The sequence below is a fragment of the Microbispora bryophytorum genome, from assembly GCF_006874465.1.
GTDB lineage: Bacteria > Actinomycetota > Actinomycetes > Streptosporangiales > Streptosporangiaceae > Microbispora > Microbispora bryophytorum.
The window spans coordinates 113,994-171,664 of sequence record NZ_VIRL01000007.1; the positions used below are offsets into that span (position 1 = coordinate 113,994).

At 70.6% G+C, this 57,671-nt stretch carries 44 protein-coding genes (2 of these 44 cut by a window edge); 10 read left to right on the forward strand and 34 right to left on the reverse strand.

Annotation, left to right across the window (positions count from 1 at the left end):
• The 18 genes from atpA to thrC all read right to left on the reverse strand — a co-directional run.
• Window positions 1-1,241 carry the 5' portion of a F0F1 ATP synthase subunit alpha gene (gene atpA, locus FLX07_RS15760; RefSeq protein ID WP_142571529.1) on the reverse strand. It extends 409 nt beyond the left edge of the window, so 1,241 of the gene's 1,650 nt are visible here — the first part of the coding sequence; the start codon lies at window positions 1,239-1,241; the stop codon falls past the left edge of the window.
• 24 nt (window positions 1,242-1,265) lie between these two features.
• A complete protein-coding gene (locus tag FLX07_RS15765; protein WP_142571530.1) occupies window positions 1,266-2,075 on the reverse strand; it encodes a F0F1 ATP synthase subunit delta in 810 nt (269 codons plus the stop codon).
• Entirely contained in the window at window positions 2,075-2,620 is a 546-nt protein-coding gene (locus FLX07_RS15770) for a F0F1 ATP synthase subunit B (protein WP_142571531.1), read from the reverse strand. Before FLX07_RS15770 ends, FLX07_RS15765 begins: the two co-directional genes overlap by 1 nt.
• A 29-nt stretch (window positions 2,621-2,649) precedes the next feature.
• Window positions 2,650-2,874 carry an ATP synthase F0 subunit C gene (gene atpE, locus FLX07_RS15775; protein ID WP_142571532.1) on the reverse strand — a complete coding sequence of 75 codons (225 nt, stop codon included), beginning with the start codon at window positions 2,872-2,874 and terminating at the stop codon, window positions 2,650-2,652.
• An 82-nt stretch (window positions 2,875-2,956) separates the two neighbouring features.
• A complete protein-coding gene (gene atpB, locus FLX07_RS15780) occupies window positions 2,957-3,745 on the reverse strand; it encodes a F0F1 ATP synthase subunit A (protein WP_142571533.1) in 789 nt (262 codons plus the stop codon).
• 132 nt (window positions 3,746-3,877) lie between these two features.
• Complete coding sequence (locus FLX07_RS15785; RefSeq protein WP_142571534.1) at window positions 3,878-4,093, reverse strand: hypothetical protein; 216 nt, start codon at window positions 4,091-4,093, stop codon at window positions 3,878-3,880.
• Window positions 4,094-4,155: 62 nt separating this feature from the next.
• On the reverse strand, window positions 4,156-4,578 hold the full coding sequence (locus tag FLX07_RS15790) for a Cg1360 family ATP-synthase-associated protein (RefSeq protein ID WP_142571535.1): 423 nt from the start codon (window positions 4,576-4,578) through the stop codon (window positions 4,156-4,158).
• Between the two features lie 145 nt (window positions 4,579-4,723).
• The gene (locus FLX07_RS15795; RefSeq protein WP_142571536.1) at window positions 4,724-6,136 is read right to left on the reverse strand and encodes an MraY family glycosyltransferase; all 1,413 of its coding nucleotides are present in this window, start codon (window positions 6,134-6,136) and stop codon (window positions 4,724-4,726) included.
• 25 nt (window positions 6,137-6,161) lie between these two features.
• Window positions 6,162-6,770: a PLP-dependent aminotransferase family protein gene (locus FLX07_RS15800; protein ID WP_308424420.1), complete on the reverse strand. Its 609-nt coding sequence runs from the start codon at window positions 6,768-6,770 to the stop codon at window positions 6,162-6,164.
• A gap of 12 nt (window positions 6,771-6,782) precedes the next feature.
• Complete coding sequence (locus FLX07_RS15805; protein ID WP_142571537.1) at window positions 6,783-7,178, reverse strand: hypothetical protein; 396 nt, start codon at window positions 7,176-7,178, stop codon at window positions 6,783-6,785.
• Between the two features lie 254 nt (window positions 7,179-7,432).
• A complete protein-coding gene (locus FLX07_RS36460; protein WP_167748256.1) occupies window positions 7,433-10,282 on the reverse strand; it encodes a hypothetical protein in 2,850 nt (949 codons plus the stop codon).
• Window positions 10,283-10,426: 144 nt separating this feature from the next.
• Window positions 10,427-11,074, reverse strand: coding sequence for an L-threonylcarbamoyladenylate synthase (locus FLX07_RS15820; RefSeq protein WP_142571540.1), 648 nt, complete (start codon window positions 11,072-11,074; stop codon window positions 10,427-10,429).
• 66 nt (window positions 11,075-11,140) lie between these two features.
• Window positions 11,141-11,995 carry a peptide chain release factor N(5)-glutamine methyltransferase gene (gene prmC, locus FLX07_RS15825; RefSeq protein ID WP_142571541.1) on the reverse strand — a complete coding sequence of 285 codons (855 nt, stop codon included), beginning with the start codon at window positions 11,993-11,995 and terminating at the stop codon, window positions 11,141-11,143.
• Between the two features lie 144 nt (window positions 11,996-12,139).
• A complete protein-coding gene (gene prfA, locus FLX07_RS15830) occupies window positions 12,140-13,186 on the reverse strand; it encodes a peptide chain release factor 1 (protein WP_142571542.1) in 1,047 nt (348 codons plus the stop codon).
• Between the two features lie 109 nt (window positions 13,187-13,295).
• The gene (gene rpmE / locus FLX07_RS15835; protein WP_139575864.1) at window positions 13,296-13,514 is read right to left on the reverse strand and encodes a 50S ribosomal protein L31; all 219 of its coding nucleotides are present in this window, start codon (window positions 13,512-13,514) and stop codon (window positions 13,296-13,298) included.
• Between the two features lie 264 nt (window positions 13,515-13,778).
• Complete coding sequence (rho, locus tag FLX07_RS15840; RefSeq protein WP_142571543.1) at window positions 13,779-15,833, reverse strand: transcription termination factor Rho; 2,055 nt, start codon at window positions 15,831-15,833, stop codon at window positions 13,779-13,781.
• Between the two features lie 412 nt (window positions 15,834-16,245).
• Window positions 16,246-17,172 (reverse strand): homoserine kinase, encoded by a 927-nt coding sequence (gene thrB / locus FLX07_RS15845; RefSeq protein WP_142571544.1) that lies wholly within the window; start codon window positions 17,170-17,172, stop codon window positions 16,246-16,248.
• A 43-nt stretch (window positions 17,173-17,215) separates the two neighbouring features.
• Window positions 17,216-18,274: a threonine synthase gene (gene thrC / locus FLX07_RS15850; RefSeq protein WP_142560353.1), complete on the reverse strand. Its 1,059-nt coding sequence runs from the start codon at window positions 18,272-18,274 to the stop codon at window positions 17,216-17,218.
• Between the two features lie 187 nt (window positions 18,275-18,461).
• On the opposite strand from thrC, the gene FLX07_RS15855 reads away from it, so the two are divergent.
• Window positions 18,462-20,009, forward strand: a complete 1,548-nt coding sequence (locus FLX07_RS15855; RefSeq protein ID WP_223853435.1) for a glycosyltransferase family 2 protein — start codon at window positions 18,462-18,464, stop codon at window positions 20,007-20,009.
• 296 nt (window positions 20,010-20,305) lie between these two features.
• On the opposite strand, the gene FLX07_RS37750 is transcribed toward FLX07_RS15855, so the two are convergent.
• From FLX07_RS37750 to FLX07_RS15885, 7 genes are all read right to left on the reverse strand, one after another.
• Complete coding sequence (locus tag FLX07_RS37750; RefSeq protein WP_244311156.1) at window positions 20,306-20,839, reverse strand: hypothetical protein; 534 nt, start codon at window positions 20,837-20,839, stop codon at window positions 20,306-20,308.
• Window positions 20,773-21,969 carry a glycosyltransferase family 2 protein gene (locus tag FLX07_RS15860; protein ID WP_244311157.1) on the reverse strand — a complete coding sequence of 399 codons (1,197 nt, stop codon included), beginning with the start codon at window positions 21,967-21,969 and terminating at the stop codon, window positions 20,773-20,775. Before FLX07_RS15860 ends, FLX07_RS37750 begins: the two co-directional genes overlap by 67 nt.
• Complete coding sequence (locus FLX07_RS15865) at window positions 21,966-23,081, reverse strand: glycosyltransferase family 2 protein (protein ID WP_229689783.1); 1,116 nt, start codon at window positions 23,079-23,081, stop codon at window positions 21,966-21,968. The genes FLX07_RS15860 and FLX07_RS15865 overlap by 4 nt, the downstream gene beginning before the upstream one ends.
• Before the next feature lie 149 nt (window positions 23,082-23,230).
• Window positions 23,231-24,070 carry a polysaccharide deacetylase family protein gene (locus tag FLX07_RS15870; protein ID WP_189105001.1) on the reverse strand — a complete coding sequence of 280 codons (840 nt, stop codon included), beginning with the start codon at window positions 24,068-24,070 and terminating at the stop codon, window positions 23,231-23,233.
• 86 nt (window positions 24,071-24,156) lie between these two features.
• Entirely contained in the window at window positions 24,157-25,662 is a 1,506-nt protein-coding gene (locus tag FLX07_RS15875) for a glycosyltransferase family 39 protein (protein ID WP_244311158.1), read from the reverse strand.
• A 596-nt stretch (window positions 25,663-26,258) separates the two neighbouring features.
• Window positions 26,259-27,281 (reverse strand): COG1470 family protein, encoded by a 1,023-nt coding sequence (locus FLX07_RS15880; RefSeq protein ID WP_142571546.1) that lies wholly within the window; start codon window positions 27,279-27,281, stop codon window positions 26,259-26,261.
• The gene (locus FLX07_RS15885) at window positions 27,274-27,864 is read right to left on the reverse strand and encodes a hypothetical protein (protein ID WP_223853436.1); all 591 of its coding nucleotides are present in this window, start codon (window positions 27,862-27,864) and stop codon (window positions 27,274-27,276) included. The genes FLX07_RS15880 and FLX07_RS15885 overlap by 8 nt, the downstream gene beginning before the upstream one ends.
• Window positions 27,865-28,148: 284 nt before the next feature.
• On the opposite strand from FLX07_RS15885, the gene FLX07_RS15890 reads away from it, so the two are divergent.
• Window positions 28,149-28,787, forward strand: coding sequence for a hypothetical protein (locus tag FLX07_RS15890; protein ID WP_142571547.1), 639 nt, complete (start codon window positions 28,149-28,151; stop codon window positions 28,785-28,787).
• A 158-nt stretch (window positions 28,788-28,945) separates the two neighbouring features.
• Window positions 28,946-30,079 carry a Vgb family protein gene (locus tag FLX07_RS15895; protein WP_208762229.1) on the forward strand — a complete coding sequence of 378 codons (1,134 nt, stop codon included), beginning with the start codon at window positions 28,946-28,948 and terminating at the stop codon, window positions 30,077-30,079.
• A 77-nt stretch (window positions 30,080-30,156) separates the two neighbouring features.
• Here the strand turns inward: FLX07_RS15895 and FLX07_RS15900 are convergent, their stop codons facing one another.
• The 4 genes from FLX07_RS15900 to FLX07_RS15915 all read right to left on the reverse strand — a co-directional run bounded on the left by FLX07_RS15900 (window position 30,157) and on the right by FLX07_RS15915 (window position 36,126).
• Window positions 30,157-31,464, reverse strand: a complete 1,308-nt coding sequence (locus FLX07_RS15900; protein ID WP_142571548.1) for a homoserine dehydrogenase — start codon at window positions 31,462-31,464, stop codon at window positions 30,157-30,159.
• Between the two features lie 42 nt (window positions 31,465-31,506).
• Entirely contained in the window at window positions 31,507-32,916 is a 1,410-nt protein-coding gene (gene lysA / locus FLX07_RS15905) for a diaminopimelate decarboxylase (RefSeq protein WP_189105002.1), read from the reverse strand.
• Window positions 32,917-33,045: 129 nt separating this feature from the next.
• Window positions 33,046-33,675, reverse strand: coding sequence for a DALR anticodon-binding domain-containing protein (locus tag FLX07_RS15910; RefSeq protein ID WP_229689784.1), 630 nt, complete (start codon window positions 33,673-33,675; stop codon window positions 33,046-33,048).
• 429 nt (window positions 33,676-34,104) lie between these two features.
• A complete protein-coding gene (locus FLX07_RS15915) occupies window positions 34,105-36,126 on the reverse strand; it encodes a glycosyltransferase family A protein (protein ID WP_142571550.1) in 2,022 nt (673 codons plus the stop codon).
• Window positions 36,127-36,449: 323 nt separating this feature from the next.
• Here FLX07_RS15915 and FLX07_RS15920 point away from each other — a divergent pair, with 323 nt between their 5' ends.
• Window positions 36,450-36,767 carry an AAA family ATPase gene (locus FLX07_RS15920; RefSeq protein WP_223853437.1) on the forward strand — a complete coding sequence of 106 codons (318 nt, stop codon included), beginning with the start codon at window positions 36,450-36,452 and terminating at the stop codon, window positions 36,765-36,767.
• 40 nt (window positions 36,768-36,807) lie between these two features.
• Here the strand turns inward: FLX07_RS15920 and FLX07_RS15925 are convergent, their stop codons facing one another.
• Entirely contained in the window at window positions 36,808-37,320 is a 513-nt protein-coding gene (locus FLX07_RS15925) for a hypothetical protein (protein WP_142571552.1), read from the reverse strand.
• A gap of 11 nt (window positions 37,321-37,331) precedes the next feature.
• Entirely contained in the window at window positions 37,332-45,575 is an 8,244-nt protein-coding gene (locus FLX07_RS15930) for a DNRLRE domain-containing protein (protein ID WP_167748258.1), read from the reverse strand.
• 567 nt (window positions 45,576-46,142) lie between these two features.
• On the opposite strand from FLX07_RS15930, the gene FLX07_RS15935 reads away from it, so the two are divergent.
• The 3 genes from FLX07_RS15935 to FLX07_RS15945 all read left to right on the forward strand — a co-directional run bounded on the left by FLX07_RS15935 (window position 46,143) and on the right by FLX07_RS15945 (window position 50,541).
• Window positions 46,143-47,822, forward strand: a complete 1,680-nt coding sequence (locus tag FLX07_RS15935; protein WP_142571554.1) for an asparagine synthetase B family protein — start codon at window positions 46,143-46,145, stop codon at window positions 47,820-47,822.
• Between the two features lie 218 nt (window positions 47,823-48,040).
• Window positions 48,041-49,786 (forward strand): maltose alpha-D-glucosyltransferase, encoded by a 1,746-nt coding sequence (gene treS, locus FLX07_RS15940; protein ID WP_142571555.1) that lies wholly within the window; start codon window positions 48,041-48,043, stop codon window positions 49,784-49,786.
• A 164-nt stretch (window positions 49,787-49,950) separates the two neighbouring features.
• Window positions 49,951-50,541 carry a superoxide dismutase family protein gene (locus tag FLX07_RS15945; protein ID WP_142571556.1) on the forward strand — a complete coding sequence of 197 codons (591 nt, stop codon included), beginning with the start codon at window positions 49,951-49,953 and terminating at the stop codon, window positions 50,539-50,541.
• Window positions 50,542-50,671: 130 nt separating this feature from the next.
• Here the strand turns inward: FLX07_RS15945 and FLX07_RS15950 are convergent, their stop codons facing one another.
• From FLX07_RS15950 to FLX07_RS15960, 3 genes are all read right to left on the reverse strand, one after another.
• Window positions 50,672-52,945 (reverse strand): FtsX-like permease family protein, encoded by a 2,274-nt coding sequence (locus FLX07_RS15950; RefSeq protein WP_142571557.1) that lies wholly within the window; start codon window positions 52,943-52,945, stop codon window positions 50,672-50,674.
• 76 nt (window positions 52,946-53,021) lie between these two features.
• Complete coding sequence (locus FLX07_RS15955) at window positions 53,022-53,771, reverse strand: ABC transporter ATP-binding protein (RefSeq protein ID WP_142571558.1); 750 nt, start codon at window positions 53,769-53,771, stop codon at window positions 53,022-53,024.
• The gene (locus FLX07_RS15960) at window positions 53,768-54,274 is read right to left on the reverse strand and encodes a PadR family transcriptional regulator (protein ID WP_142571559.1); all 507 of its coding nucleotides are present in this window, start codon (window positions 54,272-54,274) and stop codon (window positions 53,768-53,770) included. The genes FLX07_RS15955 and FLX07_RS15960 overlap by 4 nt, the downstream gene beginning before the upstream one ends.
• 136 nt (window positions 54,275-54,410) lie before the next feature.
• On the opposite strand from FLX07_RS15960, the gene FLX07_RS15965 reads away from it, so the two are divergent.
• The 3 genes in view from FLX07_RS15965 to FLX07_RS15975 are tightly spaced (at most 13 nt apart) and all read left to right on the forward strand, a layout consistent with a single transcriptional unit that may run on beyond the window.
• The gene (locus tag FLX07_RS15965) at window positions 54,411-55,673 is read left to right on the forward strand and encodes an ABC transporter substrate-binding protein (protein ID WP_142571560.1); all 1,263 of its coding nucleotides are present in this window, start codon (window positions 54,411-54,413) and stop codon (window positions 55,671-55,673) included.
• Window positions 55,674-55,675: 2 nt separating this feature from the next.
• Entirely contained in the window at window positions 55,676-57,004 is a 1,329-nt protein-coding gene (locus FLX07_RS15970; protein WP_142571561.1) for an ABC transporter substrate-binding protein, read from the forward strand.
• A 13-nt stretch (window positions 57,005-57,017) separates the two neighbouring features.
• Window positions 57,018-57,671: the beginning of an ABC transporter permease gene (locus tag FLX07_RS15975; protein WP_229689785.1), read on the forward strand. It continues 981 nt past the right edge of the window; only the first 654 of its 1,635 coding nucleotides appear in the window; it begins with the start codon at window positions 57,018-57,020; its stop codon lies off the right edge, out of view.

Sequence of the window (57,671 nt, forward strand, 5' to 3'; positions counted from 1 at the left end):
AGGTCGGAGGCGAAGGCCGCGAAGGCCTCCAGGTCGCGGAACTGGGACAGCGACAGACGGAGCGTGCCGGCCACCTTGCGCATGGCCTTGACCTGCGCGGAACCACCGACTCGGGAGACCGAGACACCGACGTTGATCGCCGGGCGGACGCCGGCGTTGAACAGGTCGGTCTCCAGGAAGCACTGGCCGTCGGTGATGGAGATGACGTTGGTCGGGATGAAGGCCGACACGTCGTTGCCCTTGGTCTCGATGATCGGAAGACCGGTCATCGAGCCGCCGCCCATGTCGGCCGAGAGCTTGGCGCAGCGCTCCAGCAGACGCGAGTGGAGGTAGAAGACGTCGCCGGGGAACGCCTCACGGCCCGGCGGACGACGCAGCAGCAGCGACACGGCGCGGTAGGCGTCGGCCTGCTTGGTCAGGTCGTCGAAGACGATCAGCACGTGCTTGCCCTGGTACATCCAGTGCTGGCCGATGGCCGAACCGGTGTACGGGGCGATGTACTTGTAGCCCGCGGGGTCGGAGGCCGGAGCGGCGACGATGGTGGTGTACTCCAGCGCGCCCGCCTCCTCGAGGCGGCCCCGCACCTGGGCGATCGTGGAGCCCTTCTGGCCGACGGCGACGTAGATGCAGCGAACCTGGCGGCTCGGGTCGCCGGAGAGCCAGTTCTCCCTCTGGTTGAGGATGGTGTCGACCGCGATCGCGGTCTTGCCGGTGCCGCGGTCGCCGATGATCAGCTGACGCTGGCCGCGGCCGATCGGCGTCATGGCGTCGATCGCCTTGAGGCCGGTCTGCAGCGGCTCCTTCACCGGCTGGCGCTGGACCACCGAGGGGGCCTGCAGCTCGAGGGCGCGGCGGCCCTCCGCGGCGATCGGGCCCTTGCCGTCGAGCGGGTTGCCCAGGGGGTCGACCACACGGCCGAGGAAGTCGTCGCCGACCGGCACCGACAGGACCTCGCCGGTGCGGCGGACCTGCTGGCCCTCCTCGATGCCGCTGAAGTCGCCCAGGACGACCGCACCGATCTCGCGGACGTCGAGGTTCAGCGCCAGGCCGCGGGTGCCGTTCTCGAATTCGAGCAGTTCGTTCGCCATCGCCGAGGGAAGGCCGGAGACATGGGCGATGCCGTCCCCGGCGTCGACGACGGTCCCGATCTCCTCGCGCGCGGCACCTTCCGGCTCGTACGCCTGGACGAAGCGCTCAAGGGCGTCCCGGATCTCGTCCGGCCGGATCGTAAGCTCCGCCATCTCTTTCTTGTCTCCCTATTCGCCTCAGCCGGCCAACCGGCGGCGGACTTCTTCGATACGTCCGGCGATCGTGGTGTCGATGTACTCGTCTCCGACCCTGACGGAGAACCCACCGAGCACCTCCGGATCCACCTCGACGTTCAGGTGGACGTCTCGCCCGTAGGTGGTTCGCAGCCAGGCCGCGAGCCGCTGCTTCTGCTGCTGTGAGAGCGGCACCGCACTGCGGACCACGCCCACCAGGCGCTCGCGCGCCCGCGCGACGATCCAGCCGAACTCCTCCAGCGCCGTCTCCAGGCTACGTCCCCGCGGGTGCACGACAGCCTGCGTGACGAGCCGTACGGTGGAGGGGGCGGCCTTCCCGCCGATCAGCGTGGTGAGCAGGTCGCGCTTAAGCTCGGCCGGGACGGCCGGGTCGCTGAGCGCGCGGCGCAGCTGCGGGTTGGCGGCGAGGATGCGACCGAAGCGGAACAGCTCGTCCTCGACGTCGTCGAGGCGGCGCTCCGACTCGGCCTCGGCGGCCGCGGACATCACGCCGACACGCTCCAGGGCGTCCGGCAGGTCGCCGGCCCTGGACCACTTCGCCCCGACCGCGGCGACCGCGATCTCCAGCCCGGCGTCGCCGACCTTGCCCTGGAGCAGGGAGCGCAGGATGCTCTCCTTCTGCTCTGCCGGGCGCGAGGAGTCGGAAAGACCCCGCCGCAGCCCGTGCTCACGGTCGAAGAGGTCGGCGACGGCGAAAAGCTCCTCGGCGAGGGCACCGAGGTCGGCGGCCGCGGCGGCGCTGTTGAACCGCTCCTCGACCTCCGTCAGGGCGGTCCTGCTGAGGCCGCGCATCAGCGGACCGTCTCCGGCCGGCCCTCGAGCTCTTCGAGGAACCGGTCCACGATGCGGCGCTGGCGGGCCTCGTCCTCGAGCGACTCACCGACGATGCGGCTCGCCAGCTCGGTGGACAGACGCCCGATCTCACCGCGCAGCTGGGTGATCGCCTGCTGACGGTCGGCCTCGATCTGGGCGTGGGCCGCCTCGATGATGCGCCGCGCCTCGGTCTGGGCCTCCTCGCGGAGCTCGGCCTTGATCGCGGCGCCCTGCTCGCGGGCCTCCTCGCGGAGTCGAGCCGCCTCCTGGCGGGCCTCCGCGAGCTGTGCCCGGTACTGCTCCAGAGTGCGCTGAGCTTCGGCCTGGGCGTCCTCGGCCTTCTTGATGCCGCCCTCGATAGCCTCGGTCCGCTCGGCCAGCGTCTTCTGGATGCGCGGGGTGAGGATCTTTCCGACGACGAGGAAGACGACGAGGAAGGCGAAGCTGCCGACGACCAGCTCGTATGCGTGCGGGATGAGGGGGTTCTCCCCCTCAGCCGCCAGGAGCGTAGCTGCCAGAGTCATAGGTGCAGCCTTCCTTCAAAGTGGGTACGTCAGCCGTAGATGAAGGGGGCGACGAGGCCGATGAGGGCCAGCGCCTCGGTGAGGACGAAGCCGAGCAGCATGTTCTGCCGGATAAGACCGTAGGCCTCGGGCTGGCGGGCGATGGCCTGCACGCCCTGACCGAAGATGATGCCCACGCCGATGCCGGGGCCGATGGCGGCGAGGCCGTAACCGATCGCACCAAGGTTGCCGGCGACTTCAGCGAGAACGCTCATTGCTGTTCTTCCTTTACTGGTCGGCCGGTGAGTGCCTAACTCACCGGTCTGGTCTACGTAAGGGGCGGGTCTCAGAGATCCGTCAGTGGTCGGGGTGCAGCGAGCCGCCGATGTACATGGCGGCCAGCAGGGTGAACAGGAAGGCCTGCAGGAACTCGATGAACATCTCGAAGCCGGTCATCGCGATCGTCATGATCGCGCCGACGACGCCGAGGCCCGCGCCGAGCAGGGTCGGCTTCTCGAAGAGGAACCAGAATCCGACGGCGCTGAAGAAGGCCAGGATCAGGTGTCCGGCGAACATGTTCGCGAAGAGCCGGACGGCGTGCGTGAAGGGCGCGATGATCAAGTTCGACAGGAACTCGATCGGCGCGAGCAGCACGTAGATCGCCTTCGGCAGTCCGGGCGGGAACATCATGTTCTTGAAGTAGCCACCGAGGCCCTGATGCTTGATGCCCAGATAGACCTTGATCACGTAGATGGTGACCGCGAAGACGATGGGGAACGCGATGTGCGACGCGACCGGGATCTGGATCAGCGGGATGACACCGAAGAGGTTCCACAACAAGATCAGGAAGAACAGGCTGATCAGCAGCGGCATCCACCGCTCGGCGTCCTTGCCCAGGAACGGGCGGGCAACCTGATCGCGGACGAACTGGTAGCCCATCTCGCCGACGTTCTGCATGCCCCGGGGCACGAGCTTGGGGTTGGCGAAGGCACTCCACGCGAGGGCGGTCACCACGATGGCGCCGAAGATCGCCATGAGCACCGGCTTGGTCAGCCAGGACGGGGCACCCTCATACAGCGGGGGAAAGTCGAAGATGGACGGTCCCGGCGCCGTGAAGTCCTCGGCGACGAGCATGAGGGGGGTCACTTGGCCACCTCGCCTACCTGCTCGGGGCCGAATGCCCGAAGCATGTGCTTGTTCGTCCGTTCGCTACGCTCGCGCACGGGCGTTCCCTTCAACGATTGGATCAACAGAAGAGCGTGGGAAGCGGGCCGGCTGTCAGCGGCCGTACTTCAGATAGACGAGGTAGGCAGCCAGCCCGACCCCGAGAATGACGCCTATGGGGATGAACGCATGCACGCCGGTCCACCAGCTCAGCAACCAGCCGAGGCCGCCCCATATCAGCATCCCGGACAGCAGATAGCTCGGGACGGACCAGGCGGCGTCAGCGAAGTCGCGGCCGTCGGTCTCGGGCCTGCGCTCCTGTTCGCTCATCGCGGCACGACGATAGCAGGAGCCATGCGGACTAGTCATATCGGGCTGCCCCGTACGCATGGTCATCCGCTGCCCTGCCCGGGAACCTTCGCCTCGGGCTCCACATAAAGCAGCTTGAGCTTCATGAATCCGCGCATCTCACCGATGGTCCAGGCGAGCGTGCAGGCGATGACGCTCAGCGCGAACACCCGGGAGTCGAACGCGGTCGTGCCGGAGAAGGCGTTCATCATCGCCATGATCGCGAGAATCTTGACGACGTAACCCAGCACGGCCGCCGCCATCATCGCCATGGGCGAGATCCGGCCGGCCCAGGAGACGACGACCAGTCCGACGGTGAAGAAGGCGGCGACGAGGACAAGACCGATGCCGGCGCCCAACGCACCCTTGGCCCCGGTCGTGAACACCGCGATGAGCGCGGCGAGGAGACCGACGATCAAGGTCGGCACGGCGGCGCCCTTGAGAACGCGCACGTCGTTGGCCTGCATGGGACTCCAGAATCGGTTGTCAAACGAGCGATTGCTACCTACTGGGGCGTCGTTGCCCTCGCCCCTTGCTAGTGAAAGCTATCACAAGCCCTGGAGTGCCGCCTTTACCTGGCGTTTCGGGTCGGTGCCGACCTGCGGGGACGACTCAGAGGAAGGTCCCGGTGTCGGCTCGGGAAGTGGTGGGAGGCCCCCCGGGGGAACCCGGGGCGCCCTGACCCGGGTAGGGATGGCGGCCCTGCGCGGGCAGCCCTCCGGGGACCGCCTGGCCGGAACCGGTGGGAGCGGCCTGCCCGGGGGTGACGGGCGGGGCGGGCGACGGGACGATGGGGTAGACGAGCGTGTCGTGCTCGGTCGTCCCGAGTCTGGCGGGACCGGCGCCGGGCGAGCGACTCCCCGCCGGACGCGCAGCGAATCGCTGGTCGCCCTTGGGGTCCTGCGCCGCGTTGCGGCGCGACCGCCAGCGGGGCAGGCCCATGATCACCAGCACCGCCACCGCGAGCACGATCGTCAGCGGGAACACCATGAGCGGCACGCGGCCGATCGACAGGCCCACGATCGCGAAGGCGAAAAGGAACGTCCAGGCGTACATGATCAGCACGCTGCGGCGGTGGGAGTGGCCGATGTCGAGCATCCGGTGGTGCAGGTGGCCGCGGTCGGGGGCGAACGGGGACAACCCCGCCGATGTCCGCCGGACGACCGCCATGATCAGGTCGGCCAGCGGGAGCACCACGACCGCGATCGGCAGCACCAGCGGCAGGATCACCGGGAACCGGTTGATCTTGCCGACGACCGCGTCCGGCTCGACCGACGACAGGCTCGTGATCAGCGAGGTGGCGAGCAGCAGGCCGAGCAGCATGGCGCCGGTGTCGCCCATGAAGATCTTGGCGGGGTTGAAGTTGTGCGGCAGGAAGCCCGCGCACATTCCGATGAGGATCGCCGCGATGGCGGCCGTCCCGTTGATCCGCGACCCGCTCGCGGTCTGCTGCAGCACGATCGAGTAGGCGAAGGTCGCCATCGCCGCGATCCCGACGATCCCCGCGGCCAGGCCGTCGAGCCCGTCGACGAAGTTCACCGCGTTGATCACCACGACCACGATCATGATGGTGAGGATCGTGTGCAGGGTGGTGTCGAGGGCCTGGGAGCCGCCCATCGACTGCGGCAGCGGGAGAAACTGCAGGTAAACACCGAAGTAGACGAGCAGCCCGCCCGCCGCGATCTGGCCGCCCAGCTTCACCAGCGCGTCCATGCCGAGCCAGTCGTCCAGGAAACCGGTGATCACGATCAGGCCGCCGGCCGCGAGGAGGGCCGTGACCGTCTGACCCGTCTGGCCGCTGTCGAACGCGCCGCCGACGTACGGCAGCTTGCTCGCCACCAGCAGTGCCGCCGCCATGCCGCCGAACATCGCGAGCCCGCCCAGGCGTGGGGTGGGCACCGTGTGCACGTCCCGCTCCCGCACCTCGGGCGCCGCGCCGATACGCAGGGCGAACGCCCTGACCATCGGCACCAGCAGGTACGTCACCGCGGCCGCCACGAGCGCCAAGAGGAGATATTCGCGCACTGACCTAGTTTCCTGGATAGGCGGATCAGTTGTGACAGGCAAAAGACATAGAGCGCCCTATCCCTGACGGGGATATGCCAGATGCGTCGCGGTCAGCCCCTTTACCCGTTCGAGGATCGACGTTATCGCACCCGGCTGCCGGATGGCCCGGACGACGAGAGACGCGATCTCCCTCATTTCCGCCGCGCCCGTGTCCTGGGTGGTCGCGCAGAGCGTGCCGGTCCTGCTCCCGGAGGTCACGGTCGTCGGAGACGACGTGGAACCACCTGCCGGAAAAGTTGACCTTGGACCCGCGGGTGATGTGGCCGCCGCGCTCCGGCGCGAGCGACGGTGTCCCCCGGCCGTAGAAGGGCCGCGTACGCCGCCAGGATGGCCGTGGTGCCGCGGTAGGGCTGCACGGTGGCATGATCTGCCCCGAACAACCGCTTGGCCGCTCCACGGCGATCTGCTCCGCGCGGTCGGCCATCTCGCCGCCGCGGTCGTACCTGTGGCCCGGGTAGCCCTCGGCGTACTTGCCGTTGAGCACCGAACCGAGCGCGGCGAGGACGGCGAGCGACGGCAGATTCTTGTCGGCGATGAACTGGAGCCCGCCGCGCAGCCGGGCGTCATCGCCGTTCAGGACGTTGTCACGGATGGCGGTCGTCGCTCAGGAAGTGAAGGCGTGCGGCGCACCGGCCTTGCCCGGTATCCAGCGCGGCGTGTCCGCCGCCTGGTCGCTGATCGCCGTCAGCACCGCCTGCCGGTACATCCCGAGCCGGTTGCGCCATTCGGTCACGTCCTGGACGTACCGCTCGGCAACCGGAGCGTCCCATACATCCCTACTTCGTGCCATTTGGTATGGCTTGTCCAGAGACTTGGTGAGCTGGTCCATCAGCGGGACCACCTGCAGCCACAGGTCGACGAGCTTCTGGTACTCCGGGTTGAACACCCAACCCGTCGGCTGCCCGCCGGGTGAGAGCAGGTCGGTGCTCGACGGCGCCGGCGGGGTCTCCCCCGGCTGCAGCGGAGTCGGCGCCGGCGGGTCGACATAACTCACGATCATGCCTCCTATGCGAAGCCGGCCAGCACACCGGCGTTGGTCATCGCCCGCCCTGTCCCGAGCACCCCGGTGGGCCGCTCGGCTCTGCTCATCCGGTGACCGTCTCGCCCCGCGCCGTCATCCGGCCCGGCCGCGCAGGTCGCGCGAGTCGCGCAGGTTGCGCCGGTTGCGCCGGTTGCGCCGGTTGCGCGGGTCGCGGGGAAGAGATCCTCGCGAGACGGGCCTTCCCGCCCGAGCGGGAGCGTCGCGCGCACGCCTCACTTCTCCGGCTTCTGGACGATGACTTCGACGGCCTCGGCGTGGCCGGCGGAACTGTCGGGCTGGATCTTCCTGTCCACCCAGTCGTCCTTGCCCCACTCCCCTTCCGGAACGCCGACGTCCTGCATGTCCACGGGCTCGATGTCCCGATGGTGATCCACGGGCATGCGCGGCACGGCCTCGTCGGCCGAGTGGCGGGCCGGATAGGTGAGCGAGTCCCCGGGCTGCGCGGCGGGTGACCGGGGACCGGGAGCCGGAGCCTGGCCGGTGTCCGGCCTCCCCGCCGCACCGCTCGTCTCCGCTGCACCGCTCGCCTCCGCTGCGCCGCTGGTCCCCGCGCTGTACGTCCCCGGGCCATGCGCTCCCGCACCGTGCATGCCATGACCATGGGATCCCGCACCGTGTGAGCCATGACCATGCGTCGCCGGGCCGTGCGAGCCATGGCCATGCGTCGCCGCGCCGTATGCGCCGGAGCCCTGCGTCGCCGTGTTGTCCCCGGCCGCCCCGGCTGCCCCGCCCGCGCCCGTGGCGGCATCGTTGTCGCACGCTCGCCCGCTCGTACCGGCCGCGCCGTCGGCCGTATCGCTCACACCGGTCGTGCCGGCGTGGCCCGTCGCACCACCGTCACCAGTGCCCGTCGCGCCCGCTGTCCCCACCGTCCCAGCCACCTGGCCGCCGCCGGCTGCCGGCCCCGCCGCGTGCAGGGTGCCGGTCGCCGTGCCGGTCGTACCCGCCGTGTGCCCGGCGCCGGGAGTGTCCACCGTCTGCAAGCTGCCGGTCACCACACCCGTCGCGCCTGATGTCGCGGGCGCCGCATCGGCGGTACCCGTGACACCCGCCGTCCCGACCGCATGAGCAGCGCCGTTCGGCGCACTCGTCCCTGCGGGCGGCGCAGACGCCGCAGGCGCCGCGTCGGCCGTACCCGCCGGGTGCGTGATCCCGGCAGCCCCCGGTGCCGCAGCACCGGCCGTACCGGTGGTACCCGTCGAAGTCGCCGGATGCGAGGTCCCGGTCGCCGTACCGCTTGCGGCCGTGTCTCCCGTGTACGCATGATCGCCGGCGCTCGCCGTCACGGCGGCGTGGCCGGCGGAAGTCCCCTGCACAGCGTTCGGGTTGTCCCCTGCGAGCGGATCACCAGACAGGTTGTCCGCAGGCGTGCCGACGTAGGCGCCCATGGGATCGCCGGGCGCGAGGCCGGGTTGTGGAGGCCGGTTCGCCGCCGGATTGGTCGGCTCGGCGGGCGGCACCAACCCGGGCGGCCCGTCGGGGTGCGCACCGGTGGCGCTCGCCGTCGGCGCGTCCACGCCGGGCATGCCGCTCGGTTGGACGCCCTGAGGGTGCTCGGCGCTGGGCTGGTTCAGCGGAGTGCTGACGACCTTGACGCCGTCGACGACGGTCACCTGCCGACCGGCGGGGTCGATGTCGTCCGGGTGATCCTTGCCGGGGGTGTCGTAGATTGCCGAGTTGTCGCCGGTGGAGGGCTGTTCCCCTGCCGCCTTCGAATCAGCTGAAGTCCCCTGCCCCGCGTTATGGTCCTGCCCCTGGGCGACGGGCTGCGGGCCGCCGTCGGACTGACTCTGAGCGGCGCCCTGGCTGTCGGCGACGGGCTGCGCGTGGTTCGCGGTCCGATCCTGACCCACGATCTGATCACCACCGCCAGGCTGACCCGGACCGGCAGGCTGCCCGTGGCCCGCACCTTGCCCCACACCCTGACCATCACCGACAGGCTGACCCGGACCGGCAGGCTGACCCTGGCCAGTCGGCTGATCCTGGCCAGTCGGCTGGCCCTGGCCGGTGGGCTGGTGCACCTGACCGGAGTCGCCGCCGGTCGCACCCGTGTCGCCGATGCCGCCTACGGCGCCGTTGACACCCGCCTGACCCGCACCGGAGCCGGTCCCCACGCCGGTGTCGCCGCTCGCGCCGGTGGCCGGAGGCGTCCCCGTGCCGGTTCCTGTGGCCGGAGGCGTCCCCGTGCCGGTTCCTGTCCCCGTCCCTGTGGCCGTACCGGCGGTGTCGGCGGGGTGGGCCGGACCATGTGTCGAGGAAGGCATCTGGGCGAGGGAACCTTCGACGGTGCCGTAGGAGGGCTTGTCAGAGAGCTTCCCTTCGGCCACGCCGCGACCTCCGCCGTCGCCGTTCGCGCGGGTCGCTCCGTCGGCGGCGCTGTGCGCCCCGTGGGACGTCTCACCCTTCGATGCCGTGCCGGAATCGCCGGAACCATGCGACGACGTCCGGGTGGCGTCCTGCTTGTCGTGGGCCGCCTTCCCCTCGGACTTGCCATCAGGCTTCGCATCCGCCTTGTGGTCGGGCTTGTGCTCGTCCGTCTTCGCGTCGGCCTTGTGCTCGGGCTTGGCGTCGCCCTTATGGTCGTCCGTCTTCGCGTCGGCCTTGTGATCAGGCTTGCCGTCGGCCTTGTGGTCGGCCTTGTGCTCGTCCGTCTTCGCGTCGGCCTTGTGATCAGGCTTGGCGTCGCCCTTGTGGTCGGCTTTGTGGTCGGGCTTGCCGTCGCCCTTGTCGCCCTGCGCACCGGACGGCGCCGGATCGTCCGCCGGCGCGGTGGTGTCCCTCTCCTCCGTGAAGGAGGCCCCGTGGGTCGTGGGCGTCTTGCCCGTGCTCTGCTGCTTTTCCTTCTTCTCCAGCAGGGTGACGCGGTTCGTGACGTCCTTGACCATCGTCGAGCACGCGTCGGCGACCTGCGACGGCCGATGGGTCACGTGCACGGAGACGCCGGCCGTACGCGTCAACTGGGTGACCCGGGCCTCGATGCCGTCCATCTGCTTCGCTGCGTGCTGAACCTCCGACAGCAACTCACGGACGAGCTTCGGATCCATCCCGTCGAGCTTGGCCATGGGCGCGCCTCCACAGAGATATCGGCGCACTTCACGGTAGCCGGGGTGGCATCAGTAAAGAAGCCCGATAGCCAGACGGCATCGATCTCCCTGATCAGAGCCCCGACGACGTCTCGTCATTTGAGACACCCGCCCGGATCGCGGTCACTCCTCGGTCGCGAGGTATCCCACTAGGGCGCGGATCTTGTCCACGGGGATCGCGCCCCTGCGCAGCACCCGCGGCACGGCGGTGGTCAGGTCGACGATCGTGGACGGCACCTTGTCCTCGCAGGGGCCGCCGTCGAGATAGACGTCCACCGGCTCGCCGAGCTGCTCCTCGGCCTCGTCCACCGTGACGGCCGGCGGGTTGCCGGCGCGGTTGGCGCTGGAGACCGCCATCGGGCCGGTCTCCTTGAGAAGGTCCAGTGCGACCGGGTGCAGCGGCATGCGGACGGCGACCGTTCCCTTGGCGTCGCCGAGGTCCCACGACAGCGACCGGTTGGCCCTGAGGATGAGCGTGAGCGGCCCGGGCCAGAACGCGTCCGCCAGGTCCTGCCCGTACGTCCCGAGGCTCTCCACGAGGGCGTTGGCGGCCCGTACGGTGCCCACGAGGACGGGCACGGGGATCTCCCTGCCCCGGCCCTTCGCCTCCCGCAGCGCGTTGACGGCGGAAGGGGTGAAGGCGTCGGCGCCGACCCCGTAGACGGTGTCGGTGGGAAACACCACAAGCTCGCCCCGCCGCACCGCCGAGATCGCCTCGGCCAGTCCGGTCATCCGCTCCGTCTGGTCGGCACAGTCAAACCGTCGGCTCACGAAGCCATCCTTCCACGTGTCCCGCCCGGCTCCGCCGCCGCGTGGGCACCGATCGGGCCGTTCGGGTCAGTCCTGCGTCAGCCGGGCCGTGACGAACCTGTCCCGGCCGGTCAGGTCCTGGCGCAACCGCACGTCGCGCCAGCCGTTCTCCTCGGCGAACAGCCAATAGACGGCGTTGCCCTGCTGGTCGGCGTGCTCGACCACGGCGAACCCGCCCGGCCGCAGCAGCCGCCGCGCCGTGCGCTCGACGGCTCTCACCTCGTCCAGCCCGTCCTCCCCCGACCCGTAGAGGGCCCGCGAGGGATCGTAGTCGCGCACCTCGGGGTCGCGCGGGATCGCTCCGGGCGGGATGTACGGCGGATTGGAGATGACCAGGTCCACCTGGCCGTTCAGTTCCCGCAGGCAGTCGGTCAGATCCTCCGGATGCAGGGTGGTGCGGCCCTGGCCGTGTTCGAGGATGTTGCGCTTGGCCCAGCCGTACGCCACGGGGTCGATCTCGACGGCGTGCACCTGCGCCAGCGCGACCTCCTGCGCGATCGACAGCGCGATGGCTCCGGAACCGGTGCCGAGGTCGACCACGACGGGAGAGGTGACGTCCATCTCGCGCAGCCGGTCGATGGCCCAGCCGGCCACGACCTCGGTCTCCGGCCTGGGCACGAACACGCCCGGTCCCACCTCCAGGGAGAGGTAGCGGAAGTAGGCCCGTCCGGTGATGTGCTGCAGCGGCTCACGCGCCTCGCGCCGGGCGACGCCCTCCCAGAACCGCGCGTCGAAGTCGGCGTCCTTGATCGTGTGCAGCATGCCGCGCGGGACGCCGTGCACGAAGGCCGCGATCTCCTCGGCATCCGTTCGCGGTGACGGCACTCCCGCCTCGGCGAGCCGGGCGGTGGCGAGGGCGATTTCGTCGATCAGGAAGGTCATGGTCTCTTACAGCACGGTCGTCGCGGCGTGGCCGGGGAATCGCCGGTCATGGGCGGACGGGCCGCCCGGACGGCCCACCGTCGTTCCACGACCCACGTCCATCACCGTTTCTCCCATCGTCCCCTCATCAGGCTCGCCACGGGCTCACGAATGAACGGCCAGCTTCTCCGCGAGTTCGGCGTCGAGCAAAGCCTGTATCACCGCGTCGAGATCGCCGTCCAGGACTTGGTCCAGGTTGTATGCCTTGAAGCCCACCCGGTGATCCGAGATGCGGTTCTCCGGGAAGTTGTAGGTGCGGACGCGCTCGGAGCGGTCGACCGTGCGCACCTGCGACTTGCGCTCGGCCATCGCGGCCGCCTCGGCCTCCTCCTGTGCCATCACGAGCAGCCGGGCGCGCAGGATGCGCAGCGCCGACTCCTTGTTCTGGAGCTGGCTCTTCTCGTTCTGGCAGGAGACGACGACGCCGGTCGGCAGATGGGTGATCCGCACGGCCGAGTCGGTCGTGTTGACGCTCTGGCCGCCCGGGCCGCTGGAGCGGAACACGTCGATGCGCAGGTCGTTGGGGTCGATCTGGACATCGACCTCCTCCGCCTCGGGATAGACGAGCACTCCGGCTGCCGAGGTGTGGATGCGGCCCTGCGACTCGGTCACCGGCACCCGCTGGACGCGGTGCACGCCGCCTTCGAACTTGAGCCGCGACCAGACGCCCTCCCTGCCCTTGATGGCGACGGTGACGTCCTTGTAGCCGCCGAGGTCGGAGTGCTGCGCGTCGATGATCTCGGTCTTGTAGCCGATCCGCTCGGCGTACCTGAGGTACATCCGCAGGAGATCTCCGGCGAACAGGGCCGACTCCTGGCCGCCCTCACCCGCCTTGATCTCCATGATGACGTCCTTGTCGTCGTTGGGGTCGCGCGGGACCAGGAGACGGGTGAGCTTCTCCTCCAGCACCGGGATGCGGGCCTCGAGCTCGGCCGCCTCCTCCGCGAACGCCGGGTCCTCCGCCACCAGCTCGCGCGCGGCCGCGACGTCCTGCCGTACGGCTTCGAGCTCCCGGTAGGTCGCGACGATCGGCGTGAGCTCCGCGTAACGCTTGCCGTACGTCCGCGCCTTGCTCTGGTCGGCGTGCACGGCGGGGTCGGCGAGCCGCAGTTCCAGATCCGCGAACTCACTCATGATCTCGTCGAGGTTCACCGCACACTCCTTTGCTCAAGCTCCTCGGTAAAGGCCGCAATCACCAAGAACGCCGACCCGGTGACGCCCCCCAAGAGAGGGGCGCCCCCGAGCCGGCGTCCTGGAGGAGCTACTTGCTCTGGGCCTTCTTGCCGAAGCGCGCCTCGAAGCGCGCCACCCGGCCACCGGTGTCGAGGATCTTCTGCTTGCCCGTGTAGAAGGGGTGGCAGGCGGAGCAGACATCGGCGTGGAGCACGCCGTTCTTGGCGGTGCTACGCGTGGTGAAGGTGTTCCCGCAGGTGCAGGTCACCTGGGTGACCACGTACTCCGGGTGGATGTCGGGCTTCATATCTCAGTCCTAACGCTAGGCGCGGTCGCCGGGTCGCTCCGTCTGTCACGGTCTGTGCGCATCGGCACACCTGTGATGCGCAGTGCGGGAACCGGTACCGCTGCGGTTCGGTTTACCAGTGTGCCAGATCCTCCAACCATCCCAGGCCATGGGCTATTCCCGGGGCCGGCCACCGTGGTGACCGGGGGTGGCGGACAGGCGGATCAGCGGATCAGGCCGACGCCCCGGACGGCGCGGCCGTCCGGGGCGTCGGTCGAAAGGGCGTCAGTCGCGGTCGTTGCTGACCGTGGTCTTCTGCACCTGGAGCAGGAACTCGGCGTTGGACTTGGTCTCCTTCATCTTCTCGAGAAGGAGCTCCAGCGCCTGCTGCATGTCAAGGGCGTGGAGGACGCGGCGGAGCTTCCAGACGATGGACAGCTCGTCCTTGGCCATGAGGATCTCCTCCTTGCGGGTGCCGGACGCGTCCACGTCCACCGCCGGGAAGATGCGCTTGTCCGCGAGCGACCGGTTGAGCTTGAGCTCCATGTTGCCGGTGCCCTTGAACTCCTCGAAGATGACCTCGTCCATCTTGGAGCCGGTCTCGACCAGAGCCGTGGCGAGGATCGTCAGCGAGCCGCCGTTCTCGATGTTGCGGGCGGCGCCGAAGAACCGCTTCGGCGGGTAGAGCGCGGTCGAGTCGACACCACCGGACAGGATGCGGCCGCTCGCGGGCGCCGCGAGGTTGTACGCGCGCCCGAGACGGGTGATCGAGTCGAGCAGGACGACGACGTCGTGACCCAGCTCCACCAGGCGCTTGGCCCGCTCGATGGCGAGCTCGGCGACGGTGGTGTGGTCCTCGGCCGGGCGGTCGAAGGTCGAGTGGATGACCTCGCCCTTGACCGACCGCTGCATGTCGGTGACCTCTTCAGGACGCTCGTCCACGAGGACGACCATCAGGTGGCACTCGGGGTTGTTCCGCGTGATCGCGTTGGCGATCGCCTGGAGCACCATGGTCTTGCCGGCCTTGGGCGGCGACACGATCAGGCCGCGCTGCCCCTTGCCGATCGGCGAGACGAGGTCGATGATCCGCGTGGTCAGGACGTTCGGCTCGGTCTCCAGGCGCAGGCGCTCCTGCGGGTAGAGCGGCGTCAGCTTGTTGAAGTCGGGCCGCTGACGGGCCTGCTCCGGGTCCATGCCGTTGACGGTGTCGAGGCGGACGAGGGCGTTGAACTTCTCACGCCGCTCGCCGTCCCTCGGCTGCCGGACGGCACCGGTGATGACGTCGCCCTTGCGCAGGCCGTTGCGTCGGATCTGGGCGAGCGAGACGTAGACGTCGTTCGTGCCCGGAAGGTAGCCGCTGGTCCGCACGAAGGCGTAGTTGTCGAGGATGTCCAGGATGCCGGCGATCGGGATCAGGACGTCGTCCTCGCCGATGACCGGCTCGTTGCTCTCGAAGCGGTCGCGCCCGCGGCGTCCGCGCTCCCGGAAGCGGCCACGGCGCCCGCGGGTGTCGTCGCCCTGGTCGCCCTTGCCGTCGGCGCGGCTGTCCGTACGGCTGTCGCCGCGCCCGTCACGGCCGTCACGGCCATCCCGGCTGTCCCGGCTGTCCCGGCTGTCCCGACCGTCACGGCCGTCGGCGCGGTTGTCACGGTTGTCACCGCGGCTGTCACTGCGGTTGTCGCCGCGGCCCTGCTGGTCACGACGGCTCTGGCCGCCGTCTCCCGCGTCGGCGGCGCGCTGGTCACCGCGCTGATCGCCGCGCTGGTCACCGCGGCCGTCACGCTCGCGGCCCCGCTCGCCCCGCTCACCGCGCGTGCGGCGCTCGCGGCGCTCGCCGCGCTCGGGCCGCTCGGCGCGGGGCTCGGACTGGGCGGCCTCGGCCTGCGGCTCGGCGACGGCGACGACACCGTTCTGCGCGGCCTCGGCGGCCACGACCGGTGCGGCCTCGGCCACGGGACGCTCCTCACGAGCCGCGACGACGGGCTCGGCAGCGGGCGTGACGGCGGGGGCGGCCTCGGGCGCCGGCGCCGCGGCGGTGCGGGAACGTTCCCGGCGGCCACGGGCGGGGCGCTCGGCGACGGCGGGCGCTTCGGCGGTGGCCTTCGGCTCGGCCGCGGCCTCTCCCGATCCGCCCTGCTTCTCCTGGATGGCCGCGATGAGCTGGCTCTTGCGCATCCGTCCGGTCCCCGTGATGCCGAGGCTGGTCGCCAGGGCCTGGAGCTCGGGGAGCACCATGCCCGCCAGGCCGGTGCCGGAGCGACGTCGCGGACGGGCCGTGGCGGAAGTGGGGGTGTCGCCGGCGGCCTTGCCGTCGGAGAGGAGTTCGGTGGTGTCGCTCAACTAAGGGTCCTTCCCAGGGGTCGGGCGCCAGAATCGTGCGTCCAGGCGTCCCGGTGATGCGACCCGGCGGGACAGACCGGGTCGGGCTTCGCGAATCTCATGTGTCGATGACCCTCGGGATTCGCGAGCGGTAGGTGCCCGGGGGCGATCCCCCGGATTGCCGCCACCGACCAGATGTCTTGGTGGTTCGAACGCGCATGTCTCCGAGAACGCCGCCTCTGGCCATGCCACCCGAAGGTGTGCCGACTGGAGGAAACGGTTTCGGGGAAATCGCCCTGCCCGCGTCGAAGGACGCGAGGCGAAGTGCAGCGATGTGCGAATGACAAGCACGCACCCAACACGGGGGCACCTGGTGCGGCTATCAGCCTAACATCACCAGCGCGCACAGCTATTCCCTGAAGTCGAAGAAGCATCAGCGTGTCTCGGGAAACCGAACGTACGCACCAAGCGGGTCGACGTTCATTGGCTGGATGTGCCAGTCCGTACCCACTTCTGGCGCGATCAAATCCTTGGTTTCCTGTGTCGTCAACGCGAGAACCGTCGGGCCTGCCCCCGAGACGACGGCGGGCACCCCGGCCTCGCGAAGCCGTCGCACCAGTTCGGCGGTGCGGGGCATCGCGGGTGCGCGGTACCCCTGGTGCAGGCGGTCCTCGGTGGCGGCGAGCAGGAGATCCGGTTCCGGTCTCTGCGTGAGCGCCGCGACGAGCAGAGCCGCCCGCCCCGCGTTGGCAGCCGCGTCCGCATGCGGCACGTCCTTCGGCAGCAGGCCCCGAGCCTCCTCCGTGGACAACCGGAAATCCGGGATCAGAACCACCGGCCGGACGTCCTCATGCGGAGTCAGTTTCACCATACTCGCCGCTCCCGACTGATGCGTCCAGGCGATGGTGAGACCGCCCGCCAGGCACGGCGCCACGTTGTCGGGATGCCCCTCCAACTCCGTGGCCAGCGCGAACACCTCGGCGTCCGGCAGGTCTCCCGCGCCCCGCCCACGCGCGAGGGCGCGGGCGGCGAGGATGCCGGCGCAGATCGCCGCCGACGACGAGCCGAGCCCCCGCGCGTGCGGAATGCGGTTGCGGCAGCGCAGCGCGATGCCGTCCGGCTGGGCGAACCCCATGCGGTCGAACGTCGTGCGCATCGTCTTGACGACGAGGTGGCCCTCGCCCTCGTCCAGCTCACCGGCTCCCTGGCCCTCCACGGCGATCCGCACGCCGGGCGAGCCGGAGATCTCGGCCTCCACCTCGTCGTACAGGTCGAGCGCGAGGCCGAGGCTGTCGAAACCGGGGCCGAGGTTGGCGCTCGTGGCCGGCACACGGACGACGACGCCGTGACTATCCGTCAATTCGTCACCTGAACCCTTTGATGGGCGGGAATGAGAGGGCCGGTCAGGCGAGTCCAAGCGCGGCCGCGGCGGCGTAGGCGTCGATCGGGATCGTCACGGGCGCCGGTGCGCCGGAGATGGCCCAGTCGGGGTCCTTCAGGCCGTTGCCGGTCACGGTGCACACGACCCGCTGCCCCGGCGTGAGCAGGCCCTGCTCGTGCGCCTGGAGCAAACCGGCGACGCTCGCGGCGGAGGCGAGCTCGACGAACACGCCCTCCTCCTGCGCGAGCAGCTTGTACGCCGCGGCGATCTGGCGATCGGTCACGGCCTGGATGTCGCCGCCGGACTCGTCGCGCGCCGCCTCGGCAAGCCGCCACGAGGCGGGGTTGCCGATCCTGATCGCCGTGGCGATCGTCTGCGGGTGGGTCACGGGGCTGCCGCCGACCAGCGGCGCCGCGCCGCTGGCCTGGAATCCCAGCATGCGCGGCCGCTTGGTGGCCACGCCGTCGTCGGCGTACTCCTTGTAGCCCATCCAGTAGGCCGAGATGTTGCCCGCGTTGCCGACCGGGATGCAGTGGACGTCGGGCGCGTCGCCGAGCGCGTCGACGATCTCGAAGGCCGCCGTCTTCTGGCCCTGCAGGCGGTGCGGGTTGACGGAGTTCACCAGCGCGATCGGGTAGGTCTCCGCGAGCTTCCTGGTCATCTCCAGGCAGTCGTCGAACGAGCCCTCGACCTGGAGCAGCCTGGCGCCGTGCACCAGGGCCTGGGCGAGCTTGCCCATCGCGATCTTCCCGCGCGGCACGAGGACGGCACAGGTCAGCCCGGCCCGTACGGCGTAGGCGGCGGCCGAGGCACTGGTGTTGCCGGTGGACGCGCAGATGACCGCCTGGGCGCCCTCCTCGACGGCCTTGCTGATCGCCAGGGTCATGCCGCGGTCCTTGAAGCTGCCGGTCGGGTTGAGGCCCTCGACCTTGAGATGGACGTCACAGCCCGTGATCTGGGATACCCGCCTGGCGGGGACGAGCGGCGTGCCGCCCTCGAGCAGGGTCACCACGGGCGTCGTCGTGGAGACCGGCAGACGGTCGCGGTACTCCTCGATCAGGCCACGCCAAGCCCTGAACATTGGTTGCTCCTCCCACGCGCGCACACGCGTGTCACCAGGGGTATCGGTCACCGAGTCTACGGCCAACCGTTTGACGTGCGGACTCCGTTGTCCACCAAATGGACATAATGGGCGTCACCTTAGGGAACCGTCAGTGGGTTTCGCTAGTGTGGACCAGCCATTTGACCATCGCTGTAGAGGACGTGGATTGGCCCACCTGACGGGCGTGGAGCCCTGGCCGAGAATTCGCCACAACGACTACTCTCCGCTCACGCCGCCACCCATCGGCGGCTGGACGCCCACGCTCAGCGCGAGTGTCGTCATCCCCGCGCACGGCGGGCAGCACCGCCTCGACCTGACACTGGCCGCGCTGGCCGCGCAGACCTATCCCGCGCACCTCACCGAGGTGATCGTGGTGGACGACCGCAGCGACCCTCCGCTGCGCCTGCCCGATCTGCGGCCCGGCAACACCCGCGTCGTGGTCGTCCCGCCCGGCGGATGGGGCGCCGGGCACGCGATGAACGCCGGAATCGCCGCCGCCGAGGGCGAGATCGTGCAGCGTCTCGACGCCGACATGGTGATCTCGCGGGAGCACCTGGAGGCGCTGTTCCGCTGGCATCACCTCACCGACTATCTCGTCACCATCGGCGGCAAGAAGTTCGCCGAGGAGCCGGCCCTCACCCCCGGGCAGGTCCACGAGGCCGTACGGCACGGCTCGCCCGAGGACCTGTTCGACCCGTCGGCGCTGGTGTCCAGCTCGACCGAGGAGACCATCCGCCGCCTCGACGGCCTGCGGGCCAGCAAGAACCCCTACCAGGTGTGCACCGGTCCGACGGTCTCCCTGCGGCGGGCCCTGCTCGGCGAGGTCCGGGGCTTCGATGCCGAGGTGGTGCGCGGCCAGGACACCGAGTTCGCCTACCGGCTCGCCCAGGCGGGGGCGGTGTTCGTCCCCGACATGGAGGCCCGCGCCGTGCATCTCGGCCTGCCGGCCCAGCGCGGTGAGCACGGCAAGTCGATCGTCCGCCTCGTCGAGACCCACCTGGCGCACCGGGTCCCGCTCCGCCGCGACCTGCGCAAGGAGCCCGGCCGGCGCTGGCTCGTGCCGTACGTCGAGGTCGTCTTCGATGTGACCGGGGCGGACGAGCGGCGGATCGTCGCCGCTGTCGACGCGGTGCTTCGCGGCACGCTCACCGACGTCGTGGTGACGCTGGCCGGCCCCTGGTCGTCGCTCGAAGGCGAAAGCAGGTGGGCGCCGGGAACCGGGGCGTTCGACCTCGCCCTGGTCAGGGCGGCGTTCGGGCACGATGCGCGGGTGCGGTTCGCGGAGCGGGCGGCGCCGACCGCCGCGCCCGTCCCCTTCCGCTGCACGGCGCCCGTCGACGCCCCGCCGGCTCCGGCGCTGCTGGAGCGGGCGGTCAAGGCGATGCTGGAGGAGCGGATCGGCCTGCTGGTCCTGGACCTGCCCGATGGGGGCACGGCCACCCTGGAGCGGACCGAGGCCGTAGCACGCGCCCGCCGGCTCGCCACGCCGGGCGAGGACCCGGCCGACGTGATCGCCCAGACCCACGGCGTGCGGCACGCCGCCGCGAGCGAGTTCGAGAAGCTACCCAAGACCGCGACGAAACCGGCCGCGCCCGCCGAGCCGCAGACCACCCCGCGACCGGCTCCGGCACCCGCCTCGCGACCGGCCCCGGCTCAGGCCCCGCAACCGGAGGTCGAACCGCCGCGCCGCCGCGGCCTGTTCCGCCGTTCCTGACCCCCTCTGATCGCCGGCTCTGATGACCGGCTCCCGCGGCCGGGCTCGGCGGCGGCGTGGAGGGGGTCGACAAGGACTGCCGCCGTCACGGGGCCGGGGCCGGACGACCTGCCCCACACCGACCAGGCCAGCGCAGGACAGGCGACCCACACCGGCCAGGCCCCGGCCTGCCCGACACCGGCCACGCCGGGGCGGGACGGCCTGCCCCACACCGACCACGCCGGGGCGGGACGACCTGCCCCACACCGACCACGCCGGGGCGGGACGGCCTGTCCCATGTCGGCGGGCCGGGGCGATCAGGTCTTCTTGAACGTGAAGGGCCGGCCGAGCCCCCGGGCGATGCCGCGCAGGCCCCGGGCGCGGTGCAGCGCCGAGACCTGCCCGCGCAGCGCCGAGACCTGCCGCCGCAGGGTGCCGATTTCCCGGCGGAACTCGACGGCGGACTTGCGCCACTGCGCCGCCTCGTCGCGCCATCGGGTGACCTGTCCGCGCAGCCGCTCGACCTCCTTGGTCAGCCGCTCGACCTCGGCCTGCGCCTGCACCTGCTTGCGATAGGCGGTGCGCCGATTCACATAGGCGGGGGCCTCCGCGGCGGTGTGGAAGCCGAAGGTCTCGCCGTCGACCCAGTAGGTGCCGAACATCTCGTCGACGGCGTCGTCGAGGTCCTCGCCCTCCTCCACGACGAGGGCCGCGCGGGAGAACGCCTCGGTGCGTTCCAGGCGGGCGGCGGTGACGCCTTCGGCGTCCTCGGTCAGGAGCACGCTCACCAGTCCGCGTTCCCGTCCGCGCAGCACGTCGAGCAGCCGGCCGATGCCGTCCTCCTCCGGCACCCAGCCGGGCGGGATGCGCAGGCGGTACGGCGACTGGGTGTCGGACGCCGCCGTGACCAGCCGTACCCGGCCCTCGTGGGTGTATAGTGGGCCCGCAGCAGCACGAGGTCGAGGCGCGGGTCCTTGAGCGGGGCGCGCTGCTCGGGGGCGAGCTCGTCCCACGGGCCGGTCAGCACCACGGCGAGGTCGGTCACCGTGCCGGCCAGCACGCCGTCCACGGTGGCCCTGACGTCGTCGTAGGACCCGGCGGCGGCGTCCACGAGGACCTCCACCTGCGGGACCTTCCACTGCCGGGAGGGATGGGTGCGCAGCCACCGGTAGCCGGGGACCCGGTCGGTGACCAGGGCGTGGCTGACCCGGCTGATCGACGCGCTGTCGCGCATGCGCATGGACGGGCCGAGGTGGTAGGCCCTGGCCTGCGGGTCGGGGATGAAGACCGCGCCCGCCTGGGCGAGCCGGTAGCCCATCTCGGTGTCCTGGCCGAGGATCATCTCGGGGTCCATCGGCCCGGCCCGTTCGAACAGCCGGGCGGAGACCGACGACGCGCCGCCGATGTGGATGCTGAACGGCCGCGGCGAGCGGAGCAGACCGTCCGACCGCTGCACCAGGTCCTCGATCCAGGCGTGCGGCTCCGCCGGCTCGAAGAGCTTGGCCAGGTCGTCCGTTCCCGCGACGTCCGCGGGGCGGGGCAGCGGGGCGGTGGTGAAGCGCAGGTAGGAGGTGACCGACAGATAGGGCGCGAGGTGGTGCCAGCGCATGTGCGCCTCCACCTCCTCCGGCTCGGGCACGACGTCGGAGTCCATCCAGTGGATGACGTCGCCCGTCGCAGCGGCCAGCCCGGTGTTGCGCGCCCTGGCCCGGCCCGGCGCCGCGCAGACCAGCAGCCGCGTGTCGCGCGGCCGGATCTCCGGAAGGCGCAGCGGCGGCTCGCTGCCGTTGTCGACCACGATCACTTCGAGCAGGCCGGCCGGGTACGTCTGCCTGGCCAGCCCGGCGAGCGTGAGATCGAGTTTGACCTGATCAGCGTAGGCGGGGATCACCACGCTGACCCGCAGGCGGGGCGTCCACGACGACCCGAGGGCGGGCGGCTGGAGGGCGGTGTAGTCGTTTCCCCTGATACGTGGCGTCATGGTGCTTCCAACATCACACTCGGGCGAAAGCCGCGCCACTGGTTCGCGGCGAGTCGCAGGAAGTGGGCAAGAGGAAGGTTCCAGGAATGGTCGGCGCCGACCGAGCGCCGCAGGACGTAGCCCAGGCCGTGGGTGCGGTAGACGCGGCCGCCGGCCGCCTCGACCGCGCGCAGGAGGTGCGCGTCCTCCCCGCGGCCACTCGGCCCGAAGCCGCCGGCCTGCTCGAACATCTCGCGGCCGACCAGGATCGTGCCGCCCGCGACGTGGTCGGCCCACACCTCGCTGCTGTAGTCGACGCGTCGGATCGTCGCGCGGAGGGGCTGGAGGTAGAAGAACTCCGGCGCGGTCCCGACCAGCTCCGCCCCGGAATAGGCCATGGCCAGCAGCAGGTCGGCCAGGTGCTCGGGTCCGTACCAGTCGTCGTCGTCCCATTTGGCGACGATGCCGGTGGACGCCCGTGCCGCCGCCATGTTGAGCACCGTCCCGAGCGGCGCGTCCGGCTCGGCCTCGATCACCGTCATCGGGTGGGGGAACTCCTCGACCGCCTCGCGCACCCGCGCGGCCGGGAACCCGTGCAGGGCGACGATCGCCTCCAGACTGACGCCGCGCTGGCGGGCGAGTTGCCGCAGCGCGTGGCCCACGTAGTGGGGCCGCCGCGTGGCCATGACGACGGTCACCGGCGCGAGGCCGGTGCCGACGCCCCTGGCCCGCAGCGCGTGCCTGCGCAGACGCACACTGTGTTCTTCCCTGCGCAGGTCGGCGACCGAGTCGGGCCTTCCGTCGTCGGCCTCGGGGGTCCAGGCCCCGGCCACGTCGGCGAGCACGGGATCGGCCTCACGCACCCACCTCGGTGGATCATGAAAGGTGAGCGGCACCCCCGCGGCGGCCAGGCCGCCGACCGCGTCCAGCGCCTCGGCGGCGTGCTCCTCCGGCCACTCCACCCGAAGCCCGCGCAGCGGCCGGAGAGCGGCGACGTCGGCGGCCTGCGGAGGGACGGCCAGTGACCGGCCCTCCATCGTCCACCGACCGTCGCTCCAGGACAGCGTCGCGATCTCCTCGGTGGGACTGCGCGTGAAGCCGTACGGCGAGCACATGCCGGTCGTCACCGTCACGGTGTCCCTCCCGCGCGTCCGTTTTACAGGCTGGTGAACTCTTAGCAGCATTTACAGGCTGTTGAACTCTTATCAGCCGAACCTTGTGAATCCCTGTGACCCTTGCGGTCAAACTGACGGTTCGCTGTGAACTGCCGCGGCAGCCGGGATCACGGAACGGGCGACACGCTCCCGCCGACGATGTCGCCCAGCGTCCTCACGTCGATCTTCTTGGCCTTCCGCTGCTGGGCCACCCAGTCGATGAAGGCGGCGAACTCCTTGGGCGCCGTCGCGTACTTGTCCCGCGGCTCGTTCTTGATCTCGTGGAACACGAAGGTCACCATGCCGGGGCCGCCCTCCCGCTGGGCGCGGGTGACGAACTCACGCAGCGTGCGGGCCGTGCGCGGCAGGCGGGTCTGACTCGTGGCGCGTACGGCGGCCAGGTCCGCGGGCGGAATCGTCTCGGCGACGGGGCAGGCGCGGCAGCTGTCCGGCCGGTACAGGCCGTTGATGTCGCGCGCGCTGTTGTAGCCGCAGCTCATCGCGATCCGCTTGCTCCCCTCGTCCAAGGCGCCGAACGGATAGGCGAACGACCGCGCGGCGAAGCCCATCTTCAGCAGCGCCCGCCTGTCGTCGCAGATCTGCGCCTGCTGCGCCGCGTCGAACATCTCCGGCAGGTGCGGATGCTGGAGGGTGTGGCCGCCGATCTCATGGCCCTGCTTCGCGATCGCCCGCAGCGCGGCCACGCTCAGGTAGCCGCGCTTGCCGAGGCGGCCGCTGCTGACGTAGAAGGTGCCCTTGAGGCCGCGCCTGCTCAGCATTTTGGCGACGGCCAGGTGGTCGGCCGTGCCGTCGTCGAAGGTGAGGACCACGGTCGGCACCCCGGCCGCCCGTGCCTGCTGTTGAGCCGCCTGCCCGAGACCAGCCGAGCCGGGCGTCGCCGCGGCCGGATGCTGAAGTCCCGCGATCGTCGCCGCGGTTAGGAGACAGGCCGGCAAGAGTCTCTTCACCGTAAGTCGCATGAAGAGAAACTTTACTCATATTGGCAATTACTCTTGCGCGTGATGTCCAACCGTGATGAAACGGTCCACAATTGTCAGCCCTTGCCGCGCCCGCGCTCGAACAGTGCGACGGTCAGGCCCGGCAACTCCGCGGAGTGCCAGGCCGTCGACAGACGATACCCGGCCGCGCGTACGGCGGCCACCTTGGCGATCTTCTTCCCCGTCAGTCCGGCCTGCTTCGTCCCCCGCCAGACGACCCAGACCCGGCGGTGCCCCGCCAGGGCCTCGGTGAGGTCGTCCCGCTCCGCGTACTCGAAGGCCGGGCCCTGCCCCCTGAGAAGCACGTCCTCGGGGAGACCCTCGCGGCCGTAGTAGACGAAGCCGGTGCGCAACCGGCTCTGGCCGTACACGATGGCGTCGCCGGGGCGCTCCCGCGCCTGGATCACGCCGAGCGCGCCGGGGAAGTCGTCGTAGTGGCCGTTGCGCTGCCGATAGTCGGCCTGGTCGGGCAGCCCCAGCAGCGCGACCGCCAGGACGACGGGCACGCCGACCAGCGCGAAGGGGACGGGGGCCAGGCGGACCGAGGCCAGGGCCACGCCTCCTGCCAGGGCCAGGGCGGGCGCCGCGACGAACACATAACGGTCCACGTAGGCCGGGGTCACCAGCTCGTCGATCGCAAGAAGCAGCACGGGCGGGAGGACGAGCCAGCCGCCGGCGAGGACGCCCCAGGCGACCGACCTGCGCAGCAGGACCACCACCCCCACGACGGCGAGGGCGAACAGCGGCGGCCCGGCGAGGTCGGAGCCCGCCGCGTGCTTGGGGAACTTCAGCAGCACGTCGAGCTCGTGCGGCTGGATCCAGCTGATCGCGTGGCGCTCGCCCCAGCCCACGAGGGCGAGGACCGCGAGGGGCACGCAGCCCACCGCCGTCGCGGGGACGATCCTGGTCAGGAACGTACGGCGGGGCAGGACGAGAAGGGCGGCCAGGAACTGGGCCGGGAGCACCAGGACCGAGAACAGGTGGGTGCAGCCGAGCAGCGCCACCGACACCGCGTACCAGCGGATCTGTTTCCAACCGGCGGAGCCTGTGGGCGCCTCGGCCACCCGGTGCAGCGCCCAGGCGGAGACGACGGCCGCCGCCGCCGCGAACGCGTACGGCCGGGCGTTCGCGCCGTGGTAGGACACCGACGGCAACACGGCGAACAGCGCCGCGGCCAGCACGCCCGCCCGGGGACCGGCCAGCCGGCGGCCGAGGTCGGCCAGGAAGCCCGCCGCCACACCGGCCGCGAGAGCCGAGGGCAGGCGCAGCCACCACTCGGCCTCCCCCAGCCACGACCAGACATGGATGAGCAGGTAGTAGGGCAGGAAGTGGCCGTCGATCTGCTGGACGAGCCCCCACAGCCCGCTCAGCGGCCGGGCCACCGCGGCGCTGTAGGTCGCCACCTCGTCGGCCGACAGCGACGCCGTGGTGCCGGAGATCGCGACACAGGTGGTGAGCAGGCCCGCGAGGAGCGGGACCCAGCGGGGCCAGTCCTTCGCGTCCGCGTCCATCCTCCGGCCGGACGTCCGGACCGCCTCGCCCGCAACCACGCTTCCCCCCACAGAACTGATCATTGGCGACATCAAGGACATCGAACACGCACGGACGCACGGATCGGCGGGCCGTTATCCGATCGAGTCGTTGTCGCGCCGGTGTTCCGAAGCCATCCGTTCCGGACATGCCGGGCTCCACCGTACGAGATCTCCGCGGGGACTCCTCGCAGAAGTGGCGCTCGTCGCCATGTTCATGCACTACGGGCGCTGGCCAGAGCTGCAGCGCTCGGTGATCGCCTGGCCTTTTGGCGTCTCCATGGGGGCGTCGAACGGTTTCGCGGTGGCGGCGCTGATCGACGCCGAGGGCCCGGCGCCGCGACAGGTGTGGGCGACTCCGGCGGGCGCGGCGTTCCTCGCCCTCGCCTGGTTCTGGGCTCCCGGCTTCTCGCCCTTCTGGCAGCAGCCCACGATGGCGGCGCTTCTCAGGGTCCTCCTGGTCCTCCAGGCCCGCACCCGGCTCTACGTCGGCGGAGGTGTTCGCCGGCGCCGTGCGGCACCTCGGGGCCTCCGAGGAGGAGGCCCTCGACGCGGTCCGCAGTGTCCTGGCGGGGCGCTGACCCGCCCCTCGCCCCGAAGGCGTGGTGCCCGTACGGCCGGCGAGCGGGTCAGGCCGCTTCGCCGTCCAAGGGGCGGCGGCGGAACCTGCGCAGGTTCACGACCAGGAGGACCGTGGCGGCGATGGCCACGGCCGCGCAGGCGGCGAGGACCGGCACGCTGGGGTCGTCCTCCGCGGCCGCCCGCTCTCCGGCCGCGGGGAAGGTGATCGTCCCGGTGGCCGTATGACTGACCCGGCCGCTGCGCATGGTGAGCCGGAATTTCCAGGGCCCGGCGGGCAGGTCGTGGCCCAGCAGCACGGTCACCTGACCGTGGCCGCCGGGAGGCAGGGTGACGGCGCGGGTGCCGCGGAAGGGCCCGGCGCTGAGCGCGCTCGGCCCCTCCGACAGCCGCACCTCGCCCTCCAGGTCGACGGCGCGCTCCCCCGTGTTGCCGACTTCGGCCACCAGCCGCGGCTGCCCGTTGCCGGCGCGCCCGGCGGTCACTTCGCCGATCCGGAAGCTCGTCGGCGGTTCGCCGCCCGGGCCCACGTCCAGGTAGGTGCGGACGCCGACTCGGTTGACCAGCGCGACGTTGCCCGACGGGCCGGGCGAGGGCGAGGAGATCTCCGCCCAGATGACGGCGTAGCGCTCACCCTTGGAAGCCGTGGACGGCACCGCGACGGTGACCGTCACCGGGAGATGGCCGCGCGGCGGCAGGTCCGCCGAGGTCCGGTTGAGCGTCATCCAGGAGGTCAGCTCGTTCGCGGTACGGGCGGGGGCGAACGTGAAGCCTTCGTCGCCGACCCGGGCCGCGGCGGCGTACAGGCTCACGTGCTGCCGCTGTGGCGAGGTGCTGAAGACTTCGAGACGCCGGGTGAAGGTGGTGCCGGGGTTCACGTGGTCGACGATGAACGCGTGCGAGCGGGGGTCGTCCAGACGGTTCTCGGGAATCTCCAGCAGGCGGATGCCGAACCTCTCCTGGCGGTGCCCGTGCGCGCCGTCGGCGGCCGCCGACGGCGCGGCGACCACCGCGTGCAGCACGATCGCGAGCAGACTCGCGGCGATGGTCCTGTTGGCTGAACGGTCAGGCAACGGAGTGGTTCACCGTGCCGGTGTAGAGGCCCGCCACCGCCTGGGCGGGCACGTTGACGACGATGGTCGGGTCCCACGTGGCGGAGTTGACGCCGGAGCCGCTCGTCTTGCTGAACGCGGTGCGCGTCACGTCGAGCGACTGGGCGGCGGCCGCGTCCACCTGTCCCGGCACGAACGTGCCCGTGCCGGTGGTGGCCGTCGCCGCGCCGGACCAGTAGAGGACCGCGGTGTTAGGCACGGTCTCCGCAGGGGTGCCGCCGCCGGTGGTGAAGCTGGTGCCCGACGCCGTGGCCTCCCACGTCGCGGCGAGCGCCGCGCGCTGGTCGGACACCGTGATCGGCCCGAGCGCCCCGCTGATCTGTCCCCCCGGTACCCCGCTGCCGATGCTGACGGGACCGTCGGGAACGTTGATCGTCAGCCCGCCCGGATTCGTGACGGTGAAGGTGACGGTCGTGGGGCAGGTCGTGGAGGCGGGACAGGTGGCGGCCAGGGCGGGTGGCGCCGTCGTGGCCACCGTCAGCGCCGTGACCAGCGCCAGCCCTGCGACAGCCGCCGACGGCGCCGCGACACTCCTGTTGCCCATCTGCCGATCTCCTTCGAGGATGCGCCGCCTCGTGCGGGCCGCGGTCGGTGACATCCTGGCCGGTCCGAGGCGTACGACAGGGTTCTTACGCCGGCGTCTGGAGACCCTTTGTGATCAGATGACGACCGGCGGAGACGCGCGGTCCGCTGTCCACGGTTACGGCTGGTTCCGGCGTGGCGACAGCAAGAGGGCCCTCCGGGTGTCCTAGCCTGCCGTGGGTCGTTCGCCGCGAGATCTTGCCGCGCGGCTGCGCGACGACGGCACGACGACGAGGAAGGTCACACATGCGGCAGGTCGGTGTGGGGGTGATCGTGACGGCGACGCTGGCCGGGTCGACCACCCTGCCGGTCGCGCTGTCCGCCTCTTTGCCCGCCTCCTTGTCCGCCTCGCTGTCCGCCTCGCTGTCCGCCGTGCCCGACCTCGCACCGGCGGCGCAGGCCGGCACGGGAACGGCGGCGCAGGCCGGCACGGGAACGGCGCTGGTGCCCCTGCGGGCCGATCCGCTGACGATCACCGTGCCCGGCTCGGTGAGCCTCGGCAGCGGCTCCCGGGGCGGCACGATCAGCGCCTCGATGGGCACGGTGACCGTGACCGACTCCAGGGCAGGAATCCCTCCGTGGACGGCGACCGTGTCCGCCACGAACTTCACCACCGGGAGCGGCACGCCCGCGCAGACGATCACGACGGCGAACATCGCCTACTGGTCGGGGCCGGTCACCGCGTCGTCCGGCGTGGGCACCCGCAATCCCGGTGAGCCCATCGCGGCCAGCCGGGTGGCCCTCACCTCGCCGGTCGTCGCGTTCAGCGGACGCAAGCAGGCGCCGCCGATGTCGACGAGCTGGCAGCCCACCCTGGTCATCACCATCCCGTCCAACGCCGCCGCCGGCGTCTACACCGGGACCATCACGCACTCGGTCGCCTGACCGTCCCCGCTCCGCACAGGAGTTGAGGGTCTCGTGACCCGCCACGGACGCGACGGCTCGGCGGCCGGTCGGGCGGGTCGGAGATAGTGAGGCCCGCCGGGCCGGCGGCACGGCTTCCGATCCGGCGTCTCGTGTCGCTCCTCAGCCGAAGGAATGCCATGCCCCGCTTCTCACGACACCTCCGCCGCCCGCTCGCGGCGATGGCGCTGGCCCTGGCGACGGCCGCGCCCCTGTTCACCGGCCTGCCCGCCGGGGCCGCCGCCGGGCCGGGCGAGCGCCCGAAGCCTCCGCCGCCCTGGGTGCGGATCTGCCAGAAGCTGAAGCGGATGCCGGAGCACCGGCACATGCGGTGTCCCCTCCACCCGCCGCGCCCGCGGGCCAGGACATCCGGCTCCGGCGACGCCGCCCGGGTCCCCACGGTCTCGGAGCTGGACACCCCGACCCATACGTCCGGGCCCGTCGGCATCACCTCGGGTCCCGACGGCGCGCTGTGGTTCACGGAGAACTACGCCGGCAACATCGGGCGCGTCACGACCGGCGGGGACTTCACGGAATACGCCGTGCCGACCGACGACCCCGAGCCGGGGCACATCACCACCGGACCGGACGGCGCCCTGTGGTTCACCGAGGCGACCGGCGACAAGATCGGCCGGATCACCACCTCGGGGACCATCACGGAGTACGCGCTGCCCAACGCGGGATCCTACCCCTGGGGCATCACCGCGGGCCCCGACGGCGCCCTGTGGTTCGTCGAGACGATCGGCAACAAGATCGGCCGGATCACTACCTCGGGGACCATCACGGAGTACGCCCTGCCGACCGCCGACGCCTACCCGATGCGGATCACGTCCGGTCCCGACGGCAACCTGTGGTTCACCGAGTCGTTCGTCGGCAAGATCGGCCAGATCACCCCGGACGGAGACATCACCGAGTTCGCCATCCCCTCCTCGGGGGCGACGCCCATAGGGATCACCACCGGGCCGGACGACAACCTGTGGTACGCCGACGCCAACGGCAAGGTCAGCTCCGTCACCACGGACGGCGACTTCACCGAGTATTCACTCGACGACTCCAACGCCTTCCCCTGGGGCATCACCAGCGGCTCCGACGGCAGGCTGTGGGTGAGCGAGCAACTCGGCAACGCGGCGGCCAGCGTCACCACCTCGGGAGTCATCATCGAGTACAACATGCCGACCACCCTCGCCGGGCCCTTCGACATCACCAGTGGGCCCGACGACAACGTCTGGCTCACCGAGAACTACGTCGACCAGATCGCGAAGATCACCCTGTAGTCCGACCGCGACGCGGCAGCGGGAACTCCCGGGTGGAGCACCCGGGAGTTCTCCGGACAGAGCGTCCGTCCTCGGCGTCAGGGCGTGTCGTCGCCCTCGACCCGCATGACGCTCGCGACCGCGCGGACGATGTTCAGGTCACGCAGGTCCTTGATCGTGCCCGACAGGGCGGCGTCGCTGGCCCGGTGGGTCACCAGCACGAGCTGGGCGTCGTCGCCCCGGCCCTCCTGCCGCACCGTCTGGATCGACACGTCGTGGCTCGCGAAAATCTCGGCCACCCGGGCGAGCACACCCGGCTTGTCCGCCACGTCCAGCGACACGTGGTAGCGGGTGACGCTGTCGCCCATCGGATGGACCTTGAGGTCGGCGTACGTCGACTCCTCCGGCCCGCGGGTGCCGGCGATGCGGTTGCGCGCCACGGCGACGATGTCGCCCAGCACGGCGCTGGCGGTGGGCGCGCCGCCCGCGCCCGCGCCGTAGAACATCAGCCGCCCGGCCGACTCGGCCTCCACGAAGACGGCGTTGTACGCCTCGCGCACGCCGGCCAGGGGGTGCGACCTCGGGATCATGGCGGGATGCACCCGGACGCCGACCGACCGGCCGTCGTCTGAGCGGGCGCAGATGGCCAGCAGCTTGATGACGTATCCCATGCCCTTGGCCGAGGCCACGTCGGCAGCGGTGATCTCCGTGATGCCCTCGCGGTGCACGTCGGCGGCCGTCACCCGGCTGTGGAAGGCGATGCCGGCCAGGATCGCCGCCTTGGCGGCGGCGTCGAAGCCCTCGACGTCGGCCGTCGGGTCGGCCTCGGCGTACCCGAGCGCCTGGGCCTCCTCCAGAGCGTCGTTGAACGAGGCGCCGGTGGAGTCCATCTTGTCGAGGATGTAGTTGGTGGTGCCGTTGACGATGCCCAGCACGCGGCGCACCCGGTCGCCGGCCAGCGATTCGCGCAGCGGGCGCAGCAGCGGGATCGCCCCGGCGACGCTGGCCTCGAAGTACAGGTCGGCGCCGTTCTCACGGACGGCCCGGTGGATCGTCGCGCCGTCCTCGGCCAGCAGCGCCTTGTTGGCGCTCACCACGGACTTGCCGTGTGCCATCGCGGCGAGGATCAGTGATCTGGCCGGTTCGATGCCGCCGATCACCTCGACGACGATGTCCACGTCGTCGCGGGTGACCAGGGCCTCCGCGTCGGTTGTGAGCAGGGCGGGGTCCACGTCGGCGTCCCGCTTGCGGCCCATTCTCCGTACGGCGACGCCGGCCAGTTCGAGCGGGGCTCCGACGCGGGCGGCGAGGTCGTCGGCCTGTTCGTGGAGCAAACGCACGACCTGCGACCCGACGACGCCGCAGCCCAGCAGCGCGACCCTGAGCGCCGGTTTGGCTCTAGTCACGACCCCTCCTCGCTTCGCCGCCGGACTGTCCGGGACGGCCTGTCACAGCTGCCCCCTGAGCAGGTCGTCCTCGGTCTCTCTGCGGATGATGACCCGCGCCTGGCCGTTGGACACCGCGACGACGGCGGGCTTGGGCAGATAGTTGTAGTTGTTGGCCAGCGACCGGCAGTAGGCGCCGGTGCCGGCGACGGCGATCAGGTCGCCGGGGGCCAGGTCGCCCGGCAGGTACAGGTCGCGCACGACCATGTCGCCGCTCTCGCAGTGCTTGCCGACCAGGCGCGACAGCATCGGCGCCGCCTGGCTCACCCGGGACGCGAGCACGGCCGTGTAGTCGGCGCCGTAGAGGGCGGTGCGGATGTTGTCGCTCATGCCGCCGTCGACGCTCACGTACGTGCGCAGGCCCTCCACGTCCTTGACCGTACCGGCCTCGTACAGGGTCACGCCGGACACTCCGGCGATCGACCGGCCCGGCTCGACCGTGAGGCGCGGCACCGGCAGCCCTGCCGACTCGCACACCTTCGCGACGATCTCCCGCAGGCCGTCCGCGATGACCTTGACGTCCAGCGACTCGTCGCCCACGACGTACGGGATGCCGTATCCGCCGCCGAGGTCCAGCTCGGGGAGCACCACGTCGTGCTCCTCCTTGATCTCGACCAGCAGCCGGGCCAGGCGGCGGGCCGCGACCTCGAAACCGCCGGTGTCGGTGATCTGCGACCCGATGTGGGAGTGCAGGCCGACCAGTTCGAGCTGCGGCAGCGCGAGGATGCGCCGCACCGCCTCGGCGGCGGCGCCGCTGCTCAGCGACAGGCCGAACTTCTGGTCGTCGTGAGCGGTCGCGATGAACTCGTGGGTGTGCGCCTCGACGCCCACGGTCACCCGGATCATCACCTTCGGCCGCACACCGTGCTGGTCGGCGAGGAAGCCGACGCGGGCGATCTCCTCGAACGAGTCGACCACGATGTGGCCCACGCCGGCCAGGACGGCCCTGTCCAGCTCGGCGAGCGACTTGTTGTTGCCGTGCATCGTGATCCGCTCGGGCGGGAAGCCGACGCTGAGCGCCACGGCGAGCTCACCGGCGCTGCACACGTCGAGGCCGAGGCCCTCCTGGTCGATCCAGCGGGCGATCTCGCGGCACAGGAACGCCTTGGCGGCGTAGTGGACCTCGCCGTCGTGGAAGGCGGACCGGTACTCGCGGCAGCGTGAGCGGAAGTCCTCCTCGTCGACGACGTACAGAGGCGTGCCGAACTCCTTCGCCAGGTCGCGCACGTCGATTCCGCCGATCGTGACGGCTCCGTCGGCCCGGCCGGACGTTCGCGGCCAGATGGCCGGTTCGAGCGCGTTGAGGTCGGCCGGCACGTGCTGCTGCGGACGCTCCTCGGGCAGTCCGGCGGTCACGGCGACGATCGTTGAGGCGGCGTGCAGGTCGCCGGCAGGGTGGGCGAATCGACTCACCCGAACGAGGCTAGCCGACCCGGCGATTCACTCGCGCCCGCTGTTCACCCTGCGAGACGGCCCCGGCGGAAGATATTCACATCCGCAGAGTCATCGGCGACAGCACTTTCAGCGAACCGCCGGTTTTGTTCAGATTTTGCCGGGAGGGGCGACGCCGAGCTCCGCCAGTCCCTCGCCGAGCACCCGGCGCACCGCCTCCCCCATCCGCACCCGGGCCGCGTGGACCTCCGTCGGCGGCTCGTCGCCCCTGGGAATCGGGGACGCTCGCTCGACGGCGGCGTGGTAGACCTCGGCCAGCCGTTCGAGATAGGCCGCCCATCCCGGGTCGCGGCTGTCCCTCCTGCTCGGCAGCTCAGCCAGGACCCGCAGCACGGCCCGGTCGAACGGGCCGTCGAGCAGTTCGGGCCGCACCGCCGCACCTGCCGCAACACCTGCCGCCGCACCGGCCGGCACGCCGAGGTCGCGCGCCCACCGCTGTACGGCACCCGCCCGCACGTACGCGTACCGCACGGCGAAACCGGGGTTGTCCCAGGTGCGCGGGAAGTCCGGCCACGGCGCCGCAGAGCCCTCGGCAGGTGTGGACGCGGCGACCGGGGCGGCAAGCACGTCCTCGACGATCTCTCCGGGGGTGGCGACACCGATGACGAGGAAGCCGTTGGGCCGGACGTCCACCCGCCGGATGCCGGGCACCGTTCGCAGCCGTACGGCCAGCCGCTCCGCCACCTCAGCCGGCGCCTCCGCCGTTCCCCGAGGCGTCACACCCGTAGCCTCCGCCGTTCCCCGAGACGTCACACCCGTAGCCTCCGCCGTTCCCCGCAGCGCCGCCGTGGAGACGAACCACGCGTCCCGCTCCCACGACCCCTGCGGCACCGGCGGCGCGCCAAGGACGCCACACAACGCCTCCATAATCACCCCACACCCCCCACCCCCGTGATCTTGTAATTCGTTGCACACATCCCCGCCGAGCTGGGCCTTCACCTTTCATGATCTTGCAGAATTGACACAGCCAGAGGGCCCAGCAGGGGAAACACGACTCGTGATCCTGCAATCGCAAGATCACGGCGGCGATAACGCCAGGTCACGAAGCATAGCGGCGCACACTTGCATGATCATCAAAGGGATCGGTGCAGGTGACGGCCCATCCATGCGACAAACTACAAGATCACGAGGGGTGGGGAGGGAGGGGGGTTAGATGAGGGCGAGGGGCTCGGCTGGGACGTAACCCTCCAGACGCGCCGAGCCGAGCAGCGAGCCCTCGGCCGAGTCGCGGACGCAGACGTAGGAGTACTGGTCGGCCGAGTAGACCCGCACCCCGTCCGTACGGCACTGCCGCATCAGGACCTCGCCCCACTCCTCGGAGACGTCGGCGAAGCCGAGGCCGGTGAGGACCTGACGGCGGGCCAGGACGGTGCCGCCGGCCACCTCGGGCAGGAACCGGTGCTCTGCCCCTGGCTGGCGCAGCAGGGTCGCGCCGGTCTGCGGCAGGTGGGCGTAGAACGACGCCTTCCCGAGCACCTCGGCGTCGGTGGAGGCGAAGTGCCGCACGAGGTCGGCCAGGTAGTGCTCGCCGTACAGGTCCCTGGCGTCGAGCACGGCGACGTAGTCGCCGTCGGCGAGCCTGATCGCACGATCGAGAGCGGCGCCCCGAGTGACCGGCTCCTGGGTCGCGCGGACCACGACGTCGACGTCCGGGCACGACTGACGGACCGTCTTGTCCACCAGACCCGCGTCCAGGCCGTCCGCCACGACCACGATCTGGCCGGGCCGTTCCACCTGACGGGTGACCTGGGCGAGCAGGCGGTCCAGCTCCGCCGGGTCGGAGACAGCGGTGATCGCCGTGATCGCACCGCTGCCCCGCACGCTCGGCACGCCGAGGGTGTCGAGGACCGGGTCGAGCAGCGGGGTGACGCTGGTGCGGGCCCGCCAGGCGAGATGCGCCTCCCTGGCCAGGTGTCCGGCGTCGGCCATGAGGACCTCGGCCGCCGCGAGGATCTCCTCGCCCTTGGCCCCGGCTCGCACCTGGAGCACCGGAGTGCCGCAGGCCGCGACCTCCTCTATCGCTCTCGGCTCGGCGTCGGCGCCCGCGATCACCAGGGCCGGCCGCCGGTAGGCGGTCAGCACGTCGTCGTACGCCGTCGTGTCGTCGTCCTGCCCCGCCAGCGGCTGCCAGGCCGCGCCGCCGGCCGGAGGAGTGACCGTGCCAAGGGTGGCGATCTCCCCGGTCCTGCCGCCCTCGGCGGGGATGGGGTTGTGCACGCGGGGCTGGATCGCGAGCGGGAGCACGCCGACGCGGTCGTGCCGCAGCGCCGACCGCCATTCGCGGGCGCGGGCCTCGGTGGTGGCCAGCACGTACTCGAAGTGCTCGGCCGCCGGAACGGCCCGCGACACCGCGCCGCCGGAGTGCCAGAAGACCGTCTTGACCCCCCGCTTGTGGCAGGCCGCCACCAGGTCGCGCAGCGCCCGCGTCTCCCCGGCCAGCGCCTCCAGCCAGCGCCCGCCGTTGCCCTGGCGGGGGCCGGGCCGTACGGACTCGACGAACAGCACGTGCGGCTGCTGCTGGTCGAGCATGGCCTCCCAGTTGTCCGGGCCGAAGTTGGTCACCAGCCGCCACTCATACCGCAGCAGCGCCTCGGTCTGCCGGTCCACGATGGCGGCGACCGTCATGTACGGCCGGGCCGTCGGGCCCTTGGGGACCGTGAACGACTCGGCGAGCGGCGCGGAGACCTGCGGGGCCTTGGGCTCGGGCGCGGCGGGAGCCGCCTTCATCTCGGGGACGGCGGGGATCTCGGGCTTGAAGTCCGATCGCCTGGGCGCGGGGCGCTTCCTGATCGGCGCCTTGAGCGTCCTGGCCACCGTGCCGGGCTTCTTGCTGTGGATCGCGTCGCCGAGTTTGCTCCACCGGCTCTCCTGGAGCGAGGCGAACTTCCAGTTGGCGACCTCGGTCTGGTACTTCTGCTCCGCGAGCTGCTTGGCGAGCTGCGCGTTCTGCCGCTCGGCCGTCTTCAGCCGCGCCTCGGCCTCACGCATCTTCGTCAGCGCCTCCGCCTCCGAGCGCGCCACCTCCTCCAGCCGCCGCTGGTAGTCGGTGATCAGCCGGGCCAGCTCCGCCGCGCCGGAGGCCCGCTCCACCGCCTCCGCCAGCGCCTGCCGCAGCGCCGCCGGGTCGCTCCGCTCGGGCTGTCCGGCTGCCGGCTCGCTTACCTCGCTCATAAGGGCTGACTCCGCGGTAGACCTTCAGGACCAGAGTCACAATATTCGCAGAACGCCCTGATCGCTCTCAGGCAGAGCCGAGACCTCGTCCACCTCCTCCGCCACACCACCCCGCGACCGGTGGCCCACGAACCTCGCGACCAGATCGCCACAGACTCTGCGACCAAATCACCACGACACCAGCGACCAAACGGCCACCGAGCATGCGACCGTTGTTCCACGAGGAGGGTCCGGAATGCCATACTGAGCTGGTGAAAGGCCCTTCGCGGACCCCTCTCGGCCGAGTGGTTCCGAGACACGCGGAAAAGCCTGCCGCGGACGCCTTGAGCGACACCCGTGTCGTACTGATCAACGGTGCCCGCCAGAGCGGCAAGAGCACCCTTGTGCGCCTCCTCGCCAAGGAACGGACGGCAGAGTGGCGCAGCCTGGACACCCCGGTCGTTCGCCAGACAGCGCAGGAGGATCCCGCGGGCTTCGTGGCGTTCCCCGATCTGATGGTGATCGACGAGATCCAGCGCGTACCCGAACTGATGCTGTCCATCAAAGAACAGGTGGACACCGACCCCCGGCCGGGGCGGTTCCTGCTCACCGGATCCGCGCGAGTGCTCGGTCCGCGGAAACCCGGCAGGGCCGCGTCGTGAAGGTGGATCATCAGCCGCAAGGGCACCCGCCCCGGCCGAGCTAGCAGTATTCGGCCGCGGCATTGCGCCGGAACTCCTCCTCCGGGACCTTCTCGTCGTCGATGGTCAGCACGCGGTCCGTCCGGGCGAAGTCCTCCGGCACGTCCTTCAGGAGAAATCCGGACCCGAGCGGAGGGCCGTCCGCCAACTCGACGGTGACGCCCATGTTGGCCGGCAGGGGCGACCGCAGCGGGACGTCCTCTCGCGTGAAGCCGTGCGCGTCTCCCAGGACGATCACCTCCTGCTGCTCCTCGGACCTGGCCGGTCTCGACACCCGCCAAATCGGGCGTGCGGTTCGATGGTTCTGCACCTCGACGGACTTGATCGCCTCTCCTTCGCACAGCGGCACCACCAGCCTGATCTCCCCCTCGGCCGTGCGTCCGACCGCGACGGGCCGGGGGAGTTCGTCTGCGAGCGGGGGCCTGCCACACGCCGCGAGAAGCAGCGCGCAGGACGAAAGGACGAGTAACTCCGTTACCAACCGCCCCCGGCCGAGGCGGAACTGTCGATCCATGTCACTCCCGGTCAGCAGTGATAGGTGTTGCCCTTTTTCTCGGCTTGCTGCTCGTAGGTGTTCACACAGGGGTCGAGCGGATTGTCGTAGATATAGTAGACCAAATAGGTGGGCCAGAACCCGGTCTGCCGATAATAGAAGTCCCATTGGCGCATGTGCTCGGCCTCATGGTTCAGCAGCGTCCGGGAGAGGTTGTAGAGCGGGGCATGAACCAGGAATACCGACCCCACGGTGGTTCCGCCACGTCCGAAATGCACCCCGCTGGTGAGCCCGCTGCAGACAGTGAGGCCGGACGGGGCGTCTTTCCCGCAAGTGGCTCCCTCACTCTTCGCCCATTTCACCACTTCCTGATTGAATTTCTTCATGCTCAGCAGCGGACTCGTGTTCGCGAGGAACATCGTGAGCTCGAGCGGAAGACCACCCACCTTACTGGCGGTCCTGGCGATGTTGCTCGGCGCGCAGGGGTGGGTGGTGACGTCCTGGCACATCCATTCCCGCAGATTCAACCATTCCCTGGCGATGAGCTCCTTACAGCTCTGGCTGCTGAGCTCCGCATGGCACGACTGCAGTGACTGCTGCAGCTTCTTGTTCGCCTTCAACGCATTGAAAACGCTCTTGGGGGATGCGCCGTACTTCTTGCCGGCCACGCCCGCGCTGGGCAGTGCCATGAATATCTCGAATCCGCTGTAGTCCCCGGCCTCGACCATCGCATCCACGGCCAGCGTGAGGTTCTCGTCGTGAGTGAGCCGCGGCGAATAGCCCATCATGTACAGCTCTTGGGCACGCGCGCTCATCTGATAGAAGGGCACACCCTCCTCGACGGCCTGTCCGGTGGGCATGTACTTGTACCCGAGCCTCTTGATCGCCTCGTCCGACAGCAGCGACTGGTGGTAGAAGGCGTATCCGGGAGAATTCACATACTGTTCGAACCACCGCGCATGAGAGTCGGTCTCATGGCAGGTGTCACCGGAGCAGATGAGCCCTGTTCCGCAGGAGAAGCCGGACAGGCACACCTCCACCTGCTGGTGCCCGGTGGGATCGATGTAGTTCAGGGGCGAGGCGCCGGCGTAGGTGTAGCGGTTGGCCTGTACGGACGGCACCGGATCCAGGTTCGCCGTGTCGCGGCTGGTGAAGGTGCCGGTGCCGGGCTGGTACCAGCGGGCGTGCATGTTGACCTGACCGGTGTCGGTGTCCGTCCACTCGCTCTGGTAGCCGAGCTGGGGCTGGGTGCCGGTGCTGGTGGTGACCTTGCCGAAGGGGTCGTAGGCGGTAGAGCCGGCCAGGCTTATGGCTTCGGCCGTGAAGGCCGCGACGATGTCACCGTGCCGGTCGGCCATCTGGAACTGGGCCGTGCCGGTGCCGATCTTGGCGGACAGGACGTCGCCGAAGGCGCCCCGGCTGTAGGTCTCCCGCGCCGCTCCGGCGGCGTCGGTGACCGCGACCAGGTTGTTACTCATGTCGGCATAGACGTACGTGGTGGTGGCGCCGCCCTTGGTGCGGCCGGTCATGCGATCGAGGGCGTCGTAGGTGTAGTCGGCGTTCCCGTCCCCGACCATCCGGTCGAACGCGTCGAAGGAGAAGGCCCTGACGGCCCCGTCCTTGGAAGCCGAGGCGAGCGTGCCGCGCGGGGTGTAGGTGTAGCTGACCCCTGCGCCGGAGGTGAGGCGGTTGCGCTCGTCGTAGGTGAAGGTGTCGTTCCCCGCCCGCGTGCGGTTCCCCGACGCGTCCCACTCGTAGGTGGTCGTGGCCGAGGACGGGTCGGTCCAGGAGGTGAGCCGCCCGGCGAAGTCGTAGGTGTAGCTGTTGCCGCCGGCGCCCGCGGTTCCGGAGGTGACCTTGGAGGTCAGGCGGTCCTCCTTGTCGTACCCGTAGGTGATGGACACCAGATCCGCGCCGCCACCGGTCTTGAGCACGTCGCTGGTCACCCGGTCCAGGGCGTCGTAGCCATAGCTGCGCTGCGACCCGCCCTCGCCGTACGTCTCCGAGGTGAGCCGGTCGGCCTTGTCGTAGCCGTAGCTGACGGTGACGCCGGTGAGCGGGTCGGCGGTGGTCTTCAGCCGGTCCTTGCCGTCCCAGGTGAAGGTCGTGGTGCCCGCGGCGTCGCCACGCTGGACCAGGCGGTCGTTGGCGTCGTAGCCGAAGGTCGCCTGGTCCACGCCGCCCTTCGCGGTCTTGAGGATCTGACCCCGGTCGTTGAGGGTGAAGGCGAGGTCACCGGCCGAGACCGCGCGGCCTGCCAGGTCGTAGCCAAAGGTCTTCGGCGCGGTGGGGGCGGAGCCGCCGCCGCTGCCGGCCTGCTGGGTCAGCCGGTTGAGGCTGTCGAAGGTATTGGTGACGGTGACCCCACCCGGCTCGAGCTGCTTCACGGGATTGCCCACCGCGTCATAGCTCGTGGTCCACGTGCGGTCGGCCAGATCGGAGTGCTGGGTCGTGGACGGCTCGATCACCGACTCCACCAGCCCGAGGCCGTTATAGGTAGTGATGGTGGCGTTGCCCCGCCCGTCGGTGTACCGGGTGCGGGCGCCCGCCGCGTCGTACCCGGCGGACGTGGTGATCGATTCGCTGTCGCTCACCGGTTCCACCATCCGCGTGATCCTGCCGAGCGCGTCGAAGTCGTAGGTGACGGTGCGGCCCTCGGCGTCGGTGCGGCTGGTCGGGTTGCCGTCGAGGTCGTAGCCGATCGAGCGGGTGCGGACGGTCGCGCCGCCGGTGTCCAGCTCCTTGACCGCGGTGGGATGCCCGGCCAGGTCGTAGGTGATGCTGTCGGTGTCGCCGAGCGCATCGGTGACCTTGGTCTGCCGTCCCGCCAGGTCGAAGTCGAAGGTCGTCGTGTCGCCCAGTGGGTCGGTGAGTTGGGTGAGCTCACCGGCGGGGTTGACGGTCGCCGTGGTGGTGTCCCCGCCGGGCCGCTTCTCGGTGAGGAGATTGCCCGCGTCGTCGTAGGTCGAGTACGAGGTCAGCGTGGCCGTGGTGGGCTGGCGCTCGATGACGGTCGAGGTTATCTGGCGGCCCAGGTCGTCGTAGGTCGCCTCCTTACGCGCACCGGTCGGGTCGGTGATCGACAGCAGTTCGCCGTTGAGGGTGTAGGTGTAGTCCGTGTGGCCGGGAGTCGCGCCGCCGGCAGCGGGCGGCTGGGTCACCCGGACCAGGCGGTCGAGGGCGTCGTAGGTGTTGGTGGTGACGTTGCCGCGCGGGTCGGTGATCGTGGTCAGCCTGCCGGCGGCGTCGTAGCCGTAAGCCGTCACCGGAGTGATCGCGCTCCCGCCGGGCGGGGTGTACGACGGGGACTTCTGCGAGGTCCGCTGTCCTGCCCGGTCGTATTCGGCCGAGCCGGCCCGGCCCTCGGGGTCGAGGACGTCGGTCTGCTCACCTGCCGTGTTGTAGCCGTAGCGGATGACGGGCCGCTGGTCGGCGGGAGACCCGCCTCCATGCTCGACCGCGACCGGCGGCTGCTTCGTCTCGACGAGTCGGCCGACGGCGTCGTATCGGTTCAGCGTCGTGTGGTCGAACCGGTCGGCGCCGGACGCGTTGCCGCGCGGCGAGGTGACCTCGGTCACCAGCCCCCGGTCGTCGTACTTCCAGCTGGTGATCAGGTCGGTCTCGCCGTTCTCGACGACCTGCTTGATCCTGCGGTTGGCGTCGTCGAACTCCGCCCTCGCTCTTTCCGTCCGCGAGGTGCCCGCCGCGGTCTTGGTCGTGGAGATGACGTTGCCGTTGGCGTCGTACCCGTAGCTGGCCCTGCGCCCGAGGCCGCCAGGGTCCAACGTCTGGGAGGTGAGCAGGTTGGCGGCGTCGTAGACGTAGTCAGTCCTGGTCTTTCCGCCGCCGGTAACCGTCTTCACGGGGTTGCCCGCCCAGTCGTACTCGTACGAGGCGAGCACGACGTCGCGTGGTGTGGTGGAGCCGTTGAGGCGGGCGTCGTCGGCGATCTTCTGGGACACGAGGTCGTCGTCCCAGTAGGTGTACCGGGTCGTGCGGCCCATCGTGTCGGTCTCCGAGGCCAGCCGGCCTCCGGGGTCGTAGGCGTAGGACGCCAGGACCACGTCGGTCGCCGGCTGCGGGGCGGTCAGGCTGCCCGTCCAGTTCTTGACGGTGATCGTGGCCTTCTCCCCGCGCGGGGTGTAGCCGAACTGCAGCAGGGTGCCTGCCGGGCTGGTCGCGGAGACCAGCGCGCCGGTGGCGTCGAAGGAGTATTGGGTGATGCCGCCCTCGGGGCCGGTCATGGTCTTGACCCGGCCCAGGGTGTCGTACGTGTAGGTGGTGACACGGTCCGGGTCCGACCCGGTGAGGTCGTCCAGCGTGGAGGTGAGGACGTTGCCGTCCACGTCGTAGGCGGTGCGGACCTCGGCGGTGTGCGTGGCGGAGGTGACCTCGTTGGCGACGCCGGGACCGGTCGCCTTCACGACGCGGCCCAGACCGTCGTAGGCGTAGCTGGTCGTCACACCGTCCGGTTCGGCCGCAGGCACCACGGTCTGGCTGGTCTTGCGGCCTAGGGCGTCATAGCCGAAGCGGGTGACCAGGCCCGCCGCGTCCGTGGTCTCGGCGAGGTCGCCATTGGACCTGTAGCGGTAGGTGGTCTCGGCGCCGTTCGGCCTCTTCTCGCTCTTCAGCAGGCCTGCCGGGGTCGTGCCGCCGCCTTCCGCCTGCTCGGTGCCGTCGGTGTAGGCCCAGCCAGCGGCCCGCCCGGAGGGGAATCCTCCGGTGGCCGGCCCGGTCTGCTTGACCTTGTCGCCGTACTGGTCGTACTCGATCGTGGTGAGGTAGGTGTCGTCGTCCTCGTCCGACGACCGGCGGTCCCGGTATTCGACGACCTGATCGTTGCGGGGGTCGAACAGGTCGTCGGCGTTCACGTGGTAGGTGAGGTACTCCGTGCCGCACGAGCCGCTCGTCCGGCAGACGGTCCTCGCGAGGAGGTTCCCGCGCGCGTCGTTGGCGAACTGCGAGGCGATGCCGTTGCGGTCGGTGAACTTCGCGACGAAACCCCCGGTGTCGTAGTCGTACCTGGTCGTCTTACCGAGCTGGTCGCTCCAGGAGACGAGGCGGTCGTCGCGTGAGGCGTCGTTGACGTAGGTCAGGGTGCCGTTGCGTGGGTCGGTGACGGTGATCGTGGCCAGGGACGCCCCGGTGGAGTCCTTCGTGTACGAGGGGGACGACAGCTTCCACAGGCCGCCGTTCACGTCGGTGTGGGTCAGCAGGCGTCCACCGTCGGCGGCGTAGGTGTTCACCGCCGCGACGCGGCCCGACGCCTTGGTGATCTTCGTAAGCTGCTGCAGGACCTGCCGGGTGCGGTAGTGGGTGCGGATCTGCTCCTGGCGCAGCGGCTTGTTGTAAACGGCGACCTCGTCGATCGAGCCGGCGAAGGGGAAGGCCCGGCTGGAGCTCACGGTGCGCGGCCAGCTGGAGGAGCCGAAACCGTACCCGATCCGGGCGTCCCACTGGCCCAGGTGCGTGATCTGCTGGGCCAGGGTGCCCACCTGCTGGCCGTCCAGGTAAAGGGTCTGGCTGGTCCTGGCGCCCGACAGCGCCACGTGATGCCAGTTTCCGTCGTTGACGGCCGTGCCGGAGGTGATCGGAGCGACGGTCCCGGTCCACAGCTGACCGCGCAGCTTGCCGTCGGTGCCCACGTAGATCGCCGGCGTGTACAGGCTCGGCGCGTCGGTGGCCGAGTTCTGGTAGCCGAGGATGGTGCCCGAAGCGGTGGTCTTGAACCACGCCTCGATCGTGGTGTCACCGCCCAGCCCGTTGATCACTCCGGCCGGCAGGGAGACGTACGCCGAGCCGCTCGCGCCCTTGAACGTCATCGCCGTGTCGGACGAGCCGTCCAACGGGGCCTGCGCGCCGCCGGTGGCGTCCGTGGCGCTCCCGGCGATCTTCGCGTCGCCGACGCCGGAGATCGACTTCATGTCGTTGCCGATCGCGGTGCCGATCCCGGTGCCGGTCTCGTTCAGCCGCCAGTACCCGACGGGCCTGCCGTCGATGACCGAGCTGCGGTACTGGGAGCGGTCGCCGTACTCGTAGCGGGCGCAGGCACCGTCGGACGACGGCGGGCAGACCTTGACGAGGTGGTCCCCGTCGTAGGTGTAGGTCCAGGTGATCGGGGCGCCGTCCACCGCGTCGGAGGCCACACCGGTCACATGGCCGCCGCTCCAGGTGAAGGTCAGCGAGCGCCCGCCCGCCCCCGTGACCTTGGCCAGCTTCCCGTCCGTGTCGTGTTGCAGGGTCTGCGTGCGGCCCCGGCTGTCGGTGACCTTGACCAGTCGTCCCGCGGAATCGAACCAGTAGGAGGTGGACTCCTTATCCATCAACCGCCAGCCGCCCCCGCTCTGCGTGGCCAGGGCCGCATAGGTGCCCGCCGGAGACGCGTAGGTGCCGTCGCCCTTGGCCGCGAACCGCCACTGACGCCCGTCGGGGTAGGTGACCAGAACAGTGGACCTGAGCGGCTCGTTCTCCAGCCGGGTGTCCCACCGAGTGGTCCAGCCCGCCCCGAACGCCCCGTCGGTGCGGGGATCGAGGCTGTTGTAGGTGCGCACCACCGACAGCGGCGGCCCCACCGCGGCGACTGTGAGGTCGGTCTCGGTGTGGGTGTAGTCGCCGGTCACGTGGTTGAACTCACGGCCGTCCGTGCCCGCGGCCAGCAGGGCGTTGATCGAGTCCTGCTCCGGGACCGCGGTGAAGCTGCGCCACGACGACGTCGCCGTCGCCGCACTGGTCGCCGCCTGCGCGTACCACCAGTAGGTCTTGCCCCACTGCAGCTTGCCGGACGGGACCGCCCACGCGCCCTTGACCCAGGTCGACGACTCGCACCAGGTCCAGTCGTCCTTGGGGCCCGCGCAGACCTGGTACCAGTACGACGTCGCCGCCTCGCCGGGCGCCTGGGCGTACGCGGACAGCGCCGGCGTGAGCGAACCGACCTGCGTGTTGTCCGCCGGGGCGAACTGCTGGAAGGTCACGGTGTCCAGCGGCATGGCGGTCACCCGCGCGGTCTGCCACGCCGACCACGCGGAGTAGGCCGAGCCGTCGTTGGCGCGGGCTCGATACTGGATCGTCTGCCCGTCCGAGAGCCTCCCCGCGGGGACGGCCACCGTCGCCTTGCCCCCGGCGGCGACTCCGCTGGCGGTGCCGCTCCACACCAGGGAACTGCCCACCTGCACCTGGAACTCCCCGCTGAGGCTGCCGCCGTCCACGTCCGACAGCACGGCCGACAGCACTGGCGTCAGCGAGGTCACCACCCCGCCGGTCTCCGCCGTCACCTTGGGAGCGATCTGCGGAGCCGCCACCGTCGGCGCGGTGTTCGGTGGCTCATATGTGACGGTAAGCACCGGGTCCCTGGACGATTCGACGGATGCGAAGGACCGTGTCTGACTGCTCGTTCCCTCCGGACCGGTGAGTCGCACCCCATTGTTTTCGGACCAACCGGAGACCCAATCCATCGCCATGTCGGTGACGTCCCACTTCATCGCTCTGGGACTGGAACTGCCGCATGACGATGAGGAAACGTTAACCCCGGAGATCTCCGACCAGTCAGCCTCCGGCTGGTCATACCAGGCGATGTCCGACCACCACGACTCCGTCACCATGGAGGCCTTCACGGAAACGCTGCTGCACGCGTTGGAGCTGGTATTCCACAGCTTCATCTCGGCGGCGGTCACCATGGCGCCCGCGGGTACGGACGACAGGTCGAACTGCAAAAACGCCCGATTCCGCACATAGCTGGTGGGAGTTTCGTAGGTATTGGCACTCGTTCCCACCCACAGCGAGGAGGAAGAGGGATGACCGGACCCGAGCTGGTAGCTGCCGTTCTGGTACTCGGTGGTCTCCACGTAGGTGTCCTCGCCGACCGCGGCGGTGACCTGAGTGGTCAGCGTCCCGTTGCTGTTGGCGTAGGTCCGGGAGTCCTCGGTCGTCGCGCTCTCCACCAGCACCTGGGACTCGGTGCGCCGCGCCTTCGCCAGCGCCGTGTCGATTTCCGTCCTCTCCTCCGATGCGGCCGGCTTACTCGCATCCCGCGCCGCCCTCTCGGCGTCCAGGGCGGGCGAGGGTCTCAGGTCCGAAGGCAACGGCGGAGGGGAGGCGAGCCCGCCCTCGGCCGGCTCGCCGGACGTCTTGTGCCGCTGCTCGACCGGCAGGCTGCCCTTCGGACGCTCGGCGGTCTTCCGCGCCGGCAGGCCCTCCGACCGCGTGACAGCGCTGTCGACCAGATGAGGCAGACCTCCGGCCGTGCCCGTCAGTTGCTTGGGAGCCTCGCCGCTCGGCAAGTCGACCGAGACGAGAGGCGGACCGCTCTGCGCCGCCGCCCGCGCGATTCCGGGAAAAATCAAATTCGATAACAACGCCACCTGAATCGCCACGGTCACCCGGACAAACAGGCGCACGAAATCGCGCCCAAGACGGCTACGCCGCATGGCTCGTCACACCCCAGAAGACAATCGCACGGACAGAAGCGGAAAACGCCCTCTATTGGCGACACCTTCGTCACATTCAGAGTGCGGTGGAACAGCCCCGCAAAACAGCACTCACCGGGAAGATCGGCAAACGCGGAGAAACGTACAACAGCACCAAGTTGGGGATCAAGAGGTGACGATCTCCATTTCGCCTAGATATCGCCTATATATAGCCATGCACGCGGAATGCCATCCTCAGCCGCCTTGCGACCGTAGCGCCGCCAGAATCGACCGCCCGTTATCGGAGTATCAGGGAGGTCTATTTATTCGTCGGGCCAATGCCGGACAGCCGCCGCTCCAGCCCGCGGCCGTGACAGGCTCCGGTCCCCCTGCCGGCCCCGAGGTCCGTAGACTCGGCTGGGCTTCAAGGGAGGGCAAACCGTGCGCAAGGGTGAGTGGCCGCGATTCCAGGCCAGGCCGTACGTCTGCGGGGCCGTCGGGCCCTTCGAGCAGGCGACGCTCGACGTGCTGGCACGGTCGGGGCCGGCCGTCCAGGCCGTGCACACCGCCCCGGCGGCCGCGCTGCTCGCGTCGGCTCCTCTTGCGCCGTACGCCACGGGCGAGCGAACTGCCGCGTACGCGTGGGGCGGTCGCACGCCGGAGACCGGGGCCGAGCCCCGGGCGAACGCGTGGCTGCGGGTCGCGGAGACGTACGAGACCCCGGGCCTGGTGGACGAGCCCGAGGCGGTGAGCCTGCACACGGGCGGCCTCGGCCTGGTCGACGTGTACTACCTCCAGGACGGCGACGCCGTCTACTTCTCCTCCCTGATCGAGCCGCTCCTCGCGCTCGCCCGGCGGCCCTACGAGGTGAACTGGGACGCGTGGGCGGCGATCCTCACGCTCACCTACCCCCTGCTTGAGGACACGCCCTACCGCCAGATCCGGCGCCTGCCCGGGGCGACCGCGCTGACCTGGTCGCGGCGCGAGCGCAGGCTGAGGGTGGACCGGCGGGCCCCGCGCTGGGTGCGGGAGGAGCCGGTGGACCGGGGTGTGACGGCCGGCGACCTGGTCGCGCTGCTGCACGACGCGCTCAAGCCGTACGAGCGGGTGCTGGTGCCGGTGAGCGGCGGGTACGACTCGCGGCTGCTGGCCAGCGTGGCGGTCGACAGGAAGATGGACGTCGAGTCGTGGACCACCAGCCCCGACGACGGGCTGGACAACGACATCGACTTCGCCCGCTACATCACCCGCGAGCTGGGCATCCCGCACCGGATCATGCCGCAGGACCCCGCCGCCTACCCGCAGGAGGCGCTGTGGGCGGCCCGGCGCCTGGAGTTCCTCACCAGCCACCACGCGTGGTACTCCCCCTTCGCCCGTGAGGTGCACGGCGCGGGCCGGGCGCTGGTGGACGGCCTGGCGGGCGGCCCGCTGATGAAGAACTTCCTGATCACGGCGGACGCCGTGGGCGCGGGGACGGGCGCGACCCGCCGCGAGGCCCTGCTCAAGGCGCTGGCGACCGGCGACGCCCACATCCCCGTGCTCGGCGAGGCCGCCGCCGCGTTCATGGGCGACCGGGTCCGTACGGCGTTCACCCGGGCGACCTCGATGCTGCACGGGCACCGGGCCGAGCTGCCGTTGAGCGTGCTCCACACCCGGACCGTGCGGGGCATCGCCCGGTCCCCGGTCAACCTCGTCGGCCCGGAGGCGACCCCGGTCTTCCCGTTCCTGCACCCGGAGTTCTTCGACGCGGCGCTGTCGGTGCCGGTCGGCCGCAAGGAGGGCGGCAGGTTCTACCGGGAGGTCCTGCGGGCCGCCAACCCTCGCGTGGCGGCGCTGCCCTCGACAAACACCCCGCTGCTGCCGAACCGCCGGGTGCCGCTGCGCTCGAACGGGCCGGTCGCCCGCGAGTGGAACCATCGGATGCTGGTCAGGGCCGCGGCGATCCCCGGACTGATGTCGCCCCAGATGCTGGACGCGATCGCCGGCGGTCCGGACGCGCTGACCGCCTTCGGGTCGTGGAACTCGCGGTTCTGGCTGCGCGCCCTGGCGGCGTTCGGGGCCTGGCTCGCCGACTACGAGGACGCGCTCGGCGACCTCACCCCGCCCTGGCCTGCGCCGTAGGGCTGGTAACCCCGCACAGTCCTGGGGCGCGTGTGTGCGGTAGCAGTCCGTGATCACCTGGAAACAGGTAAAAACTGCATGTCAGACCGGCGTCAGCCTTTTCGGTCAGGCCACTCTTAGTGGTAGTTTTGGTCAAATAGAGCCAAACTTCATGGCGAGAGCTTCAAAGCTCGGGTGTGACCTGACAACGCGCTCCTTCTTTCCTCAAGCGAGAACCAATGAACGCTGCTGCGCCCTGCCCTGACTCGGTTCCCGGGTCGTTCGGCGCCACCACTGGTGCGTCCTCCGGCGATCTGCCGGAGATCACCGATTTCACCTCACAGGACCCACGCTGGTACAAGCGCGCGGTCTTCTACGAGGTACTGGTCCGCGGCTTCAAGGATTCCAACGGCGACGGCACCGGCGACCTGCGCGGGCTGATCGAGAAGCTCGACTACCTCAAGTGGCTCGAGGTCGACTGCCTCTGGCTGCTGCCGCTCTACGAGTCCCCGCTCAAGGACGGCGGCTATGACATCGCCGACTACCTCAAGATCCTTCCGGAGTTCGGCGATCTCGGCGATTTCGTGAAGCTGATCGAGGCCGCGCACGAGCGCGGCCTGCGGGTCATCACCGACCTGGTCATGAACCACACCAGCGACCAGCACCCGTGGTTCCAGGCGTCCCGCACCGACCCGGACGGCCCGTACGGAGACTTCTACGTCTGGTCGGACGACCCGGACAAATACTCGGGCGTGCCCATCGTCTTCGTGGGCTCCGAGGAGTCCAACTGGACGTACGACCCGGTGCGCAAGCAGTACTACTGGCACCGGTTCTTCCACCACCAGCCCGACCTGAACTACGACAACCCGGCCGTCCGGGACGCGATGATGGAGGTCATCCGCTTCTGGCTCGACCTCGGCGTGGACGGGTTCCGGCTGGACGCGGTGCCCTACCTGTTCGAGCGCGAGGGCACCTCCTGCGCCGGGCTGCCCGAGACGCACGACTACCTCAAGAAGATCCGCGCCGAGGTGGACCGGCTCTACCCCGACCGGGTGCTGCTCGCCGAGGCCAACGGCTGGCCCGAGGACGTGGTCGAATACTTCGGCGACCCCACCGTGGGCGGCGACGAGTGCCACATGGCCTTCCACTTCCCGCTGATGCCGCGCATCTTCATGGCGGTGCGCCGGCAGAGCCGCGAGCCGATCTCCGAGATCATGTCGCGCACCCCCAAGCTGCCGGAAAGCGCCCAGTGGGGCATCTTCCTCCGCAACCACGACGAGCTGACGCTCGAGACCGTGACCGAGGAAGAGCGCGACTACATGCACGCCGAGTACGCCAAGGACCCGCGCATGCGCGCCTACCTCGGCATCCGGCGGCGCCTGGCCCCCCTGCTGGACAACGACAGGGACCAGATCGAGCTGTTCACCGCGCTGCTGCTCAGCATGCCGGGCTCGCCGGTCATGTACTACGGCGACGAGATCGGCATGGGCGACAACATCTGGCTGGAGGACCGCGACGCGGTCCGCACGCCGATGCAGTGGACCCCGGACCGCAACGCCGGCTTCTCCGAGGCCGACCCCGGCCGGCTCTACCTGCCGGTGGTCATGGACCCGGTGTACGGCTACCAGTCGGTCAACGTCGAGGCCCAGACCAAGAGCGAGTCGTCGCTGCTGCACTTCACCCGGCGGATGCTGCAGATCAGGCGAGAGCACGCGATCTTCGGCACCGGCGACTACACCGAGCTGTGGTCGCCGAACCTCAGCGTGCTGGCCTTCCTGCGGGAGGAGGGCGACGACGTGGTCCTGTGCGTCAACAACCTGTCGCGCTTCGCCCAGCCGGTCGAGCTCGACCTGCGCCGCTTCGCCGGGGTCACCCCGGTCGAGTGCCGGGGCGGCGTCTCCTTCCCGACGGTCGGCGATCTGCCCTACCTGCTCACGCTGCCGGGCTACGGCTTCTACTGGCTGTCCCTGCGGCCCTCGTCCTGATCCGGCCGTCCGGCATCCCCGCCCTCGGGCCCTTCGCCAGGCCCTGGGCGGGGCGCCGTCGCACCGGCGACAGACTTGACGCCGTCTTGGCCCACCCCTTCCGCCCGACGCGCCTACCGTGAGGTAGAAGGACGGATCGCTCGCATCGGCGAGAGGGGAGCGTCATGCTCCGGCACACCTACCTGTCCCTGGCCGCCGCGTTGGTCGCGGGCGCGGCGGTCTCCGGGATCGCCACGGCACAGACGCCGGCGGCACCGCGCGACCTCGACGCCTCCGCGACCCTCACGAACGCGCAGGGCCGCAACGTGGGGACGGTCAGTGTGGAGAACGACGAGAACGGCGGGACCGAGGTGAAGATCAGGGCCACCGCCCTGCCGCCCGGATTCCACGGCGTGCACATCCACACCAAAGGCGTCTGCGACCCGAAGTCGATCGACCCGGCGACCGGCAGCCCCTTCTTCAGCGCGGGCCCGCATCTGGGCTCGGGCGCGCATCCCGGGCACACCGGGGATCTGCCCGATCTCCTGGTCCGCGGCGACGGCGTGGGCCAGGCCACCTTCGTCACCGACCGGTTCACGGTGGAGGACCTGCTGAGCGGCGACGGCAGCTCAATCGTCGTCCACGCCAAGTCGGACAACAAGGCGAACGTCCCCGACCGCTACAGCCGTTCGGGGACGGCCGGGCCCGACGCCGAGACGCGCAAGGCCGGCGATTCGGGCGGCCGGATCGCCTGCGGGGTCTTCAGGAGGGCCTGAGCGGCACGGGCGGCCATGAAAGACCAGCGGGAAGACCGGCGGGCCTCACCCGCATCGGCATCGGCATCGGCATCGGAGGGAGCTTCCCGCATCGGCATCGGCGGGTCCTTCGCACGGTCCGCCGTTTCCTTCAGCGGGCGGTGACGGGCACCTGCGCCCGCGCCGCCCGCCTGGCGGGGATCAGCGCCACCAGCAACGCCGCGCCGATCGCGATGACGAGGGTCGCGGCGAGCATGCCGGGCGTCGGGGCCCGGCCGATGCCGGCGCCGACGCCGCTGCCGCGGCCCTCCAGGTCGATCAGCCACCGCGACCAGAACGCCCCCGCCGCCGCCCCCAGCACGACTCCCACCGCCGCGGGCAGGCCGGTGGCGGTGACCAGCGTCGCCATCACCTGCCGGGGAGTCAGGCCCATCGCCTTGAGCACGGCCAGGTCGAGGACGTGGTCGCGCAGCCCGAGCGCGCTGGCCGTCAACAGGCTGGCCAGCCCGATCAGGGCCAGCACGGCGACCAGCGCGACGATGATCACGCGGATGACCGCGAGCCGGTCGGCCGGGTTCACCGCCTGGGCCACCTCCAGCCCCTGCCCCTGCAGGCGGGCCCGCACCTGGGCCGCGTCGGCGCCGGGCCGCAGCACCAGGGCGTAGAACTGGGGCGGCATCGCGTCCTTGGCCGCCAGGCTGTCCACCCCGAACGACAGCACCTCGCCGTCCTGCTCCGGCTCGACCACCCGGCCGACGATCCGCACGATCAGCGGGGTGCCACCGATCGTCATGCGGACCCGGTCGCCGATCTGTACGCCGAGGAGGTCGAGCAGGCCCTGCCCGGCGACCGCCTCGCCCCGGTCGGCGAACATCCGGCCCTCCACCACCGGGAAGGGGTACGGGTCGGAGGACAGGCCGAGGGCCCTGGTCCGCACGGTCCTGGTCTGCCAGGGGACGAGCGCGTCGAGTTCGGCGCCCGGGTAGGCCGCGACCACGTCCTGATCGGCCATCGCGCGCCCGCGCGCCTCCTCTGCGGGCAGCTCGCCCGGCCGGACGGTCAGGGCCGCCGCCTGGCCCACGCTCTCCGGGTGGCGGATGAAGTCGTCCAGGGTCGTCCAGCAGCCGAGCCCTATCGCGATCATCATCATCGGGATGGCGACGCCGCACACCGTGAGCGCGGCGGGCGTCCTGCGGGTGAAGGCGTCCCTGGCGCCGAGGACGAGCGCGGGCGGCAGCCGTACGAGCAGGGCGACCCGGGCCAGCCGTGACAGGTGCCCGCGCGGCGGCGCCGCCGGGGCGGCCGGGATCGGCGGGGTGCGCCCGCCGCGCCAGGCCGGGATCAGCACCGCGACCAGCACGGCCAGCGACGTCCCCACGATGATCGCGGCGAGCGGGCCGGCCGACAGCGGCACGGCGACCGTCTCCCCCATGGCGTACGCGGTGATCAGCCGCGCGACGACCGCGCCGGCGGCGATGCCGAGCAACCCGAGCGTGCCGTGCTCGGCGACGAGCATCCGGATCACCTGGCCCCGGGTGAAGCCGAGCGACTTGAGCGTGGCGATGTCGCGCAACTGCATCAGCACCCGCCCTCCGGCGGCGTTGGCGAGCGCCAGCGCGGCGGCGGCCAGGCCCGCGCCGCCGAACAGCGCGAGCAGCAGGCCGAGCAGCCGGTTGTCCAGCTCCATGGAGGCCCGCACCTCGCGCCAGGTCGTCACCCGCTGCACCTGGTTGCGCATCGTGAAGACGGCCCTCTGGACGACGAGATCGGTGGCGGCGGGGTCGGCCAGCCGCAGCCCCGTCACGGTCTCGGTGCGGCCGGGCGCAGGCTCGACCACGCTCAGCGTCTGCGCGAGCGTCCAGGCCAGGCCCGGGGTCCACTCCGGGTAGAACCCCTGGTCGCCGCTCTCCGCCAGCCCGGCGACGGTCAGCGCGTGGGTCGCGCCGTTCAGTCCGGTGACGGTGAACGGGCTGCCCGGCCGCAGGCCGAGAGCGCGGGCGAACGACCGCTCGACGACCACGCCGTTCGGGGTGTGCACGTCGAGCCAGCGACCCTCGCGCAGGAGCGGGCGGGCCACGGCCGGGAAGGCCGACGGCGTCTCCTGCAGGGTGATCGGCACCCGCCGGCCGCGGGTGACCAGCGTGGCGGGCGCGCTGCGGTAGGGCCCGGCGACGTCGGTCACGCCGTTCAGGCGGCGCAGCGCGGACGCGTCGGGGACGTCCTTGCTGTGGATCCAGATGTGCGCGCTGTTGCTGCGCTCGAACAGGCCGCGCCAGGGGTTGGTGCCGTCCTCCAGCAGCGTGGCCGCGATGATCAGGGCGGTGACGATCCCCGCCACCGCGAGGACCGTGAGCGCGGCCTGGCCCCGGCGTGCCCGCAGGTCCGCGCGGATCCACCGCAGCTCCGCGGTCCTCGTCGTGATCAAGCGACCCCCTCGCGCCGGTCCGGGCGTTGCGAACCGTCCGGACGTGTGGCCGGGGGAGCCTGGTGGCCGGACGGTCTCAACTGCGCAGCTCCACGACGTCTCCGGCCGCTCCCAGGGGACGCCGACGCGACTTCGGGATCGCGCCGTCGTCGACGATCTGACCGTCCAGCAGGCTGACGACGCGGTCGGCCATGCTCGCCACTCGCGCGTCGTGGGTGACCAGCACGATCGTCTGGCCCTGCCCGTGCACCTTGCCGAGCAGGCGCAGCACGTCGCGGGTGTTGCGGCTGTCGAGGTTGCCGGTCGGCTCGTCGGCCAGCAGCAGCCGGGGCTGGTTCGCGAGCGCGCGGGCCAGCGCGACCCGCTGCTGCTCACCCCCGCTGAGCTGCGCGGGCGACGCCTCGGCGCGGTCGGCCAGGCCGAGCTCGCCGAGGAGATACTCGCGCCGTTCTCTCGCCTGCCGGGGCGAGACCCCGCCCAGCAGCGCGGGAAGCTCGACGTTGTCGGCCACGGTCATGTTGGCGACCAGGTTGAAGAACTGGAAGACGAAGCCGATCTTCTCCCGGCGGAGCACCGCCCACCCGCTCTCGGAGAGCGTGTCCGCCCGCCTGCCGTCCAGCCAGATCTCGCCGCTGGTGCGGGTGTCCAGGCCGCCGAGCATGTGGACGAACGTGGACTTGCCGGACCCGGACGGGCCCATGATGGCGACGAACTCCCCCGCCTCGACGGTCAGGTCGACCCCGCGTACGGCGGGCACGGGCAGCCCGCCGGTCTGGTAGATCTTCACCAGGTTGACGGCCCGTACGACGGGAGCGTCGGCGGTCACGGCAGATCCTCCTGGCAGCGTTCGAGCCAGTCGAGGTCGGCCTGCAGGTGGAGCATGGCCCCCTCGATGAGCAGCAGCGCGACGCGGTTGGCCGGGTCGGTGCGCTCGGCCAGCTCGCGGAGGTCTCTCATGAGCGCAAGGTAGTGCCGTCGCTGCCGGTTCACCAAGGCCATGCGGTCGGACAGCCCGGTCATCGGAGCCAGCACGAGCTTCATGAAGAACTCGTCGCGCACCCGGGGGCCCTCGGAGGGCTCCTCGACCCAGGTCTCCAGCGCCTCCCTGCCGGCGGCGGTGATGTAATAGACCTTCTTGTTCGGCCGGTTCGCCTGCTCGACGTCGACCGACCGGACGTACCCGTCCTTCTCCAGCCGGCCCAGGGTCACGTAGATCTGGCCGATGTTGGGCGACGGGTAGGCGCCACCGAAGATCGTTTCGAGTGCCTGTTTCAGCTCGTAGCCGTGGGCAGGTTCCTTCGCAAGGAGCGCCAGCAGCGACTGCCGCACGCGCCCACCCCCCCAGCCGTATCGAGCAGTTATCGGAGCGTTACGAGCTCATCCGTTGACGCTCACATTATCGCTATGCATAACATGCATGCACTTACCTAACACGTATGTAACCCGCTTTTCATACGGAGGCCACATGGTTCGCCGAGCCCTCGCCGTTCTGGCCGCCTTCCTGGTGGCCGGGTGCGCGGGGCTCGCCGACACCGGCGCCGACTCCGCAGTGGGCAGCGACGGCACCGGGCCGATCACCCTGGCGATCGGCCGGGACACCACCGCGTATCTCCGCCCGCTGCTGGACCGGTGGAACCAGGCGCACCCGGACGAGCCGGTGTCGCTGCTCGAACTGCCCGAGGCGGCCGACGAGCAGCGCGCCCAGATGGTGGCCAACCTGCAGGCGCACAACGGTGTCTACGACGTGCTCGCGCTCGACGTCATATGGACGGCGGAGTTCGCCGACGCCGGCTGGATCGTGCCGCTCGACCGCAGCCTGTTCCCCCTGGACAAGCTGCTCAAGGGCGTCGCGGACACCGCCATCTACCGCGACAGGCTGTGGGCCGCGCCGTACACCAGCAACGCTGGCCTGCTCTACTACCGGTCGGACATCCTGAAGAAGGAGCACCTGAAGCCGCCCAAGACCTGGGCGGAGCTGCGCGAACAGGCCTCCCGCCTGAGCGCGAAGTATCACATCGGAGGATATGCCGGGCAGTTCCTGCCGTACGAGGGCCTGACCGTCAACTTCGCCGAGGCCGTCCAGTCGGCGGGCGGGTCGATCCTCGGCCCGGACGCCCGCACGGTCACGATGGACCTCGGCAGCGCGCGGGCCGCGCTCGACTTCCTCGTCGGCGGCGTCAAGGAGGGGTGGATCCCCCGCGAGGCGCTGACGTACAAGGAGGAGGAGTCCCGGCTCGCCTTCCAGGAGGGGCGGCTGCTGTTCGCCCGCAACTGGCCCCACGCGTACGGACCGGCCGCCCACTCGAAACTGGCCGGGAAGTTCTCGGTCGCCCGGCTGCCCGGTCTGAACGGGCCCGGGTCCAGCTCGCTGGGCGGCTACAACCTCGCCATCAGCGCCTTCTCGAAGCGGCAGAAATCGGCACTCGACTTCATCCGCTACTTCACCGGCCTCGACAACGAGCGACTCGTGCTCACCGAGGGCTCGTTCCCGCCGGTGTGGGCGGAGCTGTACGACGACCCGGAGCTCATCGAGCGGTTCCCCTATCTGCCCGCGCTCAAGGAGGCGATCGTCTCGGCCCGGCCCAGGCCGGTCACCGCCGACTACAACCAGGTCAGCCTGCTGATCTCCAGCGCCGTTTCCGGCGCGCTCACCCTCGCCCAACCCGTGGACGAGACCGTCGCCGACCTGAAGCAGGGGCTCGGCGAGGTCATCCAGTTCGGAGGATAGATATGCGGAAACTTCCCCCCATCATGGTCGCGTGCCTCGCTCTCGCCGCCGCCGCCGCGTGCGGCAGCGACTCCGGCGGCGAGCCCGCGGCCTCGGGCAGCGCCTCGGCCGCCGCCGGTGGCGCCGCCAAGGCCCTGGAAGGTGTGAACGTCGAGGTCGCCGCGAAGTGGACCGGCGACGAGCAGGCCAACTTCGAGAAGGTGCTCAAGGCGTTCGAGGACAAGACCGGCGCCAAGGTCACCTACGCCTCCACCGGTGAGGACACCGGCGCCTACCTCGGGCCCCGCATCCAGGGCGGCAACCCTCCGGACGTCGCGATCCTGCCGCAGCCGGGCCTGGTGCAGCAGTACGCCGACGAGAACGCGCTCAAGCCGCTGTCCGCCGAGGTGCAGGCGCAGCTCGACCAGAACTACACGCCGTACTGGAAGGAGCTCGGCTCCGCCAAGGGCCAGGTGTACGGCGTGCTCGTCAAGGCGGCGCACAAGTCGCTCGTCTGGTATCGCCAGTCGGCCTACGACGACGCCGGCGCCCAGCCCGCCTCCACCTGGGACGACCTGATCAAGAACGCCCAGACGCTGTCCGACTCCGGCGTCGCGCCGTTCGCGCTGTGCGCCGCCTCCGGCTGGACGCTGACCGACCTGTTCGAGAACGTCTACCTGTCCACCGCGGGCCCGGAGAACTACGACAAGCTCTCCAAGCACGAGATCCCGTGGACCGACGCCTCGGTCAAGACCGCCCTGGAGAAGCTGGCGCAGGTCTTCGGCAAGAAGGAGTTCATGCTCGGCGGCTCGTCCGGCGCGCTGCAGACCGACTTCCCGACCTGCGTCACGCAGGTGTACGCCCAGAAGAAGGCCGCGATGGTCATTGAGGCCGACTTCGTCGCCGCCTCCCTGGGCCAGTCCGGCGCCAAGGTGGGCGAGGAAGCCAAGATCATGCCGTTCCCGAAGGCCGGCGACACCGCTCCGGTCATCCTCGGCGGCGACGTCGCGGTGGTGATGAAGGACAGCAAGGGCGCGCAGGCGCTCGTGGAGTTCCTGGCCTCCAAGGAGGGCGGCGAGGTCTGGGCCAAGCAGCCCGGCTACCTGTCCCCCAACCGCAACGTCTCCCCCGACAACTACCCCGACGACCTGACCAAGCAGCTCGCCCAGACGATCATCTCGGCCGGTGAGTCGGTGCGGTACGACATGTCCGACCTCGCGCCCAGCGCCTTCGGCGGCACCGACGGCAAGGGCGAGTGGAAGGACCTGCAGGACTTCCTCCGCGACCCCTCCGACGTGAAGGGCGCGCAGGAGAAGCTCGAGGCGGACGCCGCCAAGGCCTTCAAGAAGTAAAGGAAGGACGGCCGTGACCGAACGGTTGGACGGCCCGCAGGCCGCCGGCGGCGGAGACTCCGCCGCCGGGGCCTCCTCCGGCCCGAGCGAAACCCCCGCAGATCCTTCCTCCGACTCCCCCCAGTCCTCCGAGGTCCCCCAGTCCTCCGAGACTCCCCAGTCCGCTGACTCCCCCCAGCCCGGAGCGCCCCTTCCCGGCTCCGACGCCGACACCCCTCCCCCGGACTCCCCGGCCGCCTCGGACTCCCCGACCGTTTCCGAGGAGCCACCGGCGGGTCCGGCGGCGGGGTATGCGACGGCGGCCCCGCCCGGCGCGGTCGCCACAGCAGACGCGAGCGCCACGGCAGGCGCGGCGAAGGCGTTGGTGCGCCTCGGCCCGTCCCCGCGACTGGCGGTGATGTTCCTGCTGCCCGCGCTGCTGCTGCTCGCCGCGTGGGTCATCTATCCGATCGTCTACTCGATCTGGCGCAGTCTCTACGACTCGGCCGGCGACCGCTTCGTGGGGCTGAGCAACTACCTGTCGATCTTCACCGACTCCTCGACGCTCACCACGATCAGGAACAACATCATCTGGGTCGTGGTGGCCCCGGTCATCGTCACCGCGCTCGGTCTGATCTTCGCGGTGCTCACCGAGCGCATCCGCTGGTCAACGGCGTTCAAGCTGGTG

Excerpts from the sequence above, each read along its gene's own strand:
- FLX07_RS15915 (WP_142571550.1), bottom strand. The coding sequence starts at position 36,126 with ATGAGCGAGGTAAGCGAGCCGGCAGCCGGACAGCCCGAGCGGAGCGAC.
- FLX07_RS15970 (WP_142571561.1), top strand. The coding sequence starts at position 55,676 with ATGCGGAAACTTCCCCCCATCATGGTCGCGTGCCTCGCTCTCGCCGCC.
- rpmE (WP_139575864.1), bottom strand. The coding sequence starts at position 13,514 with ATGAAGCCCGACATCCACCCGGAGTACGTGGTCACCCAGGTGACCTGC.
- FLX07_RS15785 (WP_142571534.1), bottom strand. The coding sequence starts at position 4,093 with ATGAGCGAACAGGAGCGCAGGCCCGAGACCGACGGCCGCGACTTCGCT.
- FLX07_RS15805 (WP_142571537.1), bottom strand. The coding sequence starts at position 7,178 with ATGATCGTGAGTTATGTCGACCCGCCGGCGCCGACTCCGCTGCAGCCG.
- FLX07_RS15790 (WP_142571535.1), bottom strand. The coding sequence starts at position 4,578 with ATGCAGGCCAACGACGTGCGCGTTCTCAAGGGCGCCGCCGTGCCGACC.
- FLX07_RS15945 (WP_142571556.1), top strand. The coding sequence starts at position 49,951 with ATGCTCCGGCACACCTACCTGTCCCTGGCCGCCGCGTTGGTCGCGGGC.
- FLX07_RS36460 (WP_167748256.1), bottom strand. The coding sequence starts at position 10,282 with ATGGCCAAGCTCGACGGGATGGATCCGAAGCTCGTCCGTGAGTTGCTG.
- FLX07_RS15885 (WP_223853436.1), bottom strand. The coding sequence starts at position 27,864 with ATGGGCAACAGGAGTGTCGCGGCGCCGTCGGCGGCTGTCGCAGGGCTG.
- prmC (WP_142571541.1), bottom strand. The coding sequence starts at position 11,995 with ATGACCTTCCTGATCGACGAAATCGCCCTCGCCACCGCCCGGCTCGCC.
- treS (WP_142571555.1), top strand. The coding sequence starts at position 48,041 with ATGAACGCTGCTGCGCCCTGCCCTGACTCGGTTCCCGGGTCGTTCGGC.
- FLX07_RS15925 (WP_142571552.1), bottom strand. The coding sequence starts at position 37,320 with ATGGATCGACAGTTCCGCCTCGGCCGGGGGCGGTTGGTAACGGAGTTA.
- atpE (WP_142571532.1), bottom strand. The coding sequence starts at position 2,874 with ATGAGCGTTCTCGCTGAAGTCGCCGGCAACCTTGGTGCGATCGGTTAC.
- FLX07_RS15770 (WP_142571531.1), bottom strand. The coding sequence starts at position 2,620 with ATGACTCTGGCAGCTACGCTCCTGGCGGCTGAGGGGGAGAACCCCCTC.
- FLX07_RS15890 (WP_142571547.1), top strand. The coding sequence starts at position 28,149 with ATGCGGCAGGTCGGTGTGGGGGTGATCGTGACGGCGACGCTGGCCGGG.
- FLX07_RS15765 (WP_142571530.1), bottom strand. The coding sequence starts at position 2,075 with ATGCGCGGCCTCAGCAGGACCGCCCTGACGGAGGTCGAGGAGCGGTTC.
- FLX07_RS15895 (WP_208762229.1), top strand. The coding sequence starts at position 28,946 with ATGCCCCGCTTCTCACGACACCTCCGCCGCCCGCTCGCGGCGATGGCG.
- FLX07_RS15860 (WP_244311157.1), bottom strand. The coding sequence starts at position 21,969 with ATGACGCCACGTATCAGGGGAAACGACTACACCGCCCTCCAGCCGCCC.
- thrC (WP_142560353.1), bottom strand. The coding sequence starts at position 18,274 with ATGTTCAGGGCTTGGCGTGGCCTGATCGAGGAGTACCGCGACCGTCTG.
- FLX07_RS15965 (WP_142571560.1), top strand. The coding sequence starts at position 54,411 with ATGGTTCGCCGAGCCCTCGCCGTTCTGGCCGCCTTCCTGGTGGCCGGG.